Annotated in this window: 51 protein-coding genes (1 of these 51 running past the window's edge); 18 read left to right on the forward strand and 33 right to left on the reverse strand. The window is 54.2% G+C overall.

What is annotated here, in order from left to right; translation table 11 throughout:
* Nucleotides 1-623 precede the first annotated feature (623 nt).
* Nucleotides 624-1,916: a M23 family metallopeptidase gene (locus AUQ43_RS09590; RefSeq protein ID WP_232310645.1), complete on the forward strand. Its 1,293-nt coding sequence runs from the start codon at nt 624-626 to the stop codon at nt 1,914-1,916.
* 228 nt (nt 1,917-2,144) lie between these two features.
* On the opposite strand, the gene AUQ43_RS09595 is transcribed toward AUQ43_RS09590, so the two are convergent.
* Both AUQ43_RS09595 and cyaY read right to left on the reverse strand, forming a co-directional pair.
* Nucleotides 2,145-3,941: an ABC transporter transmembrane domain-containing protein gene (locus tag AUQ43_RS09595; protein ID WP_062956058.1), complete on the reverse strand. Its 1,797-nt coding sequence runs from the start codon at nt 3,939-3,941 to the stop codon at nt 2,145-2,147.
* Between the two features lie 46 nt (nt 3,942-3,987).
* Nucleotides 3,988-4,320, reverse strand: coding sequence for an iron donor protein CyaY (cyaY, locus tag AUQ43_RS09600; RefSeq protein ID WP_062956059.1), 333 nt, complete (start codon nt 4,318-4,320; stop codon nt 3,988-3,990).
* A gap of 273 nt (nt 4,321-4,593) precedes the next feature.
* Between cyaY and rpmE the strand changes: the two genes are divergently transcribed.
* Nucleotides 4,594-4,818, forward strand: a complete 225-nt coding sequence (rpmE, locus tag AUQ43_RS09605) for a 50S ribosomal protein L31 (RefSeq protein WP_008891651.1) — start codon at nt 4,594-4,596, stop codon at nt 4,816-4,818.
* Nucleotides 4,819-5,074: 256 nt separating this feature from the next.
* Nucleotides 5,075-6,913, forward strand: a complete 1,839-nt coding sequence (locus AUQ43_RS09610) for an adenylate/guanylate cyclase domain-containing protein (protein ID WP_062956060.1) — start codon at nt 5,075-5,077, stop codon at nt 6,911-6,913.
* Between the two features lie 122 nt (nt 6,914-7,035).
* Here AUQ43_RS09610 and AUQ43_RS09615 read toward each other — a convergent pair whose 3' ends face one another.
* Both AUQ43_RS09615 and AUQ43_RS09620 read right to left on the reverse strand, forming a co-directional pair.
* Nucleotides 7,036-7,509 carry a DUF1465 family protein gene (locus tag AUQ43_RS09615; protein ID WP_369813473.1) on the reverse strand — a complete coding sequence of 158 codons (474 nt, stop codon included), beginning with the start codon at nt 7,507-7,509 and terminating at the stop codon, nt 7,036-7,038.
* Nucleotides 7,510-7,970: 461 nt separating this feature from the next.
* A complete protein-coding gene (locus AUQ43_RS09620) occupies nt 7,971-8,195 on the reverse strand; it encodes a DUF1192 domain-containing protein (RefSeq protein ID WP_232310646.1) in 225 nt (74 codons plus the stop codon).
* Between the two features lie 58 nt (nt 8,196-8,253).
* On the opposite strand from AUQ43_RS09620, the gene AUQ43_RS09625 reads away from it, so the two are divergent.
* The 3 genes from AUQ43_RS09625 (at nt 8,254) to AUQ43_RS09635 (ending at nt 11,221) form a co-directional block, all read left to right on the forward strand.
* Entirely contained in the window at nt 8,254-9,261 is a 1,008-nt protein-coding gene (locus AUQ43_RS09625; RefSeq protein WP_232310647.1) for an NAD(P)H-quinone oxidoreductase, read from the forward strand.
* Nucleotides 9,262-9,561: 300 nt separating this feature from the next.
* The gene (locus AUQ43_RS09630; RefSeq protein ID WP_062956063.1) at nt 9,562-10,242 is read left to right on the forward strand and encodes a DUF1013 domain-containing protein; all 681 of its coding nucleotides are present in this window, start codon (nt 9,562-9,564) and stop codon (nt 10,240-10,242) included.
* Between the two features lie 166 nt (nt 10,243-10,408).
* Nucleotides 10,409-11,221: a DeoR/GlpR family DNA-binding transcription regulator gene (locus tag AUQ43_RS09635; RefSeq protein ID WP_062956064.1), complete on the forward strand. Its 813-nt coding sequence runs from the start codon at nt 10,409-10,411 to the stop codon at nt 11,219-11,221.
* A gap of 103 nt (nt 11,222-11,324) precedes the next feature.
* Here AUQ43_RS09635 and AUQ43_RS09640 read toward each other — a convergent pair whose 3' ends face one another.
* Nucleotides 11,325-13,220, reverse strand: coding sequence for a propionyl-CoA synthetase (locus AUQ43_RS09640; protein ID WP_062956065.1), 1,896 nt, complete (start codon nt 13,218-13,220; stop codon nt 11,325-11,327).
* A gap of 396 nt (nt 13,221-13,616) precedes the next feature.
* On the reverse strand, nt 13,617-13,781 hold the full coding sequence (locus AUQ43_RS20095) for a YdcH family protein (RefSeq protein ID WP_081944367.1): 165 nt from the start codon (nt 13,779-13,781) through the stop codon (nt 13,617-13,619).
* A gap of 115 nt (nt 13,782-13,896) precedes the next feature.
* On the opposite strand from AUQ43_RS20095, the gene AUQ43_RS09650 reads away from it, so the two are divergent.
* Nucleotides 13,897-14,514 carry a UbiX family flavin prenyltransferase gene (locus AUQ43_RS09650; protein ID WP_062956067.1) on the forward strand — a complete coding sequence of 206 codons (618 nt, stop codon included), beginning with the start codon at nt 13,897-13,899 and terminating at the stop codon, nt 14,512-14,514.
* A 12-nt stretch (nt 14,515-14,526) separates the two neighbouring features.
* On the opposite strand, the gene AUQ43_RS09655 is transcribed toward AUQ43_RS09650, so the two are convergent.
* Nucleotides 14,527-14,991 (reverse strand): TIGR02444 family protein, encoded by a 465-nt coding sequence (locus AUQ43_RS09655; protein WP_062956068.1) that lies wholly within the window; start codon nt 14,989-14,991, stop codon nt 14,527-14,529.
* A 27-nt stretch (nt 14,992-15,018) separates the two neighbouring features.
* Entirely contained in the window at nt 15,019-16,125 is a 1,107-nt protein-coding gene (locus AUQ43_RS09660) for an ATP-dependent 6-phosphofructokinase (protein ID WP_062956069.1), read from the reverse strand.
* Between the two features lie 120 nt (nt 16,126-16,245).
* Between AUQ43_RS09660 and AUQ43_RS09665 the strand changes: the two genes are divergently transcribed.
* The gene (locus tag AUQ43_RS09665) at nt 16,246-16,452 is read left to right on the forward strand and encodes a YdcH family protein (RefSeq protein ID WP_062956070.1); all 207 of its coding nucleotides are present in this window, start codon (nt 16,246-16,248) and stop codon (nt 16,450-16,452) included.
* A gap of 111 nt (nt 16,453-16,563) precedes the next feature.
* Here the strand turns inward: AUQ43_RS09665 and AUQ43_RS09670 are convergent, their stop codons facing one another.
* Nucleotides 16,564-17,400 (reverse strand): diguanylate cyclase domain-containing protein, encoded by an 837-nt coding sequence (locus AUQ43_RS09670; protein WP_232310648.1) that lies wholly within the window; start codon nt 17,398-17,400, stop codon nt 16,564-16,566.
* Nucleotides 17,401-17,662: 262 nt separating this feature from the next.
* On the opposite strand from AUQ43_RS09670, the gene purE reads away from it, so the two are divergent.
* The 3 genes from purE (at nt 17,663) to AUQ43_RS20430 (ending at nt 20,225) form a co-directional block, all read left to right on the forward strand.
* Nucleotides 17,663-18,163 carry a 5-(carboxyamino)imidazole ribonucleotide mutase gene (gene purE, locus AUQ43_RS09675; protein ID WP_062957230.1) on the forward strand — a complete coding sequence of 167 codons (501 nt, stop codon included), beginning with the start codon at nt 17,663-17,665 and terminating at the stop codon, nt 18,161-18,163.
* 103 nt (nt 18,164-18,266) lie between these two features.
* The gene (locus AUQ43_RS09680; protein WP_062956072.1) at nt 18,267-19,352 is read left to right on the forward strand and encodes a 5-(carboxyamino)imidazole ribonucleotide synthase; all 1,086 of its coding nucleotides are present in this window, start codon (nt 18,267-18,269) and stop codon (nt 19,350-19,352) included.
* Between the two features lie 192 nt (nt 19,353-19,544).
* Nucleotides 19,545-20,225, forward strand: a complete 681-nt coding sequence (locus AUQ43_RS20430) for a thermonuclease family protein (protein ID WP_062956073.1) — start codon at nt 19,545-19,547, stop codon at nt 20,223-20,225.
* A gap of 111 nt (nt 20,226-20,336) precedes the next feature.
* Here AUQ43_RS20430 and AUQ43_RS09690 read toward each other — a convergent pair whose 3' ends face one another.
* The 4 genes from AUQ43_RS09690 to AUQ43_RS09705 all read right to left on the reverse strand — a co-directional run bounded on the left by AUQ43_RS09690 (nt 20,337) and on the right by AUQ43_RS09705 (nt 23,330).
* Nucleotides 20,337-21,032: a COQ9 family protein gene (locus tag AUQ43_RS09690; protein ID WP_062956074.1), complete on the reverse strand. Its 696-nt coding sequence runs from the start codon at nt 21,030-21,032 to the stop codon at nt 20,337-20,339.
* Nucleotides 21,033-21,617 (reverse strand): peptide deformylase, encoded by a 585-nt coding sequence (def, locus tag AUQ43_RS09695; protein ID WP_062956075.1) that lies wholly within the window; start codon nt 21,615-21,617, stop codon nt 21,033-21,035.
* A gap of 65 nt (nt 21,618-21,682) precedes the next feature.
* A complete protein-coding gene (locus AUQ43_RS09700; protein WP_062956076.1) occupies nt 21,683-22,915 on the reverse strand; it encodes an HlyD family secretion protein in 1,233 nt (410 codons plus the stop codon).
* Complete coding sequence (locus AUQ43_RS09705; protein WP_062956077.1) at nt 22,908-23,330, reverse strand: hypothetical protein; 423 nt, start codon at nt 23,328-23,330, stop codon at nt 22,908-22,910. The genes AUQ43_RS09700 and AUQ43_RS09705 overlap by 8 nt, the downstream gene beginning before the upstream one ends.
* A gap of 360 nt (nt 23,331-23,690) precedes the next feature.
* On the opposite strand from AUQ43_RS09705, the gene rpsU reads away from it, so the two are divergent.
* Nucleotides 23,691-23,894, forward strand: coding sequence for a 30S ribosomal protein S21 (rpsU, locus tag AUQ43_RS09710; protein WP_008891676.1), 204 nt, complete (start codon nt 23,691-23,693; stop codon nt 23,892-23,894).
* Between the two features lie 164 nt (nt 23,895-24,058).
* Here rpsU and AUQ43_RS09715 read toward each other — a convergent pair whose 3' ends face one another.
* Together AUQ43_RS09715 and AUQ43_RS09720 are read right to left on the reverse strand one after the other, a co-directional pair.
* On the reverse strand, nt 24,059-24,823 hold the full coding sequence (locus tag AUQ43_RS09715) for an SDR family oxidoreductase (RefSeq protein ID WP_114129920.1): 765 nt from the start codon (nt 24,821-24,823) through the stop codon (nt 24,059-24,061).
* A gap of 148 nt (nt 24,824-24,971) precedes the next feature.
* The gene (locus AUQ43_RS09720) at nt 24,972-25,559 is read right to left on the reverse strand and encodes a hypothetical protein (RefSeq protein WP_062956079.1); all 588 of its coding nucleotides are present in this window, start codon (nt 25,557-25,559) and stop codon (nt 24,972-24,974) included.
* A gap of 172 nt (nt 25,560-25,731) precedes the next feature.
* Here AUQ43_RS09720 and AUQ43_RS09725 point away from each other — a divergent pair, with 172 nt between their 5' ends.
* On the forward strand, nt 25,732-27,573 hold the full coding sequence (locus AUQ43_RS09725; protein ID WP_062956080.1) for an ATP-binding protein: 1,842 nt from the start codon (nt 25,732-25,734) through the stop codon (nt 27,571-27,573).
* A 55-nt stretch (nt 27,574-27,628) separates the two neighbouring features.
* On the opposite strand, the gene AUQ43_RS09730 is transcribed toward AUQ43_RS09725, so the two are convergent.
* From AUQ43_RS09730 to AUQ43_RS09740, 3 genes are read right to left on the reverse strand one after another with little or no spacing between them, the layout of a single operon-like run.
* Nucleotides 27,629-29,026: an NAD(P)(+) transhydrogenase (Re/Si-specific) subunit beta gene (locus AUQ43_RS09730; RefSeq protein WP_062956081.1), complete on the reverse strand. Its 1,398-nt coding sequence runs from the start codon at nt 29,024-29,026 to the stop codon at nt 27,629-27,631.
* A gap of 12 nt (nt 29,027-29,038) precedes the next feature.
* Nucleotides 29,039-29,470, reverse strand: coding sequence for an NAD(P) transhydrogenase subunit alpha (locus tag AUQ43_RS09735; RefSeq protein WP_062956082.1), 432 nt, complete (start codon nt 29,468-29,470; stop codon nt 29,039-29,041).
* On the reverse strand, nt 29,463-30,626 hold the full coding sequence (locus tag AUQ43_RS09740; RefSeq protein WP_062956083.1) for a Re/Si-specific NAD(P)(+) transhydrogenase subunit alpha: 1,164 nt from the start codon (nt 30,624-30,626) through the stop codon (nt 29,463-29,465). Before AUQ43_RS09740 ends, AUQ43_RS09735 begins: the two co-directional genes overlap by 8 nt.
* A 35-nt stretch (nt 30,627-30,661) precedes the next feature.
* On the opposite strand from AUQ43_RS09740, the gene AUQ43_RS20270 reads away from it, so the two are divergent.
* Complete coding sequence (locus AUQ43_RS20270; protein ID WP_147250483.1) at nt 30,662-31,243, forward strand: hypothetical protein; 582 nt, start codon at nt 30,662-30,664, stop codon at nt 31,241-31,243.
* A gap of 129 nt (nt 31,244-31,372) precedes the next feature.
* On the opposite strand, the gene AUQ43_RS09745 is transcribed toward AUQ43_RS20270, so the two are convergent.
* Both AUQ43_RS09745 and AUQ43_RS09750 read right to left on the reverse strand, forming a co-directional pair.
* Entirely contained in the window at nt 31,373-32,752 is a 1,380-nt protein-coding gene (locus AUQ43_RS09745) for an AarF/ABC1/UbiB kinase family protein (RefSeq protein ID WP_062956084.1), read from the reverse strand.
* A gap of 1 nt (nt 32,753) precedes the next feature.
* On the reverse strand, nt 32,754-34,529 hold the full coding sequence (locus AUQ43_RS09750; protein ID WP_062956085.1) for a M3 family oligoendopeptidase: 1,776 nt from the start codon (nt 34,527-34,529) through the stop codon (nt 32,754-32,756).
* Nucleotides 34,530-35,008: 479 nt separating this feature from the next.
* On the opposite strand from AUQ43_RS09750, the gene AUQ43_RS09755 reads away from it, so the two are divergent.
* Together AUQ43_RS09755 and AUQ43_RS09760 are read left to right on the forward strand one after the other, a co-directional pair.
* Complete coding sequence (locus tag AUQ43_RS09755) at nt 35,009-36,829, forward strand: long-chain fatty acid--CoA ligase (protein ID WP_062956086.1); 1,821 nt, start codon at nt 35,009-35,011, stop codon at nt 36,827-36,829.
* 26 nt (nt 36,830-36,855) lie between these two features.
* Nucleotides 36,856-37,278: an ATP-binding protein gene (locus AUQ43_RS09760; RefSeq protein WP_062956087.1), complete on the forward strand. Its 423-nt coding sequence runs from the start codon at nt 36,856-36,858 to the stop codon at nt 37,276-37,278.
* 12 nt (nt 37,279-37,290) lie between these two features.
* Here AUQ43_RS09760 and AUQ43_RS09765 read toward each other — a convergent pair whose 3' ends face one another.
* Both AUQ43_RS09765 and clpB read right to left on the reverse strand, forming a co-directional pair.
* Entirely contained in the window at nt 37,291-38,070 is a 780-nt protein-coding gene (locus AUQ43_RS09765) for a DUF4197 domain-containing protein (RefSeq protein ID WP_232310649.1), read from the reverse strand.
* A gap of 135 nt (nt 38,071-38,205) precedes the next feature.
* On the reverse strand, nt 38,206-40,797 hold the full coding sequence (gene clpB, locus AUQ43_RS09770; protein WP_062956089.1) for an ATP-dependent chaperone ClpB: 2,592 nt from the start codon (nt 40,795-40,797) through the stop codon (nt 38,206-38,208).
* 385 nt (nt 40,798-41,182) lie between these two features.
* Between clpB and AUQ43_RS09775 the strand changes: the two genes are divergently transcribed.
* The gene (locus tag AUQ43_RS09775; protein WP_062957231.1) at nt 41,183-41,947 is read left to right on the forward strand and encodes an MOSC domain-containing protein; all 765 of its coding nucleotides are present in this window, start codon (nt 41,183-41,185) and stop codon (nt 41,945-41,947) included.
* Nucleotides 41,948-41,953: 6 nt separating this feature from the next.
* Here the strand turns inward: AUQ43_RS09775 and AUQ43_RS09780 are convergent, their stop codons facing one another.
* The 11 genes from AUQ43_RS09780 to AUQ43_RS09830 form a co-directional block, all read right to left on the reverse strand.
* Nucleotides 41,954-43,549, reverse strand: coding sequence for a type IV secretory system conjugative DNA transfer family protein (locus AUQ43_RS09780; protein ID WP_062956090.1), 1,596 nt, complete (start codon nt 43,547-43,549; stop codon nt 41,954-41,956).
* A 279-nt stretch (nt 43,550-43,828) separates the two neighbouring features.
* Entirely contained in the window at nt 43,829-44,593 is a 765-nt protein-coding gene (locus AUQ43_RS09785; protein WP_062956091.1) for a DUF4167 domain-containing protein, read from the reverse strand.
* A 289-nt stretch (nt 44,594-44,882) separates the two neighbouring features.
* Nucleotides 44,883-45,785 carry a peptide chain release factor N(5)-glutamine methyltransferase gene (gene prmC, locus AUQ43_RS09790; RefSeq protein ID WP_062956092.1) on the reverse strand — a complete coding sequence of 301 codons (903 nt, stop codon included), beginning with the start codon at nt 45,783-45,785 and terminating at the stop codon, nt 44,883-44,885.
* Nucleotides 45,786-45,787: 2 nt separating this feature from the next.
* A complete protein-coding gene (gene prfA, locus AUQ43_RS09795) occupies nt 45,788-46,870 on the reverse strand; it encodes a peptide chain release factor 1 (RefSeq protein WP_062956093.1) in 1,083 nt (360 codons plus the stop codon).
* Nucleotides 46,867-48,213, reverse strand: coding sequence for a glutamyl-tRNA reductase (gene hemA, locus AUQ43_RS09800; RefSeq protein WP_062956094.1), 1,347 nt, complete (start codon nt 48,211-48,213; stop codon nt 46,867-46,869). The genes prfA and hemA overlap by 4 nt, the downstream gene beginning before the upstream one ends.
* A gap of 7 nt (nt 48,214-48,220) precedes the next feature.
* The gene (gene hisS, locus AUQ43_RS09805) at nt 48,221-49,462 is read right to left on the reverse strand and encodes a histidine--tRNA ligase (protein ID WP_062957232.1); all 1,242 of its coding nucleotides are present in this window, start codon (nt 49,460-49,462) and stop codon (nt 48,221-48,223) included.
* Between the two features lie 128 nt (nt 49,463-49,590).
* Nucleotides 49,591-50,715 (reverse strand): flavodoxin-dependent (E)-4-hydroxy-3-methylbut-2-enyl-diphosphate synthase, encoded by a 1,125-nt coding sequence (ispG, locus tag AUQ43_RS09810; RefSeq protein ID WP_062956095.1) that lies wholly within the window; start codon nt 50,713-50,715, stop codon nt 49,591-49,593.
* 180 nt (nt 50,716-50,895) lie between these two features.
* Nucleotides 50,896-52,155 (reverse strand): helix-turn-helix domain-containing protein, encoded by a 1,260-nt coding sequence (locus AUQ43_RS09815; RefSeq protein ID WP_062957233.1) that lies wholly within the window; start codon nt 52,153-52,155, stop codon nt 50,896-50,898.
* A 96-nt stretch (nt 52,156-52,251) separates the two neighbouring features.
* Nucleotides 52,252-54,534, reverse strand: a complete 2,283-nt coding sequence (gene ptsP / locus AUQ43_RS09820; protein WP_062956096.1) for a phosphoenolpyruvate--protein phosphotransferase — start codon at nt 54,532-54,534, stop codon at nt 52,252-52,254.
* A gap of 5 nt (nt 54,535-54,539) precedes the next feature.
* Nucleotides 54,540-55,568 (reverse strand): nitronate monooxygenase family protein, encoded by a 1,029-nt coding sequence (locus AUQ43_RS09825; protein WP_062956097.1) that lies wholly within the window; start codon nt 55,566-55,568, stop codon nt 54,540-54,542.
* Nucleotides 55,569-55,708: 140 nt separating this feature from the next.
* Entirely contained in the window at nt 55,709-56,929 is a 1,221-nt protein-coding gene (locus tag AUQ43_RS09830; protein WP_062956098.1) for an aspartate kinase, read from the reverse strand.
* 393 nt (nt 56,930-57,322) lie between these two features.
* On the opposite strand from AUQ43_RS09830, the gene ubiG reads away from it, so the two are divergent.
* Nucleotides 57,323-57,671: the beginning of a bifunctional 2-polyprenyl-6-hydroxyphenol methylase/3-demethylubiquinol 3-O-methyltransferase UbiG gene (gene ubiG / locus AUQ43_RS09835; RefSeq protein WP_062956099.1), read on the forward strand. The gene runs 410 nt beyond the window's last position; the window shows 349 of its 759 coding nt (coding positions 1-349); its start codon is at nt 57,323-57,325; its stop codon lies beyond the right edge, outside the window.

Below are 57,671 nucleotides of genomic sequence, written 5' to 3' on the forward strand. Positions count from 1 at the left end.
CGCCAAGTCCGCGTCGCCGTCTCGTTGGCGCCGCACCCCGTCGGTGGAGGCGGGTTATAGGCCCCACTCCCAAAACTGTCAAACCCTTTTTTGGAAAAAAATGACAGAAAAATACAAATTTGTGAAAACAGGCCAAACGGTACGGAACCGGGGGATTTCGGCCATCATCCAGTGGTTGAGAAACAGAGCGCCAACTTGGATCGTGCAAACTTGTATCCAGAGGAATTCCCAGCGCCCCTGACACCCAAGTAAGGAACCAAAAGCCCAACCCCATGAGGCATGAAAGACAAGCTACATATAGTATGTGTCACTTCAGGTATCAGCAGCCTGTCACGGTGAAGAAGGTTACAGTTCGTTTTTGCCTGCCTTGTTATTGCCATTCTGGGCTGGCACATCATCGCCGCCCATCGCGCCTAAGGCGGCAGGAGTCCTTCAACGGTTCGTAAAGGAAATCGCGCCATTATGGTGTCGACGGGTTCCGAATTTACCCGCGGCAATTCGCATTTCACATCGACAAATCTTTTATGTATAAGGTTTGAGACGATGTTGCCGGAAAGAGCAACGGTCCGGGTAGACTGATTATTGGCTTTTAGGGGAGTTCTACGGCAATGGCCGGAAGAGACTTGGTTTCTATTGCAACTGTGATGGTAATTCTGGGGGGAACAACCGGATATCTGTTATCCGATCATTATTCCAACGCCTCGGATACGGCCCTGTCTGCCAGCGCTGCCGAAAGCCTCGACATGGACGGCAATGCCTCTATTACCGAGACTGCCAGCATTCCCGACATTGAACCGCGCCGTGAAACGGTCGTCCTTGAACAGGGATCGAACCTGATGGCGACACTGACAGCCACCGGCCTTGAGCGCACATCTGCCTATAATGCAATTGAAGCGCTTCGCGATGTCTTTAATCCGCGCAAACTGCGCGCCGGACAGGAATTCGATCTTGTATACGCAGCAGACGCCCAGGACGATATCGAACTTCTTGACCAACTGAGCTTCCAGCCGGACCCAGAAACCATTGTTTCGGTCTCGCGTACTGATGACGGCTATCAGGCTTCTTCGGACAAAATCGAACTGACTCCCGCGCGTAATGTTGCCTCGGGCACGATTGAGCAGAGCCTGTTTTTGGCCGCCGAGCGCAATGGTGTTCCGATCCCGGTTTTGATGGACCTGATCGAGCTTTATTCTTACGAGGTCGACTTCCAGCGCGACATCCAGCCGGGCGACAGCTTTGAAGTCATGTATCAGGAACTCAACAATGATGCCGGTGAGCGGGTTCGCTTTGGCGATGTGCTTTATGCCAGCATGACACTGAGCGGTCATGAGGTTCGGCTTTATTCCTATACCGACAGCAATGGCGAGACCGACTTCTATAATCAGAAGGGTGAGTCTTATCGCCGCGCACTGATGCGGACACCGATCAACGGTGCGCGCCTTTCATCAGGGTATGGCAAGCGCAAGCACCCGATCCTTGGTTACACCAAGATGCACAAAGGCATCGACTTTGCCGCCCCGACCGGCACCCCGATCTTTGCCGCCGGTAATGGTACGATTGCCAAGATTGGCCGCAATGGTGGTTATGGCAACTACATCCTGATCCGCCACAACGATTCCTATGACACCGCCTATGCCCATATGAACGGCTTTGCCAAGGGCCTGAAACAGGGATCGCGCGTCAAGCAGGGGGATGTGATTGGGTATGTCGGCACCACTGGTCGCTCGACCGGCCCGCATCTGCATTACGAGATCCTGAAGAACAACACCCAGGTCAACCCGATCCGCATCAAAATGCCGAGTGGCAAGACGCTCAAGGGGGATGAACTGGATCGCTTCTTGGCAGATTCCGACGGCCTTCGGAAACAATATGCCGAGCTTGCGATCAGCAACCGCAAGATTGCGAGCGCTGAGTAAGATCGAGAACCAAACATCGCTTTAAAAACCCGCCCACGTGGCGGGTTTTTTGTTTTTCAAGGAAACCGACAATCGGGAAGCAGGATTATTCGCCCTGCTGTTGGCGAGGAACGTTACCGGGGCTTTGGAGTGGGAGAAACTCACGACCATGCTGCTGGCGGCACAATAGAGGCAAAATACCGAAACGTTACGGTACTCTGTGAGAACAGATGACAGCATTGGCGTTGATCAGGCAGCGTCGCGGGCGAACTGCAGCTTGGCAAGACGGCCATAGAGCGGAGAGCTTTCGAGCAATTCCTGATGTGTCCCGACCGCAACCAGTTTGCCATCATCAATCACGGCAATACGATCTGCGTGCTGCACCGTGGCAAGACGATGGGCAATCACCAACGTCGTGCGCTGGGTCATGATGGTTTCAAGCGCCTTTTGCACAACCTGTTCACTTTCGGCATCAAGCGCACTGGTGGCTTCATCAAGCAGAAGGATGGTTGGATTGCGCAGGATCGCCCGTGCAATCGCAATGCGCTGACGTTGCCCACCCGACAGGCGAACGCCCTTTTCCCCAAGGAACGTATTGAAACCATCGGGCAAGCGATCAAGAAACTCGCTGGCATGCGCAGCATCGGCGGCGGCACGGACGTCGTCATCGGTCGCATCGGGGCGACCATAGCGAATATTATCCCATGCATTGGCGGCAAAGATCACTGGATCCTGTGCCACCAGACCGATACGTTCGCGCACGGCGACAGGATCGGCTGTCTTGATATCCACCCCGTCTACCCGGATGACACCGCTTGCGGGATCATAGAACCGCAGGAGCAATTGGAAGACCGTGGTTTTGCCCGCACCGGACGGACCAACAAGTGCAACTGTTTCACCCGGCTTGACCGATAGGCTGAGCCCTTCAAGGGCCGAACGGTCCGGGCGCGCGGGATAGTGGAAGGTCACATTTTCAAAATTGACGTGACCCTGATGGGGTACGGGCATCGCAACCGGATTTGACGGCGCCTTGATTTCTGGTTCGGTCGATAGCAGCGCGACAAGCCGTTCGGCCGCACCAGCCGCACGTTGCAGGTCGCCGACGACTTCACTGATCGCGCCAACCGATCCGGCAACGACCACAGCATAGAAAACAAAGGCCGAGAGCTCACCGGCTGAAATCGTACCATCAAGAACATCATGACCGCCGATCCAAAGGATCGTGCCGACCGCCCCAAACACCATGACAATGACGATGGCGGTCAGAAGTGCGCGGGCGGAAATGCGTGCGACAGCTGTTCTGAATGCGCCTTCGACATGACCGCTGAAACGTTTGCTTTCGATTTCTTCGTGGGTATAGGCCTGCACAGTTCGCAGTGCGTTCAGCGTTTCTTCTGAAAAGGCACTGACATCCGCGACACGGTCCTGGGATTCGCGTGACAGGCGACGCACACGACGACCATAGCCAACAATCGGGATAACCACCAACGGCACGACCAGCAAGACCAAGGCTGTGAGCTTGGGGCTGGTGATCGCCAGCATCGTCAGGCCGCCGACAAACATCAACGCATTGCGCAACGCAATCGAGACACTTGAGCCAATGACAGATTGCAGCAGCGTTGTATCCGTTGTCAGGCGCGAGAGCACCTCACCGGTTCTGGTGACTTCAAAAAAGGCCGAATCCAGTCGGATGATATGGCGATAAACCGCCGAACGAATATCGGCAACCACGCGCTCCCCGATCCAGGAGACCAGGAAAAACCGCATATAGCTGGCACCTGCCAGCAGAAGCGTGACCGCAAACAGGACAAACAGCGCGCGGTCAAGCAGTGCGCCGTCACCTTCGGCAAAGCCTTCATCGACCAGCATGCGCAGACCATTGCCAAGCGCCAGCACCGTACCCGATGCGGTTACCAGTGCAATCAACGCCCCTATCAGCTGCAAACGATACTTTGTAACGAAAGGAACAATGGCGCGGAGCGACGAAAGGTTCCGGCTGGTTTCACGATCGATGAGTTTTGCAGAAGAAGTCGGTGTACGCGCCAAGGCACTTTATTCCATATGCAATGGGAACCACGCGGCCAATCAGTGATCAGCCAAGATCAAGTTTGTTACCGGTTTTGACCGCAAGATCGGCAGAGAGCTGATCATTGAGCGTGGTCGAGCCACGCGTCGAGGTCCATGTTTCGTTATCTTCATCAAAGTCATAGTGGCTTGCGCCGCTGACCGGTGAAGACAGCCAAACCTGACGGTTGGGACCATGCTTGTTAATGATGAATTGTTCGCCCGAATCGAGTTCGATGGTCAGGATGCCCGACTGCAAATCGACTTCAAGGTCATCGCCCAATGCATCGTCAATAACGTCGGAAAGCGTTTCAATGGTCTCGTCTGCTATCTGATGGAAGCGGGTTTCCTCAAGGGCCACAGTCTTGTTCTCCGTCTGTCATCGGGGTCAAACGCCCCGGCAAGGCGACAATCAATTGTTGGCGCACCATACTATATAAAGTGACCTGTGCAAGTATGCATAAGCACGGTTGCGAGAAAAGCTTGAAACACGGGCCAAGCACTGCTAAACGACCGCCAGATCGCTACTGCACTCCCCTCATTTGGCGTTAATCGGATAATTACCGGTTACAGGGGTTGCGCGAGCCGATTTTTTACACTATACACCGCGCTTCAAATTCCGGAGTGATAGGCGATGAAAAAAGATATCCATCCCGATTACCATGAGATCACCGTTCAGATGACTGACGGCAGCACCTTCACCACGCAGTCGACCTGGGGCAATCCGGGCGATGTGTTGAAGCTCGACATCGATCCGAAAAGCCACCCGGCTTGGACTGGTGTTCACCGTCTTCTGGACAGCGGCGGGCAGCTTGCTAAGTTCAAAAAGCGCTTCGCTGGTTTCAATATCGGCAACTAAGCAAAGAACACGTTCTTGTGTTCTGTGGGATCAGCGCCCGTCGCATCTTCTTGATGCCGCGGGCGTTTTTCTTTGTCTAAACCCTGAATCTGCATAGCTGTTAACGATAAAAAACTATAGTTGAAACAACTATTAGAAGTTATGGAGCATATGTGATGGTGGTTTTGGCATTTTTTTGCCATAATCTCCTTCGTTAGGATAAGGCAGCTTCGATTCTGCTGTCAGGTCCTGCTTGAACGCATCACCAGGCTCTTACATGAATCAAGTGACGGCACGTAACCAGGTTAGCTACGAGGTCTATGTTAAAGACCGTTCAGGCCGGTGGCAGATCCACGGCCACTTTACTGGTACGCAAAAAAAGCAGGCCGAAGAAGAAGCCAAACAGATCGAACGCGCAAATCACGTGTCGGGTGTTAAGGTTATTCGCGAGGTTTATAACCACGCGACAAACAGTTCCGACGAATATGTGGTCTATGAGACGCGCGGTCAGGGTAATCTGGAAAACACCAATCCGCAGGCAAAGCCAAAGCGTCCTTCCGCGTCAAAACCAAAAGCACAACGTCCGACTCATTCACCAGCCCCCTCGCCTTCAAAGGCTGAAGAACCAGAAGACACGGCAAGTAACTCCGCACCGGCTGCCGCGAAGAAGCCCTCTGCAGCAAGACCGTCAAATGCTCTGGCTGAAAGCCAAAGTCTGGTTGGTCTGGGGCTTAAGATGTTGGTGGCATTTTGTGTTGCGATCGCAGTGGGTCTTGCAACCATGCTGCTTGCCGCCAAAGGACTGGAATTCCTGCCGGGAATGGGACTTAACGTCAGTCAGAGCTTCTACGACAAGATCAACTTCCTGTCCTTTACCGTTGGCTTTTTGGCGAGCGTCGTCCCGATGTTGATGGCGCTGACCAAAAAGTTCAAGGGCCGCGCCCGCAGATCATCCAGTTCTTTCGCGCACCCGACCAAGTCCAGAGCGACCCGACCTGGCAAAAGCAAGGGTGGTGCACAAGGCTCCAGCCCTGACGCCCGGCGCAAGACAGCAGCCGAAATGGCGGCAGAGATTGAACGCGAGGATAGCGGCGAAACCGCTGATGATACGCAAGCCTCAGACGATCAGACTGACGAACAGCAACAAGAAGAACCCCAAGCCCCGATCGACGATACACCTGACAAGCCAATGGTCGAAACGCGCGAAATTCGCGCCACCCGCGAGCAGATGCGTGATTTCATCACGGGTTCGATCAAAGCAATCCAGCGCACAGTGCCGTCGCTGGACGCCTATCACAAGTTTGGCGTCAATCTGTATGTTGCCGGGGCATGTGACGCGTGTAGCGAAAAGCACGCCCTTGATCAAAAAGACGGGCGCATTATCCTGCGCGATTGCATTTCAGCACTTGGTGCGAACAAGAGCATGGCCGATACGTTCTGCAAGAATGTTGATGCCTATATCCTTGAGCCAAAATACAAGGATATGTACGGTGCCGGCCGCCAGTCCATGGATGCCTATATCAAGGATGAGAAGAGCATCAATTCATCGGTATCCAAGGCGCTTGCCGATTGGAGTGAGAAACCCGCTGCGGGTCCGCAAGGTGCCGCCGGCAAAAAGCTTCATGCGTTGATGTTCACCGATATTGTCAATTCCACAGCCAAAACCCAGGAACTGGGTGATCATGGCGCGCAGCAAATGGTGCATATCCACAACCAGATTGTGCGTACTGCCCTGATCAATAATTATGGCAAGGAAGTCAAACATATGGGTGACGGTATCATGGCCGTCTTCCCGTCATCGGCAAGCTCTGTTGAGGCAGCAATTGAAATCCAGAAGAACATGGCCTCGCACAATGCCAGCCAGGACCTGAAATTCCAGATCCGCATTGGCATCAATGCCGGTGAAGCCATTGCCGAAGAAAATGACCTGTTTGGCAGTGTGGTGCAGCTTGCCGCACGTGTCTGTGCACAAGCAGGAGGCGACGAAACGCTTGTGTCGGAGAATGTCAAAAATACGTATAGTGGCAGCCGGGCGAGTTTCGTTTCACAGGGCACCCGCCAGATGAAGGGCTTTTCAGACCCGATTGAGGTTTTCCAGGTTCAGGCCCGGACCTAAGCCAACCGGCAGTTCTGCAAGACATCCAGTGGTTTTTGGTAAAATGCTGGCCACGGCCAAACCGCACTGCTGCCGTATCTGACTTCCACGACAATCATATCCGGTGAAAGACAGGCGCTTGCCTAGCTGTTGCAGCTGGCGGCAACCTGCAGCTCCATGCGCGCGGCGCGCATGTAAAGTGAATGTGCTCTGCCCATTAAATCAAGAAGCCCGGGCGAGAGAAAGCCGCATTCTTCATGGGAATCTGCGGTACAAACGCGGATATCAACCATCAGGTCATCAATATCCACCGCATCACACCACGCAATTTCGCCTTCTTCGACGGCACGCACGGCAAGAAGCCACGCCATTGCCCGGATCAACCGCGTGGTCATGCGCATCTCTTCAACGCATTGTGCAGCAGCTTCACGGCTGCTATTTCGCCTGTTTTGCCCACGATGTGCCGAAAGGTAATTTCGGGCCTCTACCAACAATGTAAAGGCTTCATCGTAGGTACGCGAAAAATGAACAACCGAGAAATTGCCATGATACGACGTCGGGTCGGACGCCGGTGGATGCTCGTACGTCATCTTGAATATATTGGGAAGATCATACATCGCTTCAAGGAAGGAAGCGCACAAATAGAAAGACCGCCCTCTTGCGGGGCGGTCTCACCTCAACCTGCTAAACTTGCCGGACTTTTTTGGTTTTGTTTTTATTGTGTGCGAACTTTAGCCAGCGCTTTACAAGCGGTCAAGGCTATTCATGGCACAAATGTGACAATACGTATTAACCCGTACTATTTTGCGGATTAAGGTGCACCAAACACGACCAAACAAACGCGCATCGCACGTTTAAATAACTGAGTATAAAGAAAAAAGAAAAAGAACCGCCCTGAAAAGGGCGGCTCAGTTTAACAGGGAGGCATCGAAACATCACGTTCGACAAGGGGGCCATCAGATGACCCTCTAATCCACATATAAGACGGCAAGTTTAATTTTCAATTAACCCCAGGTTTAAAAAAATCATCCTCACGTCCAGTATTTGGAAGGTGGTCGCGATGCCGTTCATCATCGTTTCAATTTTTGAATAGTGCTTCGGCACCTGCAACTGCGCCTTTGCGATGCGTCAGCGCCTCATCCACATGTTTAATTTCGCGTTCCAGTGCGGCGCGGTAGTCTTTTAGGCTGTCGACTGACATTCCTTCGAGATTACGCGGCAGGCCAAATTCACCACCCTTGAAGATTGCGCCATCTTCTTCGTCCACGATCATCCTCCATTGTTTCCGGCCACGCTCGGTCATTGAATTTCCTACAAGCCCTAGATAGGTATTAAACGCAGTCTTCGCCAATGAGGTCCTTATGTCCAACGCAGATTTTCCAGCTCGTATGAAAGCCGTCGAGATTACCAAAGATGCCGACAAACCCGCACTCGTTGTCGGAGAGATCGCATTACCGGACTATGGACCTGACGATGTTCTGATACGGGTCGCGGCCAGTGGCGTGAACCGGCCTGACCTGATGCAGGTTGCCGGTATGTATCCGCCGCCGCCCGGGGCCTCGGAAATTCCCGGTCTTGAATTGGCAGGCGAGATTGTCGCCATTGGTTCAAACGTGACTGACTGGGCCTGTGGCGATAAGGTTTGCGCGCTTGTCACCGGGGGTGGCTACGCGCAATATGCAGCGGTTCCAGCAGCGCAATGCCTGCCTGTACCCGACGGCCTTACGATGACGCAGGCCGCCGGGCTTCCCGAGACCTTTTTTACCGTTTGGCACAATGTTTTTGACAAAGCGGCGCTGAAGACGGGCGAGACATTTCTGGTGCATGGGGGGACGTCGGGCATCGGCACTACCGCCATACAACTTGCCAAGACGTTCGGCGCCAAAGTCATCGCCACCGCAGGATCGCAAGAGAAGTGTCAGGCATGTCGTGACCTTGGTGCGGATGTCGCCATCAATTACAAGACAGAGGACTTTGTCGAGCAGGTCAAGGCAGCAACGGATGGCAAAGGTGCGAACGTTATTCTTGATATGGTCGCAGGTGATTATGTCAGTCGCAATTTCAAGGCAGCGGCGTTTGAAGCACGCATCCTGATCATCGCGTTTCTGCGCGGACCAAAGGCGGAAACCAATTTTACGCCCCTGTTGCTGAAACGCCTTACTCTCATGGGGTCGACATTGCGCGCACAGCCCGTTGCCAACAAGGCGGCAATTGCCAATGCCTTGCGCGAAAAGGTCTGGCCGCTGATTGAGGCGGGCAAAATCGCACCGGTGATTTACAAGACCGTACCGCTTGATCAGGCATCGGAAGCGCACGCCATATTGAAGGGTGGCGCACACATCGGAAAAGTGATACTTGAAGTCGACTGATCGCATTTGGACGAAGGTCTGATATCTTTTATCTGACCAATCCATGGCAACATGAGTATGCTTGCAGTTCGAAAAGAAATATTCTTTTTGCAACGCTGCAACAGATTGTTGCATTTACCCGCACATTGATCGAAAAGAACGCAATGGCGGGTCCGATGATGCGCAGCAACCCTTGTGGTTGACCTTGCTGCATTGCCGGACCACCAAAAGAGATTATATTCTGGGGCAAACATTCCCGCGCTTTTTGGGCCTTATACCCATTGCCGGTCTCCAGAGAGAAAGAAGGAAACAGGAGGAAATATGGCACAGCCCCTCATGCCCAAAGCAACCGCTGTATGGCTTATCGACAATACCGGCTTGTCGTTCCGGCAGATTGCTGCCTTTACCGAGCTGCATGAACTTGAAATTCAGGCTATCGCCGATGGTGATGTTGGCCAGGGTATCGTTGGCCTTGACCCGGTTGCCAATGGTCAGCTGAGCAAAGAAGAAATTGAACGCTGCGAAAAAGATCCGCGCGAACTGCTGAAAATGGCGAAATCTGATCTGCCGCGCCCACGCGCACAGGCAAAGGGTGCACGCTATACCCCGGTGTCGAAACGTCAGGACCGCCCGAATGCAATTGCATGGCTTCTCAAACATCATCCGGAACTTTCCGATGCACAGGTTTGCAAGCTGATTGGCACCACCAAGGACACCATTGGCAAGATCCGCGATCGGACGCACTGGAATTCAGCAAACCTTGCGCCGCGTAACCCGGTTACCATGGGTCTTTGTACCGAGCTTGACCTTGAAAAGCAGGTTGTGATCGCGCGCTCGAAGAACCCGGAAAAAATCGCCAAGGATGTCGAGCCGGATCCGCTGCCCGAAGAACTCCAGATCAATCCGGAACCAGATTATCCGGGCAAGAAAGGCGAAGAGAAGAAAGAAGAGCCGAAAACTTCCGATTATATGGAAGCGGCAGAAAACCTCTTCAAATCCTGATCAAATTCAAAGGGCCGCCCGTTGGGCGGCCTTTTTGTTTCCCGATTGCGCATCCCGCGCGTAAGGTTTGTTTCATAGTATTGCCGCGAAACGGTAACGCAACCGACATGGATGCCACATACCATTCGCCAGCTTTTCGAACGAACAACACCGAAGAAACGTTTCCATGCAAAAACGTCCTACCGAACGCCAGGCCGGCATCGTCGAACTTGTCCGTGCAGACGGCTTCCGCACCATCGAACAGCTTGCTGAACGCTTTGATGTGACACCACAGACCATCCGGCGTGACGTCAATGCCCTGTGTAACGAGGGCTTGCTACGTCGTCGCCACGGCGGTGTCGAACCCGCGCTTGAACATGAAAACATTGCGTATCGGGCGCGCAAGGTCCTCAACGTCAATGACAAGCGCAAGATTGCTGCCCTAGTCGCCCGAGAAATTCCCAACGGAGCATCCCTGTTCTTTTCGATTGGCACCACGCCGGAACTGGTCGCCAATGCATTGCTGCAGCATCGAGACCTTCGGATCTTTACCAATAACCTCAATGTCGCCTATGTCGCGGCCACAAATGACAGCTTTGAAGTCACCCTGATTGGCGGGCGTCTGCGCAACCGTGACCGCGATGTTCTTGGCCCCGAGGTCGAGGCGTTCTTTAACAGCTACAAGGTGGATTACGGTATCTTCGGCGTTGGCGGAATTGATCCGGACGGCAGCCTTCTTGATTTCGATGAACAGGAAGTCCGCGCCCGATCTGCAATTCTCAAGAATGCGCGCAAATCCTTTCTGGTCGCCGATCACACCAAGTTTGGCCGCAACGCGGTTGTGCGCGGCGGCTCCATCCGCGATGTCAGCGCGTTCTTCACCGACTGCCCGCCACCCGACCATATTGAACAGATCATTGATGAGTCTGGCGTTGCGCTCCATGTTCCCGAGGCAGGCACAGACTTCCCGACCTTTGTCATTCCCGATGATCACGACTGATCATTATACGGCAAAAAAACACCCGCTTTTGATTTCAAAAGCGGGTGCAAGGGTGCTCCGTTAACAAGGGAACGGGAGTATGCATCGGTGATGAAGAGGTTATCTATTTCGCATATCCGATCTCTTTGAGGACCTCGGCGATTTCGGGAAGGATTGCCGGATCATCAATCGTTGCCGGGGTGTTATAGCTTTCACCATCGGCGATGGAACGCATGGTCTTGCGCAGGATTTTTCCCGACCGGGTTTTTGGCAAACGGTTGACGACTGTGGCCTTTTTAAAGGCCGCAACCGGGCCGATCTGATCCCGGACCATGGCAACAATTTCTGCCAGAATGGCGTCATGCGGGCGGGTAACGCCCGACTTCAACACGACAAAGCCCAGCGGCAACTGCCCTTTCAGATCATCATGGACACCAATCACAGCACATTCGGCAACATCGGGATGTCCGGACAAGACTTCTTCCATGCCGCCAGTTGAAAGGCGGTGACCCGCAACGTTGATAATGTCATCCGTACGCGACATGACATAGACATAGCCATCTTCGTCAATGAAGCCCGCATCGCCGGTGGCGTAGTAGCCAGGAAACTCTTCAAGATAGGATGACTTGAAGCGATCCTCGTTCTGCCAAAGAGTGGGCAGTGTTCCCGGTGGCAACGGCAATTTGGCCGCCAGCGCACCGATCTGCCCGCGCTCAAGAGGTTTTCCTGCCTCGTCGAGAACCTGAACATCCCAGCCACAGGCCGCAACCGTCGGCGATCCGTATTTGATCGGCAGCAGTTCAATCCCGCGCGGGTTTGCACAGATTGACCAGCCCGTTTCGGTCTGCCACCAGTGGTCAATCACCGGCACACCAAGACTGTTCTCAGCCCATTGCAGGGTATCGGGATCTGATCGTTCGCCGGCAAGATACAGGGCCTCAAGGCAGCTCAGATCGTAATTGGCCATATGGGCCGCCTTGGGATCATCGCGCTTGATCGCTCGGAAAGCTGTGGGTGCGGTAAACAGGACTTTGACGTTGTGCTGGGAAATGACCCGCCAGAACGCCCCGGCATCCGGGGTCCCGACCGGTTTGCCTTCGAACATGACTGTCGTGCAGCCTGCCAGAAGCGGCGCATAAACGATATAGGAATGCCCGACAACCCAGCCAACATCGGATGCCGCCCAGTAAACGTCACCGGCTTCCACGCCATAGATGTTTTTCATCGACCAGTGCAGGGCAACCATATGCCCGCCATTGTCACGCACAACGCCCTTTGGCTGTCCCGTCGTGCCGGATGTATAAAGCACATACAGCGGATCAGTCGCGTCAACCGGGACACAATCGGACGGGGCGACTTTGGCGCACTCCACTTCCCAGTCATAGTCACGCCCATCTATCAACAGCGCATCACTTTGCGGGCGCTGGAAAAGAATGACGCTGTCAGGCTTGTGCTTGGCCATGGCAATGGCCTTATCAAGCAGCGGTTTGTATTCGATAACCCGGGAACCCTCGATGCCACAGCTTGCTGTCAGGATCAGTTTTGGCTTGGCGTCATCAATACGTGTTGCCAGTTCGTTGGAAGCAAAGCCACCAAACACCACAGAGTGGATCGCACCAATACGCGCACAGGCCAGCATTGCCATCGCGGCCTGCGGGATCATCGGCATATAGATGATGACGCGATCTCCCTTGGTTACGCCGCGTGCATGCAGCGCACCCGCCAGACGGGCGACCTCGTCACGAAGATGCGTGTAGGTAAATGTTTGAACCGTATTTGTGACCGGGCTGTCATAGATCAGGGCGGGCTGATCACCACGGCCATCTTCGATATGGCGATCCAGCGCGTTGTAACAGGTATTGACCTTCCCACCGCTAAACCAGCGGTAAAATGGTGGGTTACTGTCATCAAGCACACGGTCCCATTTCTTGTACCAGGAAATGTTTTCAGCAGCTTCAGCCCAAAAGCCTTCCTTGTCGGCAATCGAACGTTCGTAGATTTCCTGGTAGCGACCGGTCATTGGTAAAAACCCTCCCGCGGCGGTTTGTCTGACGTCCAGATCCGGACGCCTGCGTAGCGCTATATATGTAAATCGGCATCATAATACCGATTTAATTTGCGCATACCCCTTAGACATTGGTAGAGCCCTGTAACCCTTTGTATTCTGCGGATTACAATCACTCAAATCAGGCGCGCGACTGATCCCAAACACCAGAGGATTCGTATACGTGCGCAGTACAAACATTTATGTGGGAAGTCGCCCATGGTTTTGAAGTGCATACACAAAGATGCCGCCTCATGCGTGGGCGACAGTATGAGGCGGCAAAAGCAAGAGTTAGGAAATCTGTGAGGTCGTCAAACCATTCGGGTGGCAGATCGCGCGTTCTTGCTCACGCGATTGACCATGCCCGAACGGCTAATGGGTTATTCGGTTTATCTCGTCCTTGATTTCAAGCTTGCGACGTTTAATGTCTGCGACAACGGAATCGTCGGGCGCCGGGCGGCGCGTCTCGAGGTGGAGTTCCTGCTCAAGTGCAGCATGTTTGGCAGTAAGAGCTTCGATATGGCTTTGAACGCTCATTCGCCTACTCCTTATTTCTGACATTGCCCACAAGAAGATGGTATTAATTTCGTAACATGATTTCCAGTGTTTCAATCATGATCGTGAACAGGAACACAGTCCGGTAAGGAACGGTATGACGCAAAAAGATCGACTTATCATTGGCATAACCGGCGCGTCCGGGGTGATTTACGGCATACGTTTTTTACAGCTGCTGAAAAATGCGCCAACCGAGACTCATCTGGTCCTTTCCAAAGCAGCCGAGCGCACGATCGCCTATGAAACCGATTTTAAAATCCGCGAAATCAAGGAGATGGCGAACGTTGTCCACGAAAATGCAGACATCGGCGCCCCGATCGCATCAGGTTCTTTTCGCACACGCGGCATGATTATCGCCCCATGCTCCATGAAGTCTCTGGCCGAGGTTGCAAGCGGAGTCGCGGATAATTTGATCGCACGCGCAGCCGATGTGATCCTCAAAGAGCGCAAGCGTCTGGTGCTTATGGCGCGTGAAACACCACTTCATGCCGGCCATATCCGCAACATGGCACAGGCCACGGAAAACGGTGCCATCATTGCCCCGCCGGTCCCGGCATTCTATGCCCGTCCACAGTCACTTGATGAAATGGTGACGCAAAGCTGCGCACGCGTTCTTGATCTGTTTGAAATTGATCTGCCAGAAACCGCGCGTTGGGGCGATAGCGACGCCGCCAATCCGATCCCTGTTACCGGCAAACCCAAACCGCGCAACTGAATTGATCGGGCATTAGGCAATCCCCATTAGCCGGGTCAAATCGCCAAGTGCCTTGTCACACGCCGCCTGATCAAGTTCAAACCTGTTGGGTGACAAATAGGCATGGGCAGGCGCCAGAAGGTCGTCACTGGGGACCGTTTCCACCGCATCGCAAAGAATGTGCTGCTCGATCCGTTCGGCCTGCAATTCGTCTGATTTGACTTTTTGGCGCAGTTCCTGGGCACTTGCCCTTGGATCATCACGCAAATGACGCCGCGTGTGGCGAAGTGGTTTGATCACGTTTTCGCGCCAGTCACGCACTGCGCCCTCGAGCGAGGAAATACTGAGCGGCGCGAGCCCCTTTTGACCCAAAAAGAACATGAAAAGCAGCATGTTAACATCAAGGTCGCAACGTTCCTGAAGATCAAGACACAGCTTCGCCACGCCGTCACGACCATACATCTCAACCGTAAAGGCCCAGACTTCTTCCTGATCCATTCCCAACCTGCTTGTATAATTTTGTGATCAGACTGTTTTCGCTGTTCGGGCGACTTTGGGCGGATGCCCAAGATAGGCACCAAGCCCCTTTGCGGTCGAGACCATCGTGCCTGCAGTATCAACAAGGCGTGGCCCGACAATAACATCTTCCATCGCAACATCGACCACCTTGCGTTGCTGCCACGCGCACACACGATCAAACTTTTGCTGCGCAATCAGATCCACCGCATGTACGCCAAAGGCCGATGCAATCACCCGGTCGCGTGGTGATGGTGTCCCGCCACGCTGAACATGGCCGAGGACCGTAACACGGGTTTCCCATCCTGTCCGTGCGCCCAGCTCATCGGCCAACCAATGCCCGACCCCGCCATACCGGATTTTCTGACCATCGTCGCCCACCGTGACGGCAGAACCGTCGTCACGTTTGACGGCCTCGGCAACAATCACCAGGGCATGGTTTCGGCCACTTTTGCGAATATTGAGACAATGCTGGGTCAGTTCATCCAGATCATAATCCATTTCCGGAATCAGGATCACATCCGCCCCGCCTGCCACCCCGGCAAACAACGCGATATGCCCGGCATCACGCCCCATGACTTCAAGGATCATGATGCGGTCATGCGATGCCGCAGTTGGCTGCAAACGATCAAGCGCGTCGGTCGCAACATTCACAGCCGTCGTAAATCCGATGGAATACTCTGTTTGGGCAAGATCGTTATCGACCGTTTTGGGAATCCCCACCAGATTGATGCCGCCCATTTTGGCCAGCCGATGCAAGATTGCCATGCTGCCATCGCCGCCAATCCCGATCAGCGCATCCAGACCAAGTTTGCGGTAGCCTTCTATTACCTCGTTTGACCGGTCGGCAAAACTGCCATCCGCCATCGGGTAATGGAACGGATCGCCCTTGTTCACGGTGCCAAGAATTGTTCCCCCGAGGCGCAGCATCCCGTCATTGTTGATCTGATCATTCAAATCAATCGCCTGGGGCGGATCCTGCATCAATCCATGGGTTCCCTGCCGAATGCCGACAACATCCCAACCATAACCAAGTACAGCACGCCGGACGACAGCAAGAATAACCGCATTCAATCCGGCACAATCACCGCCACTGGTCAAAACTCCGATCCGCATTTGTTTCCTTCCCAAACGTGCCAATATTGTTTTACAGGGTGGTACAAATCATATGGGTTGCCAACATGATATCTGGTACTATCACCATCCCCTCGCATTGGTTATTAAGCTGGATCAAAAATGGACGAAATCAATCAGATCGAGATTGAAAAGAAACTTCTTTCGCTCCGCGAGGAACACCGTGATCTGGATGTGGCCATCGAACAAATGTCTCAGGCGCCACATCATGATCAGTTGCGACTCGGCCGCATGAAAAAGCGCAAACTGGCGCTTAAGGATGAAATCCTTTATGTCGAATCGCAGTTGGTGCCAGACATCATCGCCTGATTTCTGAAAAGTGTAGCCTGCAGTCGGAAATGCACACACCGATTTGACCGCATTTCCGGCAGTTGGAAACACGCATACGCGCGATGAACGCCCTAAGCGGAAAAAGGATCGTCAGATTCCCTGGGGAATGCGGGTCAGCTGTGCCAGATACATTTCCTTGTGCGCACGCAAGGCCGCATCCGCCGCGATCAAAACCGATTTGGGCGTGTCACCGCTTTGCGCATTGCGCAGACCAAAAACGGGGACGACCATGATCGGTTCGTCATTGTGCACATATGGATGCTGATTAAGCCAGCGGGTGATGGCATCCACGCGCTGCCAGATATCTTCTTCGTCGACATTGTACATCAGTGCCGCAAAGTCATTGCATCCAAGATATCCAAGATGATGCGGCGACATGATGAAATCGGCCATAATGCGACGGACATAATTGAACAGACCTTCCTTGCAGTCCTGTCCATGCCGTTGAAGAATATCGTCAATATTGGCCAGTTCGCATATCAACAGCGTCCGGCTTGTACGATCCGCACCGACCAGTGACATTTCATTTTCAAGGATTTGCAAAAAGGCCGGACGGCTGATGGCACCGGTAAAGGTATCGCGGCCTTCATTGCGCGCGAGATGCGCCTGCCGCTGTTTCAGATCGCTCAGATTCTCGGTAAGTCCATTGATGCGCACCATCAAGCGGCCAATTGCCTGCTCTACCGCTGGCGTTACCTGATTGTCGGGTATACCCAGAACGTTTGCCATATCAAGCGTACGATAGGGTGCCTCGTCCACGCTATCTGGCACATCATTGGTATCAATGTCGACTTGATGATCCTTATTTGGCGCACGACGGCGCCCGGCATCCTTGCCATACGCAAAGATCCCATACGGGCTTGATGGATAACGTCCATCACCGCCCCCCATCGAGGGTGTTGTTGATCCTGGTCTTGTGACTTTCATGTCTGACCTTCGTGTGCTACCTGCACAGTTATATGAGATAAAGGTAAATAATAGATCAAAAACCCAACCAGTTCATCTCATTTCTATATCCCTATCCAGTATAGTTTCGTAATACCTTGGAATAGATAAAAGATTTCAGTTTCCCCGCATCCGGATTTCCCGGTTTGTGCTGATCTACAATGCATCAAGCAGGCTTGCATGATAGGGCCTGCTGCATATAATGCGGGCCTTCATGAAACCGCCCGAAAACGGAGCCGCCAATATGAGCGATCAAACCCCGGTCATCGGCATCATCATGGGAAGCCAGTCGGACTGGGAAACCATGAAAAATGCGGCTGATGTCCTTGATGCGCTGAACGTCGCGTACGAGACAAAAATCGTCTCCGCCCATCGCACACCTGATCGCCTGTATGACTATGCCAAAACGGCAAAGTCGCGCGGCCTCAAGGTCATCATTGCCGGTGCCGGCGGTGCGGCCCACCTTCCGGGCATGGCAGCGGCCATGACGCCCCTTCCGGTTCTGGGTGTTCCGGTTCAAAGCCGCGCGCTCAAGGGCCTTGATAGCCTGCTTTCCATCGTTCAGATGCCGGGCGGCGTTCCGGTCGGAACCCTTGCCATTGGCTCAGCCGGGGCAAAGAATGCCGGTCTGATGGCAGCCGAAATCATGGCGCTTATGGATGATGGCCTTGCAGCCCGCCTTGATGACTGGCGCGCAGCCCAGACCGCATCGGTCGCAGACGAGCCGGTCGACCCGGCACCCTGATCTCCTGATCTGAAAAAAGGCGCCCCGACGGGGCGCGTTTTTGTTTGATTGCACCAGATTTGACGATTGCCCGACAGATGGGCGAGTTTTGATCGAGGAATACATGACGGATTTCGACACGCGCATCATCGCCCCGGGCAGTACCATTGGCATCATGGGCAATGGTCAGCTTGGCCGCATGGCAGCCTTCTGTGCGGCGGAGCTTGGCTATAAGGTTCATGTTTTTGGTCCGGGTGCCGACAGCCCGACCGAACAGGTCAGTGCCAAGGCAACGGTTGCCGATTACAACGACCTTGATGCGCTGCGCGCCTTCGCCAAGGATGTCGATGTTGTGACGTTTGAATTTGAAAACGTCCCGCATGACAGTGTCAAACTGCTTTCTGAGATCGTGCCGGTCCGTCCGGGCTGGAAATGCCTGCATATTTCGCAGAACCGCCTGCGTGAAAAGACGTTCTGTAACGACCATGGTATCGGTACCGCCCCGTTTGAAGCGGTACGATCACTCGCCGACCTTGAAGCGGCTGTTGCCAGACTTGGTCGCCCGTCGGTTCTGAAAACCACCGAAATGGGTTATGACGGCAAGGGTCAGGTCAAGATTGCCGCAGATACCGATCTTGGCGAAGCATGGTCTGAAATGAACGGGTCGGAGGCCATTCTTGAAGGCTTTATCTCGTTCGAGCGCGAGATTTCAGTGATTGTCGCGCGCGGCGTCAAAGGCGATACCGCCTGCTTCTGTCCGGTGGAGAACGTGCACACCAATCACATCCTTGATGTCACCGTCGCCCCGGCCGAAATTGCCGACGACCTGTCCAGCAAAGCCGAAGACATCGCGATCAAGCTGGTCAGTGCGATGGAGTTTGTCGGGCTTCTGGCGGTTGAGATGTTTGTCACGACCGATGGCGACATTCTGGTCAACGAAGTCGCCCCGCGGCCGCACAATTCCGGCCACTGGACCATTGATGCCTGTGTCACCAGCCAGTTCGAACAGTTCATTCGTGCGGTGTGTGGCCTGCCGCTGGGCGATCCGGCGCATCATTCCAAGGCGCGTATGAAAAACCTTTTGGGTGATGACATCGATGACTGGCAGGCAATTTTGACCGAGCCGAACGCAAAGCTACACCTTTATGGCAAGGCCGAAGCGAAGCCGGGCCGCAAGATGGGCCATGTGACGTGGGTTCTGCCGAAATAAGGCACCAGCCACCCGCTGATCTGATTAATACCCCGCCCCGGATACCAAGCGTATCCGGGGCTTTTTCATATGTTTCCCATGACGTTACACGAAGCGTCACACGAAAGATGACGCGGCTGGCATTTTATGCCCAGTCGATTGGCATCCGGTTTGCTGTTGAAGGGGCAGGAAACTCTTTACGGATGACATGTGATGAAAAAGCTTCTGATCATTCTTTCACTGACACTTGGCCTGATCGCTGTTGAAAGCCGGACCAATACCGCGATGGCGGTACCGGGGGCGGCGGGCTTCCCCGAAGTAATCGAAGGCGACAAGCTGCGTTTTGGTAATCTGATTGTCGAACTGTTTGGCATTCGCGCACCAAAACCCGGCATGATCTGCCGGGCCGGATCGGTTGAATTCCAGTGCGGTGCCGCAGCGGCCCAGGCGCTTGATCGCATCATTGAAAACTACGCCATCAAATGCCAGCAGGTCTCGGATGTACAACTGTTCCCGATGCTGACCGAATGCCAGATGGGGCAAAATGATCTGAACCGCCTGATCCTGCGCGCTGGCTGGGCCATGGTCGATATGGTCAGCTGCGATAGCCATCCAAGCTGTGCGACTTATTTGCACGACCAGCAGTTCGCCAAGGACAACAAAAAGGGCATCTGGATGGGCACCCCGCCGTCTGAGCTGGTTGCCCTGGCCGCCAAGCCGGTCAAACATGACCTTCAGAAAACCGACGACGCCACCGCCCTTGAAAAGATGCTTGAAGAAACGCTTGAGCAGGAACGTCCAGAAACCCCGATCTCCATCGATCTGGCTTCCGAGATGGAAGAAGCCAACGCACCCGACATGACGCTTTTAAGCTTCCTGACCAATACCTTCTGATCAGGCCCCGTCACAACGCCTGCAAAAAGTTTCCGTGCCTCAAAACGCAAAACGCCACCGGCAGCATGCACGGTGGCGTTTTTGTTTTCCAGGGGCGTTGAAGGCTGTTTGTCAGCCACCAAACTGACGACGCATACGGGATGGCGTTGGCATACAACGCGCAACCTTTGCCCCCATCTTGAACGGCGCAGCGGCAATCTTGCCTGCCTTGCCAATTTTGGCGGTGATTTTCGGGATCTGCATGACATTGCCAATCCGGCGGTCCAGAAACGCCCAGCTATCGGCGTGACATTCGGACGTATCATCAAGCCAGTAGGCAAGCGTCGATCCATAGACACCGGCAAGCAACATGCGTTTGGTGTACCAGTTGTGATCGGTCGAGGTATCCCCCGCCGCAATCCACATCGCATCCACCGTCCCATGGGTCAGTTTCAGGCCAAGGGCGGCATTCTGTGGCAAGGCCAGAAAGGCAAGAGCCGCACGCACGGTGTCTTTCTGATCCTCAACCAGATCAAGGCGGGTCTTGACCGCAGTCGCAATGCGATCACGAATTTTCAGGTTCTCAAGGCCCTTTTCATCAAGGGCTGTCATCATCTTGCGATCCGTCAGCTCGACATAGGTACTGATGGCCTGACGAATGCCATTGGGCAGCAAACGATCAACCTCACCCGGCGCAAGATCAAGGTCCTCTGCCCCGGCCTTTAGCGCCTGTTTGGTCCAGCCATCAAACGGCACATGCTCAAGGGCTGCCTCGACCAGTGCTTCGCGTTGGGCTTGCAGGCGGGTCATGCTTTCAGTAACAGACATTCAGGCCTCCTCGTCATCAGATGCTGCGTCAGTTGTCGCCGACTGTCTAAAGTTAGTCTCGGGCGGGTTTTCGCGCAATTCCTCGTTAAATCCAAGCAACGACATATCTTCCATACGTTCGGGATACATCACCCCGATCAAATGATCATATTCGTGCTGAACCACGCGGGCATGGAAGCCACCGGCGGTGTGTTCCACACTTTCGCCCTTATCATTTAACCCGCGGTAACGGATTTTGTTCCATCGCGGCACCACACCCTGAAGGCCGGGGATGGACAAACACCCTTCCCAGCCATCGACGATTTCATCGCCAATCGGCTCTATTTCGGGATTAATCAGGACACTTAGAGGAACTTCACCATCATCGGGATCGTCGCTTTTGCGAAGTGCGGGCACGTAATAGACCATGATCGCCAATGACTGAAACACCTGTGGTGCTGCAAGGCCAACGCCTCCGGCATCCTTCATGGTGTCCTTCATATCAGCGATCAGGCGCTGAATTTCGGGATCAAGCGGGTCTTCGACACGGTCTGCAACGCGGCGCAGAACCGGGTGGCCCATCCGGGCAATTTTCAGGATCGACATGGCCCTATATCCAACCAAAACCGACCGTCTGTAAAGCCCCTATGCGCCCCCGGGCCCCAAAGCCTCTAGTGACCAGAGAAGACCAAGGTCTGGATCGGCCAGATCAAAGCTTGCACACGCAGCAATACCGCATGCACCGCCCCGACTGTTTGCACCATATGCAGAAACAGCCAGCGACCGGCTCCAATCTCCGGGTCTTCAAGCTGGTCATGGGTGTTCGTATAGGCATTGGCAACGCATTTACTGCCCAAAGGCACATCTTCGACCGTTTCCGGATAAAGCGGCACCATCTTGGCAAGGAACGTGCCGGGCTGTGCGCGCTCGGTAATTTCAAGCAAACGATCACTTGGCCGGAACTGACCGGCGGCGATGACCGGCTGTACGTCCGTCACCACCATCGGAATAATTTCAAACGGAAGCGACGCACAGGTCACCTCTGTGATTACGCCGGGCTTAACCACCTGTGTTGCGATCTGGGCAAAGCCCGCCTGATAGATGGTTTCCCCGTCCTTTTCCGGAACCAGAATTCCCGCCGGACGCAGGACCGGGCTTACAAAGTCGCCGACCTGCAAGGCAAATTGTTGAATCTTCCCGGCCACACCAGCCCGGACCACGGTTTTTGAAAGCTCTGCCTCGGCTGACCTTAACGCAGCCTGCGCATTGGCAAGCTGGGCCGGCAGCAGGCTTTCAAGTTTGGTTTCAATCACCGTCTTGCTGGCAAGTGCAGCATTCAGCCCACCTTGCCGGGTTGTCAGGGATACTTCCAGGCGTTCGACCTCGCGGCGTGAGACTGCATTATTCCCGCGCGACAAAAGATCGGCTTTGACTTCAAGCTCGTCACGCACCTGATTATAGGCGCCGCGTGCCTGTTCAACATTGCCCTCGGCGACGGCAAGGTCAGCACGGGTGACATCCATCTGGGCACGGATTTCGGCAATGCGCTGTTCAGCCATGGCGACGGCTTCGCGTTCTACGCGGTTATCAATGCGAAACAGCGGATCACCACCGGCCACGACCTGGTCATTTTCAACATAGATCTCGACCACACGCCCGCCTTTTTCCGGCAGAATCGTTACGGTTCGGAAGAACGATGACACATTCACCGTCGATGGATGGAAATAGAAAATAGTCGCAATAAGCGTGATCGTCAGGATCGCACAGGCAACAATGCCATAGCGCAGTTCGTACCAGACGGAAAACAGTGTGATTTCCTTGCCGATCCGTTTGCCCTGTTTGTAACGACGGAACAGGTAATCGGGCAGGATGGTGAACAGCGAACACAGAAGAAGCTCAAACATCTTTGGAAGCCTCCTGCGTCACGGCCTGTGTCACTGAATTGCTTGACCCGTCCGAGTCGTCAATCACACCTTTCTTGCGGGCCATGGCTTTGACAGAGTCGGCAATCGACTGGATCGGACTATAGAAATCCGGCACCTGCACGACTGCAATCACAAGAGCCGCCAACCAGAACAGGTTGTTATGGGTGAACAGCGCCAATAGCGTCAGGATACTGATCAGCTGGATCTGCGTGTGGTTGGCGTGATGGGCCATCCGTTCGGGCAATGAATGCAAGCTCAGATAAAGCGCACCAAGGCCAAACACGGCCAAAACCACAAACCAGACGACCATGGTGAACAGAATATCAGTTTCACCTGGGGCTGTGACAAAGAACGGCGCATGTAAAATCGCCGTTTCGCGCAGACCACCTTCCATTTCTGCTCCTCCGAGCTGTTCAAAGATCCCGCCCGGAGAACCGGGAACATCAAGTCGTTTACTCGACCCTGGTCAGGCAATAGCCACTGTTATCTCAAAGCATTATACAACTTTTGGTTAAATTTTCGATACAGTGATCACCACCGGGTATTGCCGCGACCAGAACAGTGAACCGGCTTCGTTACCCAAAGTGTTTGTCATGGCACGGCAAATAAACGCCAAAGGCGAATATCCCCTTCCCTCTTTTCTTTTTCGCCGCTTTGCACTATATACAGCCCACGGTCATTTTGGCCGTACAACCAACCGGGGGGCATTCCGCACTCCGGGTGTTTTTGTTTTTTTGAAAGGAGCGTGGTTTCCGTGCAGGTAATCGTTCGCGACAACAATGTCGATCAGGCTCTGAAAGCGCTTAAGAAAAAGATGCAGCGTGAGGGCATTTTCCGTGAGATGAAACTCCGTCGCCACTTTGAAAAGCCGTCGGAGAAGAAAGCTCGCGAAGGGGCGGAAGCAATCCGTCGTGCCCGCAAGCTGGAGCGTAAGCGCATCGAGCGCGAAGGCTTCTAGTCTTTTTCACTTTCGGGGTATCTCGAACGTGACTGTACGATCGAATTTAGTTCGCTAAATTCGGACCCGTGCGCCAAACCCGCCTCGGAGCAATCCGGGCGGGTTTGGTTTTTTCCGGGCTATGGCAAAGTCATGGCCTCAAGCGTGGCCTGATCCAGAAATGATCAAGCGGCCTTGCAGATCGAGTTGCCTCCATCGGCCAGCATGGCCGAACCGGTAACAAAGCTTGAGTTATCAGACGCCAGAAACAATGCCGCCCTGGCAATTTCGTCTGGCGCAGCGATCCGGCCGAGCGCATGGAACTTTTCCACCATTGCCCGCGCTTCCGGATCATTGGCAAAGCTTGCCGCCATCGGGGTGTCCGTGCCGCCCGGCAACAAGGCATTTACCCGCACATTAGCCCCGCCATACTCCACGGCCAGACATTGCGCCATCCCGATCAGGCCCATTTTACTTGCCGCATAGGCCGTCATGCCCGGCAGGCCAATGGTATGCCCAACAAATGTAGAGGTAAAAATAACCGATCCGCCGCCGCGTTTGGCAATTTCGGGCATCTGGTATTTTGCCCCGAACATGGCAGCGGTCAGGTTGGTTCGAATGGTTTTCTCCCACTCCCCAACGTCAATATCGTTCAGCGCTCCGGGGGATCCGAGGGTTCCGGCATTGTTGAACCCCACATCAAGCCCACCATATTCGCCAATGGCAGCATCAACCAATGCCTTGGCAAACGCCTCGTCGCAGACATCCCCGGCAAGGGCAAATGCCTTGCCGCCTGCCCCATTGATTTCCGTCACAACCTGATCAAGCCGGTCTTCCGAGCGCGCCGCAAGCACAAGCTTTGCCCCTTCCTGGGCAAACAGTTTGGCCGATGCAGCGCCGATCCCGGAACTTGCGCCGGTAATGATAACAACCTTGTCTTCAAGCAACATGATCCATCCAATCCATCTGGCACCCGCCCCGTTGACCGGGCGGTGCGATTAACGATGGCAAAAGGATATGGGGCGGACGAAAATGCTGCTCGCCGGTTTCGGACCTGACGTTCAATCGCCCCAATTAAAGACAGATCAATTGGCGATATCAGTTCTCCGAAACCCACGCCCGGATGTCATCGAGCATTGTGGGCTCATAGCCAATCGGTTCAGGTATCGGCTCAGACCGGACAATGATGCCCGACTGGGTGCGATAGACGGTGTAAAGCGTATCTTGCTTGATATCAGTAAAGGTCGAACTGCCGTACTCGGCATCGATCAGGAAATTCCATTCCGCCAGATAGTTCATCAGATCAAGCACATCACCCAGCCCCAGATCATAGGCCATCTTTGGCTTGGTGTTTTCGTCATTGATATCATGATAGCGGCCTTCAAAGCGCACCAGCTTATAGCGCGCATCCATGCCCATCACATTGGCCCAGGGCTTCAACTTGATAAACTCGGCATCAATCCGCCACTGATCGCCATAAATCTCAAAGACGCCGATATCCCCATCCCCGACAGACGCCAGATGTGCTTCAAACAAATCATCCTCAAGGCGCTCGAAATACATCTTGGCAATCGGCTTCTCGGCGGTCAGTCGGACATAGGTCAGGATCGTCAGCCCCATGAACGCGACCAGCGCCACAGAAAGCACAACCACCAGAAACACAGAAACCCTTACCAACCGAAACATGTGACCTTCCGAACCAGACCATCTGGGTGAAGCATGACAGAACTATAAGGCACGAAAAAGTATTCGTGACTGTTTACTCATCAAACCGACCGCCCCTTCTGGATAGCTTTTTCATTAGTCATCCACGATTTACGATTGTTGGAAAAGAAATGTCTTTTGGAGGAAAACCTCAATGAAGTTGCTATCCCTAGAAGTCGAGAACTTCCGTGGCTATAAAGACGCTAGGAAAATCACCTTTGATGACCTCACAACACTGATTGGCAAGAACGACATTGGCAAATCGACAATCTTAGAAGCGTTAGAGATTTTCTTTAACAATGACACTGTGAAGATTGAACAAACAGATGCCAACGTTTTCTCAAACAGTAAAACGGTGAAGATCACCTGTGAGTTTTCTGAGCATACTGAAGCCATCGTACTCGACAGTGAGTCTTCAACAACTCTAAGAACCGAATTCCTACTCACGGATCACAACACGCTAAAAATCCAGAAGCTCTACGACTGCTCAAAAAAAACTCCGTCATGTGAGGTGTTTATAATTGCGGATCACCCGAGCGTAACTGGAGCTGAAAACCTTCTTGAACTCAAAGAGAAGGATTTGCGGGACAAGGTAAAATCCCTTGGCTTAGACGTTTCCCTAAAGGGCAATCCGACAATGAGGAAAGCCATTTGGGAGCATTTTCCAGATCTCCAACTCAAGGAGACGCCCATCCCGGTTTCCAAACCGAAGGAAGACAGCAAAAGGATTTGGGAGAAGATCGAAATACTGCTTCCCATGTTCGCAATTTTTCAGAGTGATCGAGCAAGCAAAGACAGCGATGGAGAAGTGCAAAATCCACTTAAGGGTGCTGTAGCCACTGCCATCGCCGAAACCCAAACGCAGATCGCTGAAATTGAACAAATGGTCCGGGAAAAGAGCGAGGAAATCGCCAAACTAACGCATGATGCGTTGAAGCAAATTGACCCGAACCTTGCTGAAAGCTTGGAGCCGAAATTCAGCCCCCCAGCTCAGTCGAAATGGGCGAATCTGTTTTCTCTCGGCATGGAAACGAATGGAAATATCGCACTCAATAAGCGTGGCAGTGGAGTGCGTCGAATGATTTTGGTCAGTTTTTTCAAAGCTGAAGCTGAAAGAAAGTTGCAGAGCAACTCAAAGTCCAACGTGATCTACGCAATTGAAGAACCTGAAACATCTCAGCATCCTTCGAACCAAAAAATACTGATCAACTCATTCAAGGACCTATCTGCAACCGAGAACTGCCAAGTCATCCTTACCACGCACAGTCCCGGCTTAGCCTCTGACCTTCCTACTGAGAGCATCAGATTTGTCAGTTCTTCTAGTATTGGAGCCACACCCAACATTGACGTCGGTGTCAACGTTTTCGACAAAGTTGCTGACGCTCTCGGCCTCGTTCCAGATAGCCGCGTCAAAGTCTTGGTGTTTGTCGAGGGGCCAACTGACGTCCAAGCGCTAAAATGTCTAAGCAAAGCTATTCACATGGACGATTATCAATCACCAAACCTAGAAACAGATGAGCGCTTTGCATTTGTTGTGTCTGGTGGAGCAACCCTCAAGCATTGGGTCACGAAAAACTACCTGGGAAATCTCGGCCTTACCGAATTTCACCTGTACGACAATGATGTGGCTACTTACCAAGGCACTGTCGACCAAGTAAATGAGAGAAAAGACAATCGCGGTTCACATGCAACTCTAACCGCAAAGCACGAAATTGAGAGCTATCTGCATTCGGGCGCGATTCTTGAAGCCTTCGGATTTGAAATCGAAGTAGCAGATCATCCTGATAACAACACAGACACGGTGCCCAGAGAATTTGCGAAATCATTTGCTGAACACCACAATCGCCCCAACGTCCCATCAGATGGCACAGCTAAGAAGAAGCTTGCGGAGAGCGCCTTCCCAAAGATGACCGCTGCTTGGATTGATGAACGAGATCCAGCAGGCGAAGTGAGAGGTTGGTTTCGCCGCCTCCGAGCGATGGCGGATCAAGCATAGTAAAAAGGCGGCCCCATCGGAGCCGCCTTTTGTCGCTTCAAACCGGATGGTTTGATCAGTTGTCGAGATGCATGACGATTTCTTCGCACATCTTCTTGGCATCGCCGAACAGCATCATGGTGTTGTCCTTGAAGAACAGCTCGTTCTGGATGCCAGCGTAACCCGCTGACATGCCGCGTTTGACGAACAGGACCGTTTTGGCCTTTTCGACTTCAAGGATCGGCATGCCGAAGATCGGGCTTGCCGGGTCGGTTTTGGCTGCCGGGTTGGTGATGTCGTTTGCACCAATCACAAAGGCAACGTCAGCCGATCCGAAATCACGGTTGATTTCTTCCATTTCCAGCACATCGTCATAGGGCACGCTGGCCTCGGCCAGAAGCACGTTCATGTGACCCGGCATACGTCCGGCCACCGGATGGATGGCGTAACGGACTTTGACACCCTCGGCTTTAAGGATATCAGCCATTTCACGCAGCGCATGCTGTGCCTGTGCGACGGCCATGCCATAGCCCGGCACGATGATGACGCTCGATGCATTCTTCATGATGAAGGACGCATCATCGGCCGAGCCGGATTTAACCGACCGATCACCATCACCGCCAGGTCCAGCGGCTGCTTCGCCCTCTGCGCCAAAGCCACCAAAGATGACATTGAAGATCGAGCGGTTCATGCCCTTGCACATGATGTAGGACAGGATCGCACCCGACGCGCCGACAAGCGCCCCGGTAATGATCAGCGCACTGTTCTGAAGCGTGAAGCCGATGCCGCATGCCGCCCAACCCGAGTACGAGTTCAGCATGGAAACAACGACCGGCATGTCTGCCCCGCCGATCGGAATGATCAGCGTAACACCCAGAACAAGGGCAAGTGCAACAAGGATCCAGAAGGCGGTATGGCTTTCAGTCACCACCAGAATGACGCCAAAGACAACAATGGCAATCCCGATGGCAAGGTTGAGCATATGCTGCCCCTTGAACCGGACAGGCGTGCCCGAAACAATGCCCTGCAATTTACCAAACGCAATCAGCGAACCGGTAAAGGTGATGGCACCAATCGCAACGCCAAGTCCCATTTCAATCAGGCTGGCCGCACCGATATTGCCCGCCGTTCCGATGCCATAGGCACCCGGCGAATAAAGCGCAGCCCCGGCGACAAACACCGCCGCCAGACCGACCAGTGAGTGGAAGGCCGCAACAAGTTGTGGCAGCGCGGTCATCTGGATCTTGAGCGCGATGACCGTACCAATCGCACCACCGATCAGAATACCGACGATGATGGTTGTGTATGACAGCACGGCCGGGCTTGCCAGCGTGGTAAAGATGGCAATTGCCATACCCACCATGCCAAGGATGTTCCCGTTCCGGGCCGATTCAGGTGACGAAAGTCCGCGCAACGAAAGAATGAAGCAGACCGAGGCCACCAGATACAGGAAAGCCGATAGGTTTTCCGACATTGTGTGTTCCCCCTACTTCTTTTTCTTGAACATATGCAGCATGCGCTGGGCGACAATAAAGCCACCGAAAATGTTGACCGAGGCCAACACCACCGCGATGAAGCCCATCATCTTGGAGAAGTTCATCTCCACCGGGCCTGCTGCCAGAAGCGCACCAACGATAATCACCGATGAAATGGCGTTGGTCACAGCCATCAAAGGCGAATGAAGTGCCGGGGTAACTTTCCAGACGACGTAATAGCCAACAAAGCAGGCCAGAACGAAGACGGTCAGACCAAGGACAGTCGGGCTAACACCCGATCCCTGCACCGCAACCGCGGCCGTGCCAGCGGCATCAGACGCACCACTTGCCAGACTATCGGCAAGCTCTGCTGCCTTTTCCGCAAGGCCAAGGGCGGCATCGCGGAGTTCATTTGCATCTTGGGCTACGGATTGATCAGCCATTTGCGACCTCCTCCCCGCCGAATTTCGGATGAACGACCTTTCCGTCGTGGGTCAGGCGCGTCTCTTTGATGATCTGGTCTTCGCCATCAAACGAAAGCGCGCCCTTGTCCGCATCAACAGAAAGGGTGATGAAGTTCAAAAGGTTCTTGGCATACATCGCCGTTGCATCGGTTGCGACAGAACTGGTGATGTTGGCAGGGCCAATCAGCTTGACGCCATTATCGGTCATCACCGTTTCACCAAGTTTCACACCGGCCACGTTGCCACCACGCTCCGCGGCAAGATCAATGATCACCGATCCCGGCTTCATGCCCGCCACCATATCGGCAGTGACAATTTCCGGTGCCGGACGGCCCGGAATAAGGGCCGTGGTAATGACGATGTCAGTCTTGGTCAGAACCTCTTTAAGCTTTTCAGCCTGCTTTTTCTTGTAGTCGTCCGACATTTCCTTGGCGTAGCCACCGGACGTTTCGGCGTCGGACGCCGTGTCGTCTTCGACTTCAATGAAGGTCCCTCCAAGGGATTGAACCTGCTCTTTCACAGCCGGGCGCACATCAAATGCCGAGACAACAGCACCAAGACGCTTGGCCGTTGCAATTGCCTGCAGGCCAGCAACACCGGCCCCGACCACGACAACACGTGCCGGCGGCAAGGTACCCGCGGCTGTCATCATCATCGGATAGATGCGGCCAAATTCATGGGCGGCATCCAGAACGGCGCGATAGCCCGCCAGGTTGGATTGCGAAGACAGCACATCCATTGACTGCGCGCGTGAAATACGCGGCATCAATTCCATGGAATAACCATCCACACCCGCCTTTGCCATGGCATTGATCAGGTCTTTACGATCATATGGCTCAAGCAGGGCGACAACGGCCGCCCCCTTTTTATAGGCAGTCAATTCGTTGGTTTTGCCATCAATGACAGGTGGGCGCACCTTGAAGATGACATCGGCATCCTTCACGGTGGTTTTCATTGTTTTGGCAATGGTTGCACCGGCATCGACAAAGCGATCATCCGGTATGGCGGCGTCAGTTCCGGCACCAGCCTCAATTGCTACGTCAAACCCCAGAGCCTTAAGTTTCTTGACGGTCTCTGGCGTGACGGCAACGCGCTTTTCCCCGGGCCATATTTCCTTTGGAACGGCCAGTTTCATCGCGTTTGACCTCCTTCCCTAAGTGATTGGTCAGTTTGACAATCCGTGTTCTTTCAAAGCAACCGGTTCCAGAACGTCGTTTTGCGTTCATTTCGGACCGATCACCGGGCAACCCTTGTCCAATTCAAATCATCCGGGCCAACACACCTGACGGCCCGAAAAAGAAAAAGGCGGTTCTTCAGCAATCGCAGAAGAAACCGCCCACTTTCCCACCACGCATTACAAGGCATAAACCTTGCGACATATCAGGTCCCACCCGCCATTGGTGCTCAGGACAAACAATCAATGACGCCCTGCATGTCTGCGTTGAGAGCAAGATGCGATTTCTCGCCGACAACCACAATCCGAAAAAACGACAAAAAAACAGTTTAACTAGACTTCGGTTAACTGCCGATAAAATCAACAATGAGCGGAAATTCGCACATTTAATTTCCGCTATGGAACAGGTCCTTATCCTGCTCGTCACACGTCAGACAATTGATTTTCCCCAGTTTCCCCTGTTTTTACCCCACGTTGTAAGTGAATATTATCTTACAAACAAACGCCAGAGTCTTCCTTTATCGGTCACCGATCAACCAACACGTAACGCGCCAACCTTAAAAAGGTTCGCAAAATGATTCCCGATTTTTTCAGATTTGTTTCAGGGTAAGCTGACCAAATTCGGTTTTTCAACCCGCAATTCGCATCAAACGCTCAGGCGGTTGCACCCCAAAAGATCGAATCGCAGCGATGTTGTGTCAGGCAATTTACGCGTCCGGGCGATCCAGACCGATCTGATCAAGGGCGGTTTTTTGGCGGGCTTCAAGTTTTGCCACGTCAAAATCACCAACCAGATCGTTAAACAGGCGATACCAGTTCACCTGCGCATCAAGACGCAGGAATACCGCCCCAAGCCCCACAGCCGCGCGGTCAACCAGAACAAACTCGCGGGGTGGTTTGACACCGCCGACACGGCGCAGTTCCTGATGAACCTTTCCTGCGACTTCTGCACCATAGGCGACCGAATTCGTTTCGCCCATCTTGCGTTCGCGATCATCAAGGATCGGGCCGTAAACGAAGCTGGCCCAGATATTGAGCACATCAATCAATTCGCGCGACGGATTTTCAAAGCCCCAGCTTTCATAGGCTGAAACAGCCTTTTCCTCGTCCTCGTCACGCAGCGCCTCATAGAGCGTGATCACTGCCTGAACAAAGTCGGGTTTGAAAATGCGGATACAGCCGAAATCCAGAAGATTGACCGAAAGGTCATCACGCAGTGTGTAATTGCCCAGATGCGGATCGCCATGGATCACGCCATAACGGTAAAACGGCACATACCACGCCCGAAACATATTAAGCGCAACCTGATTGCGCGCATTCTGATCGGGATCGCTTTCAAGGAAATGCTTGAACTTTTGCCCCTTCTGCCAGGTCATGGTCAAAAGCCGGCTGGTGGTCACTTCGTCAACAGGTTCGGGGACGTGTACGCAATCGACATCGGCCAGCATATGACCATACAGGCGCATATGCTTGGCTTCACGCTCATAGTCGAGTTCTTCGCGCAGGCGTGCTGTCAGTTCTTCCTGAATGTTTTGTGCATCAATCGCGCTGTCATAGCGCTTGTAGATCGCAAAGGCCGCACGCAGCTGCTTAAGGTCGGCCTCGACGGTTGCCGACATGTCCGGGTATTGCAGCTTGCACGCAACATCTCGCCCGTCGGGCAAGGTCGCCTTGTGGACCTGCCCAAGTGACGCTGCCGCCACGGCATCGTGGCTGAAATCGGTGAAGTTTGACTGCCACCCGGCCCCCAGTTCGCTGCGCATGCGGCGTTTGACAAACAACCAGCCCATGCTGGGTGCATCGGCCTGAAGTTCGGCCAGAGCCTGGGTATATTCCTTGGGCAGGGCATCGGGGATGGTCGAAAGGATCTGGGCGACCTTCATCAGCGGGCCCTTGAGCCCACCAAGGGCAGAGGTCAGTTCGGCGGCGTATTTGGCGTGATCAATCTCGCCGCCGAACATTTTTCCCGTGGCAAGGCGCGCGGCCAGTTTACTGGCCGATGCGCCCACCCGTGCATAACGACGAACCCGCCCGCCAAACCTGTTTTCCTCGTTCGCGGCGGTATAATCATCGTCGTTATCACTCATCTCAGGAAAGCTCCTCCAGCTCGTCGATCATACGCTTGATCATATTAAGGCCCCGCTGCCAGAAGGCCGGGTCCGATGCATCAAGTCCGAACGGTGCCAGCAGTTCCTGATGCCGCTTGGTGCCCCCGGCTTTCAGCATATCAAGATACTTTTGCTGGAAGCCGTCTTCGGCACCCTGATAAACATCGTAAAGCGAGTTCACCAGGCAATCGCCAAAGGCATAGGCATAAACATAGAACGGCGAATGGATGAAGTGTGGAATATAAGACCAGTAGTACTTGTATTCATCTTCATACCGGATGGCGTCGCCCAGACTTTCATGCTGTACGGCCAGCCAGATGTCGCAGATCTCATCGACGGTCAATTCACCTTCGCGGCGCTTTTCATGCACGCGTTTTTCAAATTCAAAGAACGCGATCTGACGCACGACGGTGTTGAGCATGTCCTCAACCTTGCCCGCCAACATGATGCGCTTCATCTTCGGATCGCTTTCCGCGCGCAACATCGACTGGAAGGTCAGCATTTCACCAAATACCGACGCAGTTTCTGCCAGGGTCAGCGGCGTATCAGACAGGAAATAGCCCTGCTCTGCTGCCAGAACCTGATGCACACCATGGCCCAACTCATGGGCCAGCGTCATCACATCACGGGTTTTGCCGTGATAATTCAGCAAAAGGTACGGATGCGCAGACGGCACGGTCGGGTGCGCAAAGGCGCCAGATGACTTGCCCGCACGGGGCGGCACATCAATCCACGGGTTATCAAAGAATTTCTGACCAACTTCCGCCAGTTCCGGGGAAAACTCGCCATACGCCTTCAACACGGTCGACCGCGCGGTGTCCCAATCAATCTGACGATCATCGTCATCAGGCAACGGCGCATTGCGATCCCAGTAATCAAGCTGATCAACGCCAAACCATTTCGCTTTCAGGCGATAATACCGGTGCGACAGATCGGCATGGCTGTTTTTCACGGCTGTATTAAGCGCATCAACAACTTCATCCTCGACCTGGTTGGACAGGTTGCGCGACGAAACCGGGGTTGGGAATTTTCGCAGGCGATCATCAATTTCCTTGTCCTTGGCAAGGGTATTGGTGATGTGCGCCAGAAGCTTGATGTTCTTGCCCAGAACGTCACCGATTGATTTCGCGGCTTTCTTGCGATCTTCGACCTTGCTTGATGACAGCATGTTCGCAGCATCCGACATGGTCAGCTCTTCGCCATCAATCGGGAAGCGCAATTCCGCCATGGTCTGGTCAAACAGGCGCACCCACGCGGCCGATCCGGCGACGCGGCGCTCATGCAGGACCTGCTCGACCTCGTCGGAAAGCTGGTGCGGGCGGAAAGCACGGTTTTCATCAAGCCACGGACGATAGCGGCGAAGGGCTTCGCTTTGTTCGTATTTCGCATCCAGCGATGCGTCTTCAATCCGGTTGATTTCAAGACCAAAGAACAGCGACAGACTGGAAATACCGGTCATTTCTTCCTGAACGAACTGATAGAACTGACCAATGGCCGCGTCCGAGCTATCTCCGGCATATTTCAACTGGGCAAAGGAGCCGATCTTGCCACAGATTTCGCTGATGGCTTCGTATTCGGCAATGGCAGCTGCCAGTTCATCACCGGACAGCTCATAGAGCTTGCCCTGATAGGTCTGCTGAAACGCCTGAGAGCGGCTTTTGGCATCATCAAGATCGCGCCGAATATTCGGGTCTTTCAGATCGTTATAGAGATCGGTCAGATCCCAGGTCGGCAAATTCTTGTTGATCGCGTTCATTTGTCCTCCAGACAGTCTCTTTGGTCTCTTTTCAGTCGCGGGCCGCCGATCCGCAAAGCACGGGGCAATCCCGTTTGCATTCAAAGATCCGAACCCGATATATAGCCTGTCAAAGCCATATCACCAGACCCGTTAACAGATACGGTTTCAAATTGCTGGTCCGATCATATCGTTCCTTGTGTCACGGACAACAGCAAAGCCGCGTTGAGCACCAAATAGAACGGTATTTCACACGAGTGTGACCCGGAACACTGCCCACAATCGCGCGTTGCTGTGACATCGGTGACAAATCGGTCTTTAAAATGTCATTTTCAGGCTGCGCAATTACGCAATCCCTGATAACAAATTCATCTTGGAACGTTCGTTTATTCCGATCTGCCCGGCACTTATATGGGTATAAAGACCGAGGACAACGTCCCCATCAGGGCAGCGCCAAGATTGCCCATTCACGGGAACAGACAGTGAGGCAAGGAAACGCCATGACGAGTTTGCAGGATTATGCCGATTGGCAAAACTTGCCGACCATGTTTTTCGACAAGGCCAAGAAACATGGCAACGCGCCGTTTCTCTGGACGAAAAATCCCGAAAGCAAGGAATTTGAATCCACCAGTTGGCAAGAAGCTGCCGATCAGGTGCGTGCGCTTGCCCGTTCCCTTTATGACATTGGCGTACGCCCCGGTGATCGGGTTCTGCTGGTTTCGGAAAACCGCACCGAATGGGGGATTGCCGACCTTGCCATCATGTGCGTCGGGGCCATGACCGTTCCGGCCTACACCACCAATACCGAGCGCGATCATCTTCACGCGATCGAAGACAGTGGTGCGGCGATTGCCATCATCTCGACCAAGAAACTTGCCCAGCCCTTCCTGCATGCCGCCCTTGATAGCGGGCGCTGCCGCCATGCGATCATGATGGAAGAATGGGGACAAAGCTTTGTCGGTGATATCACCATTTCGCGCTGGGATGATCTGATTGCCAAGGGGCGCGGCCTGACCCACGACGTGGATGCCTGGATCTCCAAGATCAATCGCGAAGACCTTGCCTGCCTGATTTACACTTCGGGCACCGGCGGCTCGCCCAAGGGTGTGATGCTCAGCCACGGGGCGATCATTTCAAACTGCATGGGCGCGTTTGACATCATCGAAACCCTTGGCATCGACAAGGAAATCTTCCTGTCCTTCCTGCCACTGTCGCATTCCTATGAACATACTGCGGGCCTTTATTTCCCGATCAGTATTGATGCCCAGATCTATTACGCCGAAGGGCTTGATAAGCTGGCCGCCAATCTGGCCGAAGTCAAACCGACCATCATGACGGCTGTGCCGCGCCTTTATGAAATGCTCTATCAGCGCATGAGCCGCATGGTCGAAAAGGAAGGCGGACTGAAGCAAAAGCTGTTTGACCTTACACTTCGTCTTGGCCGCAAGAATTACGAAGGCGAACGACTGGGGCCGATCGAAAAGCTTCAGAACCTTGCCTGTGAACTGTTGCTCCGTCGAAAGCTGCGTCAGCGCTTTGGCGGACGGATCAAGGCGATGGTATCGGGTGGTGGACCGCTGAATTACGAACTGGGTGTTTTGTTCGTCTCATGCGGCATCCGCATTCTTCAGGGCTATGGCCAGACGGAATTCGCCCCGGTGGTATCGTGCAACCGTGCAGAAAACAACAAGCTGCGCACTGTCGGCCCACCGATGGTCGGGGCCGAGGTCAAGATTGCCGATGACGGTGAAATCCTGCTGCGCGGTGAAAGCATGATGAAGGGTTACTGGAACCTGCCCGAAGTCACGGCATCGACCATTATCGACGGCTGGCTGCATACCGGTGATATCGGCACGTTCGATGAACAGGGCAGCCTGATGATCACGGACCGCAAGAAGGACATCATCGTCAATTCCGGTGGCGACAATATTTCGCCCCAGCGGATCGAAGGCCTGATGACCCTTGAGACCGAGATTTCCCAAGCCATGGTCTATGGCGATGACAAGCCCTATCTGGTGGCTGTTCTGTGGCCCGAAGAAGACTTCATGCGCGAATTTGCCCGCGACAACGGGCTAACGAATGATATCGAGGCCCTTGGCAAGAACGAGGAATTCCGCAAGATCATCCGTTCGGCCATTGACCGGGTGAACAAACGCCTGTCGACCATTGAAAAGGTGCGCAGCTTCATGTTTGCCGAAGCGCCCTTTACCATCGACAATGAAATGCTGACCCCGTCGATGAAAATCCGCCGCCACAAAATCCGCGAAGCCTATGCCAAACAGCTTGATGGCCTTTATCAGCGCAAGCGCGGCGGCCAATAGAAGCCAAACGACTGACCATAAAGACGATGACCCGCCCCAAAGACATCAAACAAACCCTTACCCTGGTCCGGGGGCTTCCCGGATCAGGTAAATCGACGCTTGCCAAAAACCTGTGTCAGGCGACCGGTGCCGTGCATCTGGAAGCCGACATGTTCATGGTCGACCATGAAGGGTTTTACGAATTTGACGGCACCCGCCTGTCACAAACCCACGCAAGGTGCGAGGCCGAATGTCACAACTCCCTGTCCGAGGGGTATGACGTTGTTGTCTCCAACACATTCACCCGTTTCTGGGAAATGAAGGCCTATATCGATATGGCCGACAAGCACGACATTCTGTTGCAGATCGTCGAATGCCATGGCCGTTTTGGCAGCATCCATATGGTGCCCGACGAAACGCTTGCCGATATGCGTGATCGCTGGGAACCACTGCCGGAAAAGTACCGCTAAGGGGCTCGCCACTCAGTTGGCGCTCGAAAAGACTTTTTCAAGGATATCGGTGGTCCAGCGGGTCGGATCGCTTCGAATATCTGCTTCCTGAAGCGCGATATAATGGAACAGGCCATCCATCGCCTTGTCTGTTGCGTGGTCGGTCAATGATGCCTTGAGGTCGGGCACAAATGGCAGTTGGTCATATTGACCAACCATCTGATCATAAAGCGACAAGGCCCCGGTATCTGACAGTGCGTCTGTTATCATCGGGCGCAAGCGGCCTTCGATATCGTTGCCCGAAACACGTCGCAAATATTGGGTTGCGGCGTCACCCGGGCCCTGCAAGATACCCTTGGCATCGGCTACCGTCATCTGACGCACCGCATTGACCAGAATATCCCCGGCATCCTGCATCGTCTGCTCGGCTGCCCGGTTCATGCGCAATTCGATTTCATCGGCGTAACTGCCAAGACCCGCAGCATCCATAAGCTTCTGTGCGGCCTCAACCTCGTCTGGCAGTGGAATATGGGCGACCGGATCGGCATTAAAGCCATCGACAGCCCCAAGCTGATCGATCACCAGCTCAACCCCGATATCAAGCGCCTGCTTGAGCCCCTGCTCGACCGTATCTGATGACAGGGCGGAAATCGCCGATCCACTGTCGCCGGACGTGCTTCCCGAACCAGATGACGTCATCGCATCACCAAGGGCGTCCTTGGCTTTGTCAAAGAAAGACTGGGCGTGAACAGGGGCGACGAGATACCCCAAAACAAGCGCAGCAACGCCGGCTTTGAAAAGGCGATTTGTCATCGGGTTTTGCATGCGCAGTCCTGTCGTGTTGGTTAAGGCATCTGATGATCACTATCATGAAAAACAATCATGGCCCGAAAAAGACAAAACCCCGGTTAACCAACCGGGGTCTTGTATGTGAGATTTCAGGTGACCTTAGTCAACAACATCGACTTTCTTGCCATTCAGCAAAAGGTCACCGGCCTCGGCCGAAACAGGAACCGTATCGCCGTCGCTAATCCCGCCTTCCAGGATCTGCATGGCCAGCGGGTTCTGCAGATAACGCTGGATAACGCGTTTGAGCGGACGGGCACCATAGATCGGGTCATAACCTTTTTCGGCCAGCCAATCCTTGGCACCGTCATCAAGTTCAAGATTGATCTTGCGATCAAACAGAAGCTTCTCGAGGCGACCAAGCTGGATATCGACGATCTTGCCCATCTGATCACGATGCAGACGATGGAACAGGATGGTCTCATCCAGACGGTTGAGGAATTCCGGACGGAACGATGCCCGAACGATTTCCATGACCTGGGCGCGGACTTCACCGCTGTCATGACCCGGTTCCTGATTGGCAAGGATTTCCCCACCAAGGTTCGAGGTCAGAATGATCAGCGTATTGCGGAAGTCGACAACACGGCCCTGCCCATCGGTCAGACGCCCTTCATCAAGCACCTGCAGCAGGACGTTGAACACATCGGGATGTGCTTTTTCGACCTCGTCAAACAGGACGACCTGATACGGCCGACGACGTACCGCTTCGGTCAGCGAACCGCCTTCCTCATAGCCGACATAGCCCGGAGGCGCACCAATCAGACGCGCCACCGCATGCTTTTCCATAAATTCGGACATATCAATCCGCACCATGGCCTGTTCATCATCAAACAGGAACTGCGCCAGCGCCTTGGTCAGCTCGGTTTTACCAACACCCGTGGGGCCAAGGAACAGGAACGAACCAATCGGTCGGTTTGGATCCTGCAAGCCCGCCCGCGCACGGCGTACCGCGTTCGAGATGGACCGCACGGCATCATCCTGACCAACAACCCGTTTGCGCAGCGTGTCTTCCATTTCCAGAAGCTTTTCACGCTCGCCCTCAAGCATCTTGTCGACCGGGATACCGGTCCAACGCGACACAACAGACGCGATGTGCTTGTCGGTCACCGCTTCTTCCTTGATGCCACGCGACGGATCGTTTTCCGCCTTTTCAAGCAGCGTCATCAAAGCCGGGATTTCTTCGTATTGAAGCTGTCCGGCACGATCAAGCTTGCCATCACGCATCGCACGTTCAAGTTCACCACGCGCCTGATCAAGCTGTTCCTTGATATGGGTTGATGCGGCCAGTTCTTTCTTCTGGGCTTCCCATTTCGCGGTCAGCTCGGCGGATTTTCCTTCAAGCTCGGCCAGTTCCTTGTCCAGACGGCCAAGGCGATCTTTCGACGCAGTGTCCTGCTCCTTCTTGAGCGCTTCACGCTCAATCTTGAGCTGGATGATACGACGGTCGAGTTCGTCGATTTCTTCCGGTTTGGAATCAAGCTCCATGCGCAGACGCGAGGACGCCTCATCCATCAAATCGATAGCCTTGTCTGGCAAGAACCGATCCGTGATGTAGCGGTTCGAAAGTGTGGCTGCGGCCACCAGCGCGGCATCGGCAATACGGACCCCGTGATGGAGTTCGTATTTGTCCTTGATCCCGCGCAGGATCGAAACCGTGTCAGCCACCGACGGTTCGCTGACGAACACCGGCTGGAAACGACGGGCGAGTGCTGCGTCCTTTTCGATATGCTGACGGTATTCATCAAGGGTTGTCGCACCAACGCAGTGCAGCTCACCACGGGCCAAAGCCGGTTTCAAAAGGTTCGATGCATCCATCGATCCTTCGGCCTTACCAGCACCGACAAGGGTGTGCAATTCGTCAATGAACAGCACAACCTGACCGGCTTCTGATTCAATCTCGCTCAGAACCGCTTTCAGGCGTTCTTCAAATTCACCACGGAATTTCGCGCCGGCAATCAACGCACCAAGGTCAAGCGACAGAAGTTTCTTGTCCTTCAGCGTTTCGGGCACATCACCCTTGACGATACGCAGTGCCAGACCTTCGGCAATCGCGGTTTTACCCACACCGGGCTCACCAATCAGAACCGGGTTGTTCTTGGTCCGACGTGACAGTACCTGCACCGCACGACGGATTTCCTCGTCACGGCCAATCACAGGGTCAAGTTTGCCTTCACGCGCCGCCTCGGTCAGGTCACGGGCATATTTTTTCAGCGCATCATACTGGCTTTCGGCACCCGCACTATCGGCGGTCCGGCCCTTGCGGATGTCATTGATCGCACCGTTCAGCGCCTGTGCGGTAACACCCGCATCAGCCAGCACCTTGCCCGCGGTTGATTTCGGATCAAGCGCAATGGTCAGAAGCAACCGTTCCGCCGTGACAAAGCTGTCACCGGCCTTCTTGGCGATTTCCTGTGCCTGATCAATCAGGCGGGCAAATTCGGACGAAAGATAGATCTGACCATTGCCGCCAGAAACCTTTGGCAGTTTTGCCAATTCCTGCGCGCAACGTTCCTGGGCAAGCTTGGGCTTGCCACCGGATGCCTTGATCAGATTGGCTGCCAGACCTTCTTCGTCATCAAGCAGCACCTTAAGCAGATGGATCGGGACAAATTGCTGATGGTTTTCACGCAGCGCAAGCGATTGCGCCGACTGCAGAAAGCCTTTTGACCGATCCGTGAAGTTTTCAAATTCCATTCCTGTCACTCCTTGAGCCAACAGTATTCAGACGATGTGGACCTTCTTGGAAGCGTCCACGACATTGGTGTCATTACCGAATTTTCAAATTATAGATTATTTCGACAGCGACAACATTGATATGTCTCAGTCTAGCGCGTTTGCAACCATATCCCCCTACAAAAGTTGCAAGAATTAATTGTGCACTGCAACACAACTTTCTGGCATTATTCCAGATATCATCAGAGATCGCTGAGTAAAACGCGTTGTCGTATGCACCACCGAGCTACGCATCAAGGGTTGCCCTTGGCAAAACAACGTTCTAACGTCGCCCGAACAGACAAAATAGACATGCCATTCGTCCCGTTTTTCCGGCATGTCAAAGCGCCATACAGGAACACAGATCATGACGATCGAACTCAAAGCCATCAAAAGATACCCGGTCAAGGGAATGCGCGGTGTTGACCTTAAAGAGGCAAAAATAAGCGCACACCACATGATTACCGATGATCGTCGTTTTGTGATCGCCACCCAATCATCTGTTGGCCAGGAAGGCGTTCATGAATGGGCCCGTAAAAGCAATTTCCTGCAATTGGTCAACACGCCCAAACTGGCAGAAATCGGCACCGATTATGACGACGCCACCTGCACGCTGACAATTCTTCGAAATGGTCGGGCGATTTGCAAGGGCAAGCTTGATGAATCCATGGGGCGCACTGTGGTCGAGGATTTCCTCAAGGCGTTTCTGAAAAACGAGATCGCAGGCACACCAAGAATCTATTCAGTCCCCGACACCAATTTCGGCGACATGAAAGAACCATACATATCGCTTCTCAACCTCGCATCAATTCGCGATTTTGGCAGCCGGATTGTCCAAAGTGAAATCGATCCGATGCGTTTTCGCGGCAACCTGTTGGTTGACGGGCTGGAACCTTGGAAAGAACTGGAATGGAACGAGGACAAGATCATCAAGATCAATGATGTTTCGTTCCGTGTCGTCCACCCGATTACGCGCTGCAAGGCGACCAGTGTTAATCCCGATACCGCAGTTGCCGACATCAACGTTCCGCTGATGCTGCGCAAGGGGGTAAACCACCTTTACATGGGTGTATACCTTGAGGCACTTGACGATGGCACCATCACGCCGGGCGACGAACTGATCCTTGCCTAGCCGCGGTCAGTCATTGTCGGAATTGAATGTTGGGGCATGGACAGCCATGCCCTTGAACATCTCGTCATGATACCAGTCGATACGATAGGCACGAATGGGTGGGCATCCCTTACGAAACAGGATTTGCTCTTCCTTCGGGAAGCGGGCGACTTCGGGCGATTTCAGGATCGCCTGAGTATCCTGTGATCGCAGATGTACCGGTCGGCTGGTATCCTTGCCGCCGCCGGTGTCCTCAAATCTCGACATCGCCGTCAGACCAGAAACCCAGTCAAGGTTGAACGCACCTTCCTGACTTAGAACAGAAATGGCATCAACGCGCCCAACCACGTTTTCCCAGTTCAGACAGACATCCATCAGACCACTGACGCCCGAAAAACCGGGCCAGACAATCATGCCATCGCCATAACCACCGCCCAAAAGGCGCTCAAACAACGGCATACGGCCAACACGTTCGATCCCGTCGAGCAAAACAAGAAACTCCGGGTCACCGGACTTCCATCCCCGCTGATTGATCAGGTTCATAATCCCCGACAGCATCACACGGCTAAACGATGGCTGAACTTGCGGGTTTTCACCGCCAAGCTGGCCAATGACAAAGATCGAAACCGGGCCGCTTGTGATGTCCTCAAGCGTGAAGCTGCTTTTACTCACCAGACGCGCGATCTGCGGGTTGTCAAACTCCTCGGTTGCCGCCCGACAAGCCTCGATTATCTTCATGCGCTGATCTTCGGTCATATCAAGAATGTTCAGCGCGACCTCGGATATACGGCCGTCCGCGGACTCAATGCTCATCAATTCTTCAAGAATTTTATAGAACCGGTGCGATGGCATGATCAGGTTACGACGCACCTCGCCAAGGTTGCGGTCTTCCTTGGGACTTCTCTGGATTGTGAAAACAATAAAGCCCTGAAGCAGGGTTCGGGCGATCCGAACTTCCTGTTCATCCAGTTCCTGCACAAATACAGGCGCCAGCAGCGTGTCGGCAATGAAACCCGTATCGGAAATCAAGCCTTCACCTTGTTGGCGAATGAAATCGAACGGATTGAATTGCTCTGTTTCCGCGCCGGATTGCTTGTGCGGGTCAATGACAATCAGCCGTTGCCCCATCTTGCTTCTGCGATCATGGATCGCGCGGAAAATGCTGCCGTGGCGTTCATAAACAAACAGATTTCCGGGATGCAAAAGCGCATTTGGTTCCGCGGATGCACGATAATATTCCTCGGGCTTGGTGGCAAAGGTCAGAACGCGCTTCAGGCCACTCGCCCCAAGTAAACGCTTGTTCTCACCCCAGCGACCAAGAACCAAATCCGGACTGTTTTCAAGAAGCTTGCGACCATTGAGGTCTTCGACACTTGCCCACTGCCCCTCGGCCTTCATTTTTGCCGCCTCGGCCGCATTGGCAGGTTTCTTTGATTTCCTCGACGCGGGCGATTTCATGCGATTGAGGACAATGACAACCAGCGGCAGGAACATGGGAATGATGAAACATACAGCACCGAGAAGTGCCAGTTCATAATCACCGTTAAACAGGCCAAGGGCGACAACCATCGCACCAAGAGCCCACAACAAAACCATGACGACCCGAAATAAGCCAGTCCCCATCAATCACTCCCCGAAAATGCGCCGATGCCGTGAAAGAATGCCGGCTGCAAGTTGCCGATCTTGGTTTCACGGTTTTAATTGTATTTTGTCCCCGATCCCGCACCAACAATAATCGAAGGTTGTGCGGGGTATTCAATTATATGCTTATACAGTTTCACGTCTCTTAAAGCACTGCATCTTTGGGGGAACAACCAGCTATATTCTTCTGAACCAAAACGACAACACCCCTGCAAGCGGCCTGCTTGCAGGGGTGTTTGTCATGTCGAAGTTCGTTTCTGATCAGGCCGAAACCGGTTCGGATCCCTCGTCAGAAGTAGCACCTTCTTCATCTTCACGGCCGGCAGCCCGGCTGCGACCACGGCGTGCGGTCGGATGACGACCACGGGTACGCGCAGAACTGCTTGCGGCGCGACGCGGTTTCTTTTCGCCTTCGTCGCCTGATTCAGCACCGTCTGTATTGGCTGTTGCGTCATCACCAGATGTTTCTGCCGGTGCGCTTTCCTCAGCGGTCGCTTCGTCGGATTTCCGCGGACGTCCACGACCTGTGCTACGTGTATCCGAACGACGCGCGCGCGGGGCGCGCTTAGGCTTGCCACCATCATCTTCCGACGCTTCAGCAGCATTCTTGTCTGCTTCTACAGGGGTGTTGTTGTCGTCACCATTGTTCGACGCATTTTCTGCGTTTTCACTGGTGTCGCCCTGCTGTTCGTCGTTCTGGTTTGACTGGCCGTCGTTGCGGTCGTCACGGCCACGATTGTTACGCTGACGATTGTTTTCACCACGTTCTTCACGGCGCTGATTTTCCCATTCCTGGGCGGCCTGAAGGATACGATGGTAGTGTTCAGCATGCTGGTAGTAGTTTTCAGCTAGAACAGGATCGTCAGTCGCGTCCTTTGCTAGTGAAACATACTTTTCGTAAACCTGCTGGGCATTGCCGCGTACGCGACCGTCCGGCCCATTGCTGTCAAAATTCTGAAATTTTGGATTTACTGGACGTTTATTCGACTGTTGCCGTCCGCGCGGACGTTTATTGTTATTTCTCATATCAACATGACTTTGGTGTTGAAGGACAATCCGGCGGCATCATCGGCCCCGGAACCACTCCGTCTGAAAAACATATTTCCCGCTAAACAGCGCCGATCACGGCATTCGTACAAACCTGCCGGGAACCTTGAAAGGAACGGAGATTCTAGACTGTTTACAGGGGAACACGGCGCTTTCATAAGCGCGTCGGGCACCCGGCCCGTTCAAATCAACCTATATGGCTTGGCGGCTTATTCCAACTGTTTTTTTCACTCGCAGATGCTTTTTTTACATCACAGGTGCGGATTTATCAGATTATGCAACGTCCGACCGAACAACGGGTTTTCTTTGCCGCAACGCAACGTACAATACCGCCAAGATCTTCACGGTATTCCACCCCGACAAAGCCGGCTTCGATCAACAACTGCCCGACATCCTTTTCCTGACCGCGACCGATTTCAAAAATGACAAAGCCGCCCGGTTTTGCCAGATCAAACGCAACTTGCGACAACACACGATAAGCCGCCAATCCATCGCCCTCGTCCGTCAGGGCAACGCGGGGATCAAATTTCTGCACTTCTTGCGAAAGTGTCGTCATTTCATCGGCAGTAATATAGGGCGGGTTTGACATGACAAGATCAAACCCCTCTGCGCGATCCTTGGCGTCAAGCGCGCTATCCCAGTCCGAGACACGAAACTCGACCTGATCATCAAGTTCGAGAAGCCGCGCATTTTCCCGCGCACAGGTCACCGCCCCCTCGCTCAGATCAAGACCAATCCCCGTTGCTCCGGGCAAGTCACCAACCGCTGATAATAACAGGCACCCCGTGCCCGTCCCAAAATCAACAATCCGTGGCGCGTCGGCATCTTCCAGAAAATCGATCGCCCATTCGACAAGTGTTTCACTGTCGGGTCGCGGCTCAAGCGTTTCGGGCGACAATTTGAAAGTATGGCGCCAGAAATCACGTTCGCCCAAAATACGTCCCACCGGTTCATGCCCGATGCGACGCGCAATCATGTCGCGAAACGTATCAGCCTTGTCAGCAGAAACGACATCTTCAGGCCATGCACTGATCCGGCCACTATCCACACCTGCCGCCCGTGCCAGCAAAATGCGCGCATCCATACGCGCATTTTCAATACCGGCCTCGCTCAAGGCCGTCACGGCCTCGGCCATCAGGGCGCCAAGGTTTGAAGACGCGTCAGAAGACATGATCAGCTTTCAATTTCGGCAAGCTTTTGCGCCTGTTCTTCAGAGATCAGGGCATCAATCATTTCGTCAACCGCAGGACCACCGGCAATGAAATCATCCAGCCGATAAAGGGTCAGGTTGATGCGATGATCGGACACGCGCCCTTGCGGGAAGTTATAGGTGCGAATGCGTTCCGAACGATCCCCCGACCCGACCTGTGATTTACGGTCAGCGGCACGTTCGCTGTCCTTGCTTTCGCGTTCCTGATCATAAAGACGCGACATCAGCATCTTCATCGCTTTTTCTTTGTTCTTGTGCTGGGATTTTGCTTCCTGGCTGGCGGCGACAACACCGGTCGGAATATGTGTAATGCGGACCGCACTGTCGGTGGTGTTCACGTGCTGACCGCCTGCACCCTGCGAACGATAGGTATCAATACGCAGATCCTTGGGATCAATCTTGATGTCAACGTCCTCGGCCTCTGGCAGAACAGCAACCGTTGCCGCAGATGTGTGAATACGGCCGCCACCTTCGGTCACCGGAACACGCTGAACGCGATGCACACCACTTTCAAATTTCAGACGGGCGAACACGTCGGTCCCTGAAACATTCACGATGACTTCCTTGAAACCGCCAAGGTCGTTTTCACTGGCATCCATCTGTTCGAACTTCCAGCCACGGCCTTCGGCATATCGCTGATACATACGATACAAATCGGCTGCAAACAGGGCTGCTTCTTCACCACCCGTGCCTGCGCGGATTTCAAGGATGGCGTTCTTGGTATCCGCACTGTCTTTGGGGATCAGCATCAGCTTCATCTGACGCTCGGCCTCGGGCAGCTTTTCCTGAATATCGTATTTTTCGGCTTCGGCCATTTCGCGCATGTCGCGATCACCGTCCGGGTCTTCCAGGATTTCCTCGGCCTCGGACAGATCGTTCAGCAGTTTTTTATAGGCTTCGATTGCCTCGACCACCGGTGCCAGTTCCGCATGTTCGCGCGACAACTTTGAAAAGCCATCACCATCAAGCTCTCCGCTTGAAAGAAGCGCGTTGAGTTCGTCGAACCGGCGTGTAACGCCTTCGAGTTTCCCAAGGTCCAAACTCACTCTTTATTCTCCTGTTCAGGGTCGCCGGGTGCGCCATCGCCCCCAAGCGGCTTGTCTTCAAGTTCAAACAGGCGCGACAAAAGCTTCTGGGCCTTGACCCATTCCACGGTGCCTGCACCGTCTGTTGTCGTCGCCAGATCTTTCAACGCCTGTGTCGGCGCATGCAAAAGACGATTAACCAAAAGCCGTGTGGCCTTTTCCGCATCGCCCTGGCTTTCGTTCAACGCCTCCGCGCGCACGGCTTCAAACCGCTTACGCAGATCGGCAATCGCCGGAACAGCCGCGCGCTGCGCGCGGTCACGGACAAAGCCATCAATCTCCGCCTCGATCAGTGCCCAGGCCTGATCGGCCTTTTCTTCGCGTCCACCGCGCCCTTCGGCGGCGATTTTTTCCAGATCCTCGATCCGGTAAAAGAACACTTCATCAATCTCGTCGACCTGCGGATCGATATCGCCCGGAACAGCCGTATCAATCATCAGAACCGGGCGGAACCGGCGACGCTTGACCGATGCGAGCGCGCGTTCCTTGTCGATCATATAGCGGCGCGATCCACCCGCCGTCAAAACCAGGTCCGCCTCAGCCAGGAGGCGATCAAGATCCCCGATCTCTGACCAGTGGCAATCCAGTCGCCGCGCGACCAGACGCGCACGCGCCGTCAACCGGTCTGTGACCAGAATACGGCCAATTCCCCGTTCTGCCAGCGATGCCGCAATCAATTCGCCCATATCGCCAGCACCGGCAACCAGCAAGGTACAATCACCAAGGTCACCATGAAGGTCGCGCGCCACCGATTGAGCAGCCGCTGCGATGGACACGACACCCTGACCGATCCCGGTCTGATTGCGCACCTTTTTGGCAATGGCATAGGCGGTCTGGTAAACCAGTTCCAACTCGCGCCCGACAAGATCATGTTTGCGCGCGATCCGATGGGCATCCTTGACCTGCCCGAAAACCTCGGGCTCGCCAATTACCAGACTGTCGAGTGACGCCGCGACCGCGAACATGTGTCGAAGCGCATCCCGACCAGACCGGATGTAAAGTTCTGCCGCCAATTGATCACGATCCAGATCGGCCCAAAGCGACATAAGATCAATCAGGCGTTCGCGGCCGCGCTCGGCCTCGGATGCCAAAAGATGGATTTCGGTGCGATTACAGGTCGAGACGACAACGGCCTGCCCCAGTCGGGCCTGCTCGATTGCAGCGAGAAACTGGGGCAATCGGGCTTCTTCAATAAACAGACGGTCTCGGGTGTCCTCGCTGGAGCGCCGATGATTGGTGCCGATCACCATCAGGCGATCCAGCGGCCAATCCCCGGCATCCTCATGCGAAATCCCGTCCGTCACACCATTCTCACTTCTTGCCGATCACATCAGCCAATTGGTCAAGCGCGACTTCCTGCTGCTCACCGCTATCAAGGTCACGAAGCTGGGCAACGCCATTTGCAAGTTCGTCATCACCAAGGATCACCGCCAGCTTGGCATTTGCCTTGTCCGCGCGCTTCAGGCGTTTTTTCATATTGCCGGAATAACCAAGTTCAACCGCAACACCACTTTCGCGCAGGGTCTGCGCAAGGCTGCGACATTTGGCTTCCGCCGCATCGCCCATCGGGATCAAGGCTACCGGGCGGGCACCCGCCGGTGCCTCGCCAACCATCAGGGCCAGGCGTTCAACACCAGCAGCCCAGCCAACACCAGCCGTCTGCGGGCCGCCCATGGTCGAAATCAGCCCATCATACCGGCCACCGGCCATCACCGTGCCCTGTGCACCAAGGGTGTTGGTGGTGAATTCGAAACAGGTGTGGCAATAGTAATCAAGCCCCCGCACCAGACGCGGGTTCAGCTCGTAATTAATACCGATATCGCCAAGCCCTTCGGTCAGGCCCTTGAAGAATTCCTTGGAATGCTCGTTGAGGTATTCTGCAAACAGCGGCGCATTGGCCACCAGTTCGCGATCGCCTTCATCCTTGGAATCCAGAATACGCAGCGGGTTCTTTTCAAGGCGCGACCGGCTGTCTTCTGACAACTTGTCAAAATGACCCTTGAAGTAATCAACCAGAACATCGCGGTAAGCCGCACGGCTTTCCGGATCGCCAAGGGTGTTAAGCTCAAGCGTGATGCTGTCCCAAAGACCAAGGGCCTTCAGGATATGCGCGCCATAGCCGATCATTTCGATATCCCCCGCGACCTGCTCAACACCAAGCAGTTCTGCACCGATCTGGTGGAACTGGCGCTGACGGCCTTTTTGCGGGCGTTCATACCGGAACATCGGGCCATAATAGCTGACCTTGACCGGGGACATCTGCTGCATGCCGTTGGAAATATAGGCACGCGCAATACCCGCCGTTCCTTCGGGACGCAGGGTAATCTGTTCGCCACCGCGATCCTCAAAGGTATACATTTCCTTGGTTACAACATCGGACGTATCGCCAAGGGTGCGCGCAAAGACGTCGGTAAATTCGAAGATCGGCGTGGTCATGCGATGGTAGCCATACAACTCGCCGATTTCGCGTGCGGTATTCGCGATGTAATCCTGCAGACGGTTCTGTTCCGGCAGAAGGTCGTGCGTGCCACGGACGGGTTGAAGCGATGCCACTTTGGGTCTCCGATCTAACTTGAATTCCAGATATTTGCGCGAAACATCAATCGGCGCAAACACATGCGAACATGAAAATAGCTTTCCGCCGGTGTGGCGGAAAGCCAAAAGTCGTCAATACAGCCTTGCTATTCCGCCGCGGTTTTCTTGGCGGCTTCTTCGGCTTCGATTTTTGCGGCACGTTCTTCGACCAGTTCGACGATATGGTCGACCATCTTTTCCGTACTGACATTGTGATCCGGGCGCCCGGAAATATACATCTTGTGGTTTCCACCACCGCCACCGGTCAGGCCGATATCGGTTTCACGCGCTTCGCCCGGTCCATTGACGATACAGCCAATAATCGACAGCGAAATCGGGGTCGAAATATGCGCAAGTCGTTCTTCAAGGGCGGCAACAGTTTCCACCACATTAAATCCCTGTCGGGCGCAAGACGGGCAGGAAATGATCTGAACGCCACGGGTGCGAAGACCAAGTGACTTCAGAATATCAAACCCGACATGGATTTCCTCAACCGGGTCCGCTGACAGCGACACACGCAAGGTATCACCAATTCCGGCCCACAACAGGTTGCCCATACCAATTGACGATTTGACCGTCCCGCCGCGCAGACCACCGGCTTCGGTAATACCGAGATGCAGCGGATAGTCGCATGCCTCGGCAAGACCGTAATAGGCTGCAACGGCAAGGAACACGTCAGATGCCTTGACCGAAATCTTGAATTCACGGAAATCCTGATCTTCAAGGATCTTGGCGTGGTTCAGCGCACTTTCGACCATAGCTTCCGGGCACGGTTCGCCGTAACGTTCCAGAAGTTCTTTTTCAAGCGAACCGGCATTCACACCAATGCGCATCGAACAGCCGTGATCCTTCGCCGCCTTGACGACTTCGCGGACGCGTTCGGTTGACCCGATATTTCCCGGGTTGATGCGCAGGCATGCTGCACCGGCCTCGGCGGCCTCGATGGCCCGTTTATAGTGGAAATGGATGTCGGCAACGATCGGGACATGCACCTGTTTGATGATGTCTTTCAGCGCAGCCGTTGATTCCTGATCCGGGCAGGACACACGAACGATATCCGCACCGGCTTCTTCCAGTCGATGGATCTGCGCAACGGTCGCGTTCACATCGGTGGTCAGGGTGTTGGTCATCGACTGCACAGAGATAGGTGCATCTCCGCCGACTTCCACATCCCCGACACGGATTTTACGGCTTTGGCGGCGTTCAATATCGCGATATGGGCGGACGCTCATTTCCGATTCCAAAATGTTTTAGATGTCTTGGGGTGTATATAGCTTATCAAACGCAGATTAGAAACCGTTGGCTAGCAGATTTTCCGCCAGTTTTCGCATGGCTGTCACGAAAAAAGGCGACCCCGTCGGATCGCCTTCTGAAATTTGTCTGTTTTGACCACCCTTTCGGGGCAGTCAGACCTATTGAACAGTGGTTTCCTCGGTCTGGGTAAGATCACCGACATCAAGCGAGAAGTCCGAGATTACCGCACCATATTCACCGACCGGCTTGGCTTCTGCACCGTCAATGCTGTACGTCAATGCACCAGCATTGCCGACTTCAAGTTTCAAGCCATCACGATTCGGGACCATATAGGTATCGCCAGCGGTCAACATACGGGTCAGAAGGACATTGCCGTCTTCTTCGCGGATACGAACCCAACTGGTTTCAACAGCCGAAATGGTTACACGGCTGTCAACATTGACAGCACCAAAGACGCGGGCACCACCGGCATCATCCACTTCCGGTGCGGCCGGAACTGATGCAACTTCCGCAGCGGGTGCCGCCGGTGTTTCCGCGACCTGCTCTTCAACAGGTGCCTCTGCAACTTCGGCAACAACCGGGGCTTCTTCAGAAACCGGCGCTGCTTCAGGCGCTGCTTCTACAACTTCCTCGGTGACAGCAGGCGTTTCAACTGGCTCTGCAGGTGCTTCTGCGAGGTCCGTTACGCTTTCTGGTGCAAGTTCCTCAACCGGGGCTTCGGAAACAGCAGTTTCTTCGACCGGCAACTCTTCAACGTCAGTTTCAGGTGCGACGGCAACAGATGGCTCCGGCTCCGAAATGACGGGTGCGGGGGCGTCCATTTCGGCCTCGGCGGCCTGTGCGTCCGCAGCGTTTTCAAGCGTGCGCGGCGCAGTTCCTTCGCTTGCGGTTGTCGAATAGCTTGCAAGCCGTTCGGGCAGCGGATCGACAAGATCCGCAATGGTTTTGCCCTGACTGGAAAGGTAATACCAGCCACCATAGGCACCAAGCCCCAGCATAACCGCAATCAAAAGAACGGCACCACCCGGCACCCGGCTTTCCTGAACCGGTTTCGGGAAGGACAGTTCACTGCGTACAGCTGGCGCGTTGCTTTCTTCACGGAAGCGGCGCGCGATTTCCGCGCCATCCAGTCCGAGATGTTCAGCATATGCCTTCACGAAGCCAAGGCCATAAGGACCGTTCGGCAGAGCCGAATAGTCACTGCTTTCGATGGCTTCGATGTAAATTCTACGAATACGTAGCATGCGGCAAACGTCTTCGACTGATTGCCCCAAACCATTGCGGGTTGCCTTCAGCAAGCTCCCGACTTCGGTGTAGCCACCGACCTGGTTGTTCTCTACGTCCATCACGATATCATTTGATGGCTCATCCCCGGACAAAGGCCTGAAACGAAGGCGCCCATGGGTTTCGTCATCCAAATGATCTTCCTTTCGCTTTTTGATCGCCAACTCCGCACCCCCACGTTACGATCTAGCAATAAAACTAGCAGATATCCCCACCAAAAGCGATTGTTTTTAAAGTTTTACACCGTGATCTATTGCGAAAGCCTTAAGACGTGATCGCAACGATCTGGTTGGATTATCCATCACGGTAAGGATGTAACGTTCAACTTCAGACTTGCACATACTTCTGACCATTTCCTTTACAGGACCGACAGACGCAGGTGCCATTGACAAACGCTTGATTCCCAAACCGATGAGGGCCATCGCTTCGAGCGGCCGTCCCGCCATCTCACCACAAATGGTCAGGCGGACGTCCCGCTGATCACACAATGTCACCAATTGCCGCATAAATGCAAATACACTTGGTGACAATGTGTCATATCGGCCTTCAATCCGCGGGTTCCCACGGTCTGCTGCGAACATGAACTGCAACAAATCGTTCGTACCAACAGACAGGAAGTCAACACGATCAAGCAAGGCCGGAGCCTGCCAGATCAGTGCTGGCACTTCAAGCATTGCACCGACTTCAACCTTGCGCGGCACAAAGCCACGCGTGGCTTCACGCCTGAGCTGCTCGTCGAGCACTGCCTTGGCCATATCGAACTCGGCAACTTCGGCAATCATCGGGAACATGATGTACAGATCACGATCATGTCCAGCACGGATAAGTGCGCGAAGCTGATGAACCAGCACCGCCGGACGATCCAGTGTGATCCGTATCGACCGCCAGCCCATCGCCGGGTTCTCTTCTGTCATATCCTCCCAATAAGGCAACAGTTTGTCACCGCCGACATCAAGAGTCCTGAATACCACCGGGCGACCTTCGGCCTGCTCGAAAATACGGTCATAAAGCCGCGTTTGGTCGGTGATGTCGGGCATGGCAGAGCGCACCATGAACGGAATTTCCGTCCGGTACAGGCCAATACCATCTGCACCGCTTTCAATCACATGCGGCACGTCGATCAAAAGACCGGCATTCACATTAAGCGAGATATCCGCCCCATCCGTCGTGCGCGCGGGCATATCGCGCATCTGGGCATAAAGTGCTTTCCGTTCGGCCCGGGCACGCAGCGCCCCGTCAATCACGGCGCGGACATCCTCGCTTGGGCGAACGAACAACTGGCTGTTGTCTGAATCCACGATCAGCGGGTCGCCTGCCTCAACCTTGTCAAGGACCCCCTTGACCCCGCCCAGAACCGGAATATCAAGTGCGCGCGCTACAATTGCCACGTGCGAAGTATGCGAACCTTCTTCCAGTGCCAAACCGCGCAGACGCGTATGGTCGTAATCAAGCAACTCTGCCGGACCGATATTGCGCGCCACCAGAATGATGTCATCGGGCAGATCACCAAACGCAGGGGACTGATACTGCCCCGAAAGATGCTGCAGCAACCGGTTGGCAAGATCTTCAAGATCGTGCAGACGTTCGCGCAAATAAGGATCGGTCACCTGCGCCATACGGGCACGGGTATCGTCATGTACCTTCTGGACCGCGGCCTCGGCCGTCAGGCCGGTATGGACGGCTTCGGTGATCCGGTTAAGCCATCCGGTATCCTGGGCAATCATCCGGTAGGCTTCCAGAATATCCCCCGGATCATCGCCCTCATCCATGCCATCAATGCCCGAAACGGCTTCAAGCATTTTATCCAGATGATTTTGCAGGCCATGCATGGCTTCACGCAGGCGCGTGAGCTCTTCTTCCGGGTCGTCTGAAACCATGCGGTCAATGACGATGCGTGGCTCATGCAACACCGCAAGACCCTTGCCGATGCCAGGCGCCAAACGCGCCCCGCCAAGTCGCAACGGCAAAAGCGCAATACCATCCGCCGGGATCAGTTCCTCGCGACTGACAAGCTCGCCCGCCGCGACCATTTCGGCCAGCACCATGGCGACGTTTTCAAGCGCTTCCTGTTCGTCCTCGGAATAAAGCCGCTCTGTCCGGTTCTGCACGGCCAGCACACCGATGATGCGACCACCACGCAGGATCGGCACACCGATCATGGAATGATAGATTTCCTCACCCGTTTCCGGGCGATAGGCAAAGTTCGGATGGCTTTGCGCGTCCTTGAGGTTAAGCGGGCGCGCATGTGCGGCAACAAAACCGACAATCCCCTCGCCCACGCGCAGGCGGGTCAGGTGGATGGCCTCTTTGGACAAACCGCACGTCGCAAACAGTTCAAGCACCTCGCCCGCACGCATGACATAGACCGAGCACACCTCTGCCACCATATCAGCAGCAATGATGGTCACGATCTGGCCAAGCCGTTCTTCAGCAGTCCCCGGTCCAGCCATAACGTCGCGGACGCGCTTTAGAAGGCGTCGCGGACCAGAGACTGCGGCGGACGGAATGCTCATTTGACTTAGCTGTCTCTCTTAACCAGGGATTGAACGGCCTGTTCGACCAACTCTTCAAGGATTTCTGAAACCGGTTGTTCTTTCTTTACCATACCAACCGACTGCCCGGCCATAACCGATCCACTTTCAACGTCGCCATCAATCACGGCACGGCGCAATGCACCCGCCCAGAAATGCTCAATCTCAAGCTGTGCGGCCCCTTGATCAAGTTCACCTGCCCGGAACTTTTCGATCACGGCACGCTGGGTCTCGCGGAATTCATCAGTACCCTTGTTGGCAAGCGCACGTACCGGAATAACCGGGAAGCGATCATCAAGCTGCACCGTGGTGACCGCGTCGCGGGCACTTGCACGTATAAAGGCCTTCTTGAAATCAGGATGGGCAATGCATTCTTCGGCACAAACAAGACGCGTACCGACCTGAACACCCGACGCCCCCTGTTCAAGCAAACCGGTAATCGCTTCACCGCGGCCTATACCCCCGGCACAGAAAACCGGGATATCGGAAACTTCCGGCAGGATTTCCTGCGCCAGAACCGTCAGCGATACCGGGCCGACATGACCGCCGGCTTCGCTGCCTTCGATCACCAGCGCGTCGGCACCCGACCGGATCAGTTTCTTGGCCAAAACCAGTGCCGGTGCAAAACAGATAACCTTGGCAAATTCCTTGGCCTGCTTGATCGAGGCGGAAGACGGCAGGCCACCAGCCAGAACCACGTGCCCGACGCTGTGTTCACGGCAAACTTCAATCAGTTCATTGAGCTGCGGATGCATGGTGATCAGGTTGACGCCGAAAGGCTTGCTGGTCATTTCCTTGGTGGCGGCGATCTCGGCCGACAACAGATCCGGGGTCATCGACCCGCAGGCGATCACACCAAAGCCGCCCGCATTGGAAACGGCCGAAACAAGGTGACGCTCTGAAACCCAGGACATGGCACCGGCCAGGATAGCGTATTCGGTGCCAAGGAACTCCTTGCCCGACGCCCACAGGTCTTCCAGGCGCGCCCGTGCGGCATCAATTTTCGGATCACTCATATTCTCTGTACCCCAAATGCAGAAATGCAGGAGACCAGTGATCTCCTGCACAAAGGCCGAAACACACTGTTCCAGCTAATATGTAATATTATACGTCCTTTAACAGTGGCTTAATTGCGCATGCAAGCACTGCAAAGAACTTATTCCGCGTCCAGACCATATGCCGTGTGCAGGGCACGAACGGCAAGCTCGGTATATTCCTCGGCAATCAGAACACTGACCTTGATTTCCGAGGTCGAGATGACCTGAATGTTGATGCCTTTTTCCGCAAGGGTTTCGAACATCTTGCGGGCAACACCCACGTGGGAGCGCATGCCCACACCGATGATCGATACCTTGGTCACATCAGACGTGCTGAGCAGTTCCTGATAGGCGATCTGCTCTTTGTTTTTTTCTATCACCTGAAGCGCACGCTGGAATTCACCCCGCGGAACGGTAAAGGTCATGTCCGTGCTTTTGCCGTCTTCAGAGACGTTCTGCACGATCATGTCGACATTGATATTGGCATCAGCCAGCGGGCTGAAGATTGAAGCGGCAATGCCCGGTTTGTCTGCGACTTTAACCAAGGTGATCTTGGCTTCATCACGGCTATAGGCAATTCCGCTGACGACTTCCTGTTCCACGATTTCGTCCTCGTCTACAACAAGTGTTCCTTCTGCTTCGCTAAAGGTGGAGCGGACCTGCACCCGAACGCGATGGTTCATCGCCATCTCGACTGAACGGGTTTGCAGAACCTTTGCACCAAGCGACGCGAGTTCCAGCATTTCTTCGTAGGTAATTTTTTCGATCTTGCGCGCCTTCGGCACGATCCGCGGGTCGGTGGTGTAAACACCATCGACATCGGTATAGATGTCACAACGATCAGCATCGAGTGCTGCGGCCAAGGCAACGGCCGAGGTATCCGAACCACCACGACCAAGTGTGGTAATACGATTATCGGGTGCGATCCCCTGGAAACCGGCCACGCAAACGACTTCGCCGCCATTCAGGCGCTTGTCAAGCTCGGCGGTGTCGATTTCCTTGATACGGGCCTTGGCATGTGCCCCGTCGGTCTTGATCGGAATCTGCCAGCCAAGCCAGGAACGTGCAGGCACATCCATGCTTTGCAGCGCCATCGCCAGAAGTCCGACAGTCACCTGCTCGCCCGAAGATACGATCACGTCATATTCACGTGCATCATACATCGGCGACACTTCCTGCGCCCAGCCAACCAGTTCGTTGGTCTTGCCCGACATGGCCGACACAACAACAGCAACCTGATTGCCGGCATCGACCTCGGATTTCACCCGGCGCGCGACATTCTTGATTTTATCAACATCGGCGACCGAAGTGCCGCCAAATTTCATGACAATACGGGCCATGAAGTATCCCCGCTATGCTCGCCGTCCATCGGCTGTCCGAACGTGACGGCATGTGATCCTGTCCCGGCCCAGGATAGCATGCCATACACACAGCGCTTCTCCTGATCCAAGCGGCGTTATCAATACTGCCATAATCCACATGAAACAAGCGTCAAGGATGCTGATAAATTGCGTCAGAGCAATTTTTTTGGCCCGAAATTGCCCCAAGGCATGCGAATGCGGCAAATTGCATCGCATATCATGCGAAAACTACCCAATATCACTGAGGCTTGGCGCATGACTTGGCCCATTGCGTGACCATGTCATTTGACAGCTGAGTATTGCCTTGCAGATCGCGCGGGCGTAAACAGGGCATCATACAGCAAAGTTGTTTTACGCCTTCGGAGCCACACCATGTCGGACGCATCCGCACAAACCAGCCGCACCGCCAATGCCGATGAGATCGCACGTTTTTCCGCGATGTCTGAAAAGTGGTGGGACCCGAACGGTGTGATGAAACCGCTGCACAAATTCAATCCGGTGCGCCTGCAAATCCTGCGCGACAATATCTGCGCCCATCTTGGCCGCGATCCGGAAACCATCGAACCACTTAAAGACATCGAAATCGTCGATATCGGCTGTGGTGCGGGTCTTCTATCCGAACCGCTTGCGCGCATGGGGGCAAAGATGACCTCGATTGACGCATCGGAAAGCAACATCGAAGTCGCCAAAATCCATGCCGCGCAATCCGGCCTTGAAATCA

This window comes from Thalassospira sp. MCCC 1A01148 (genome assembly GCF_001613795.1).
Classification (GTDB): domain Bacteria; phylum Pseudomonadota; class Alphaproteobacteria; order Rhodospirillales; family Thalassospiraceae; genus Thalassospira.

Coding starts and splice junctions, on each gene's coding strand:
- rpmE (WP_008891651.1), top strand. CDS start 4,594: ATGAAAAAAGATATCCATCCCGATTACCATGAGATCACCGTTCAGATG.
- AUQ43_RS09610 (WP_062956060.1), top strand. CDS start 5,075: ATGAATCAAGTGACGGCACGTAACCAGGTTAGCTACGAGGTCTATGTT.
- AUQ43_RS09615 (WP_369813473.1), bottom strand. CDS start 7,509: ATGTATGATCTTCCCAATATATTCAAGATGACGTACGAGCATCCACCG.
- AUQ43_RS09620 (WP_232310646.1), bottom strand. CDS start 8,195: ATGACCGAGCGTGGCCGGAAACAATGGAGGATGATCGTGGACGAAGAA.
- AUQ43_RS09625 (WP_232310647.1), top strand. CDS start 8,254: ATGTCCAACGCAGATTTTCCAGCTCGTATGAAAGCCGTCGAGATTACC.
- AUQ43_RS09630 (WP_062956063.1), top strand. CDS start 9,562: ATGGCACAGCCCCTCATGCCCAAAGCAACCGCTGTATGGCTTATCGAC.
- AUQ43_RS09635 (WP_062956064.1), top strand. CDS start 10,409: ATGCAAAAACGTCCTACCGAACGCCAGGCCGGCATCGTCGAACTTGTC.
- AUQ43_RS09640 (WP_062956065.1), bottom strand. CDS start 13,220: ATGACCGGTCGCTACCAGGAAATCTACGAACGTTCGATTGCCGACAAG.
- AUQ43_RS20095 (WP_081944367.1), bottom strand. CDS start 13,781: ATGAGCGTTCAAAGCCATATCGAAGCTCTTACTGCCAAACATGCTGCA.
- AUQ43_RS09650 (WP_062956067.1), top strand. CDS start 13,897: ATGACGCAAAAAGATCGACTTATCATTGGCATAACCGGCGCGTCCGGG.
- AUQ43_RS09655 (WP_062956068.1), bottom strand. CDS start 14,991: ATGGATCAGGAAGAAGTCTGGGCCTTTACGGTTGAGATGTATGGTCGT.
- AUQ43_RS09660 (WP_062956069.1), bottom strand. CDS start 16,125: ATGCGGATCGGAGTTTTGACCAGTGGCGGTGATTGTGCCGGATTGAAT.
- AUQ43_RS09665 (WP_062956070.1), top strand. CDS start 16,246: ATGGACGAAATCAATCAGATCGAGATTGAAAAGAAACTTCTTTCGCTC.
- AUQ43_RS09670 (WP_232310648.1), bottom strand. CDS start 17,400: ATGAAAGTCACAAGACCAGGATCAACAACACCCTCGATGGGGGGCGGT.
- purE (WP_062957230.1), top strand. CDS start 17,663: ATGAGCGATCAAACCCCGGTCATCGGCATCATCATGGGAAGCCAGTCG.
- AUQ43_RS09680 (WP_062956072.1), top strand. CDS start 18,267: ATGACGGATTTCGACACGCGCATCATCGCCCCGGGCAGTACCATTGGC.
- AUQ43_RS20430 (WP_062956073.1), top strand. CDS start 19,545: ATGAAAAAGCTTCTGATCATTCTTTCACTGACACTTGGCCTGATCGCT.
- AUQ43_RS09690 (WP_062956074.1), bottom strand. CDS start 21,032: ATGTCTGTTACTGAAAGCATGACCCGCCTGCAAGCCCAACGCGAAGCA.
- def (WP_062956075.1), bottom strand. CDS start 21,617: ATGTCGATCCTGAAAATTGCCCGGATGGGCCACCCGGTTCTGCGCCGC.
- AUQ43_RS09700 (WP_062956076.1), bottom strand. CDS start 22,915: ATGTTTGAGCTTCTTCTGTGTTCGCTGTTCACCATCCTGCCCGATTAC.
- AUQ43_RS09705 (WP_062956077.1), bottom strand. CDS start 23,330: ATGGAAGGTGGTCTGCGCGAAACGGCGATTTTACATGCGCCGTTCTTT.
- AUQ43_RS09715 (WP_114129920.1), bottom strand. CDS start 24,823: ATGTTGCTTGAAGACAAGGTTGTTATCATTACCGGCGCAAGTTCCGGG.
- AUQ43_RS09720 (WP_062956079.1), bottom strand. CDS start 25,559: ATGTTTCGGTTGGTAAGGGTTTCTGTGTTTCTGGTGGTTGTGCTTTCT.
- AUQ43_RS09725 (WP_062956080.1), top strand. CDS start 25,732: ATGAAGTTGCTATCCCTAGAAGTCGAGAACTTCCGTGGCTATAAAGAC.
- AUQ43_RS09730 (WP_062956081.1), bottom strand. CDS start 29,026: ATGTCGGAAAACCTATCGGCTTTCCTGTATCTGGTGGCCTCGGTCTGC.
- AUQ43_RS09735 (WP_062956082.1), bottom strand. CDS start 29,470: ATGGCTGATCAATCCGTAGCCCAAGATGCAAATGAACTCCGCGATGCC.
- AUQ43_RS09740 (WP_062956083.1), bottom strand. CDS start 30,626: ATGAAACTGGCCGTTCCAAAGGAAATATGGCCCGGGGAAAAGCGCGTT.
- AUQ43_RS09745 (WP_062956084.1), bottom strand. CDS start 32,752: ATGAGTGATAACGACGATGATTATACCGCCGCGAACGAGGAAAACAGG.
- AUQ43_RS09750 (WP_062956085.1), bottom strand. CDS start 34,529: ATGAACGCGATCAACAAGAATTTGCCGACCTGGGATCTGACCGATCTC.
- AUQ43_RS09755 (WP_062956086.1), top strand. CDS start 35,009: ATGACGAGTTTGCAGGATTATGCCGATTGGCAAAACTTGCCGACCATG.
- AUQ43_RS09760 (WP_062956087.1), top strand. CDS start 36,856: ATGACCCGCCCCAAAGACATCAAACAAACCCTTACCCTGGTCCGGGGG.
- AUQ43_RS09765 (WP_232310649.1), bottom strand. CDS start 38,070: ATGACAAATCGCCTTTTCAAAGCCGGCGTTGCTGCGCTTGTTTTGGGG.
- clpB (WP_062956089.1), bottom strand. CDS start 40,797: ATGGAATTTGAAAACTTCACGGATCGGTCAAAAGGCTTTCTGCAGTCG.
- AUQ43_RS09775 (WP_062957231.1), top strand. CDS start 41,183: ATGACGATCGAACTCAAAGCCATCAAAAGATACCCGGTCAAGGGAATG.
- AUQ43_RS09780 (WP_062956090.1), bottom strand. CDS start 43,549: ATGGGGACTGGCTTATTTCGGGTCGTCATGGTTTTGTTGTGGGCTCTT.
- AUQ43_RS09785 (WP_062956091.1), bottom strand. CDS start 44,593: ATGAGAAATAACAATAAACGTCCGCGCGGACGGCAACAGTCGAATAAA.
- prmC (WP_062956092.1), bottom strand. CDS start 45,785: ATGTCTTCTGACGCGTCTTCAAACCTTGGCGCCCTGATGGCCGAGGCC.
- ispG (WP_062956095.1), bottom strand. CDS start 50,715: ATGAGCGTCCGCCCATATCGCGATATTGAACGCCGCCAAAGCCGTAAA.
- ptsP (WP_062956096.1), bottom strand. CDS start 54,534: ATGAGCATTCCGTCCGCCGCAGTCTCTGGTCCGCGACGCCTTCTAAAG.
- AUQ43_RS09825 (WP_062956097.1), bottom strand. CDS start 55,568: ATGAGTGATCCGAAAATTGATGCCGCACGGGCGCGCCTGGAAGACCTG.
- AUQ43_RS09830 (WP_062956098.1), bottom strand. CDS start 56,929: ATGGCCCGTATTGTCATGAAATTTGGCGGCACTTCGGTCGCCGATGTT.